Raw genomic sequence first — 57,671 nt, 5'->3', positions numbered from 1 at the left:
CCGTCATCCTGCTCGACCAGACCACCCTCGACGGCTACCGGTTCTGGGTCGTCGGATCCGTCGCGGGCCGCGGACCGGACGTCCTGTGGCAGATCCTGCCGTTTCTCGTCGTCGGTGTCGCGCTCGCGCTCGCCAGCACCCCGAGCCTGAACGTGCTCAGCCTCGGCGACGACGTCGCTCGCGGCCTCGGCACCAACGTCGCGCGCAGCCGGGCGATCGGCATCGTCGCGATCACCCTCCTCACCGGAGCCGCGACCGCCGCCTGCGGGCCCATCGCGTTCGTCGGGCTCGTGGTACCCCACGTCGCCCGGTTCGTCACCGGCCCCGACTATCGATGGCTGCTCCCCTACGCGGGACTTCTCGGCGCGATCATGGTCCTGCTCGCCGACGTGATCGGCCGCGTCGTCGTCCGCCCCGGCGAACTGCAGGTCGGCATCGTGCTGGCGATGTTCGGGGCGCCGTTCTTCATCGCGCTGGTCCGGCGCAGGAAGCTGGTGTCGCTGTGAGCCTGACCGACGAGACGACCCAGGCGCCGCCCGCCACGGTGCCGAGCCGGCCCGCGTTCCGCGTCGGCAGGGTCTCGATGGTCCGCCGGACCGCGATGGCGACGATCACCCTCGCCCTCCTGGCCGCGGCCTTCGTGCTGCTGTGCGTGAACATCGGCCGCGGCGAGTTCTCGATCCCGGTCCCGACGGTCGCCGAGATCCTGTTCGGCGGCGGCACCAAGGTCGAACGGTTCATCGTGATGGACCTGCGGCTGCCCCGCGGTCTGACCGCGCTGCTCACCGGAGTCGCGCTCGGGATCTCCGGCGCGATCATGCAGTCCGTCCTGCGAAATCCGCTCGCCAGCCCCGACATGCTCGGTATCACCGCCGGTGCCGGCGCGGCCGCGGTGACCCTGATCGTCGTCGGGGGCGGCGGCGCCTTCGTCGGCACCCTCGCCGTCCTCGGCATCCCGTTCGCCGCGCTCGTCGGCGGCATCGCCACCGCCGCGGCGATCTACCTGCTCGCCTGGCGGGGCGGAGTCCAGGGATACCGGATCGTGCTGATCGGGATCGGCGCCAACGCGATGCTGATCGCCCTGATCCAGTGGCTGCTCATCTCCGCCGACATCAACGACGTCGCCCGCGCGCAGGTCTGGCTCAACGGATCCCTGAACGGCAGCGACTGGGCCCAGGTCTGGCCGGTCACCATCGGCGTCGCCGTCGTCGGGACGGTGGCGGTGATCTCGTCGTTCACGCTCGGCGCCCTGCGTCTCGGCGACGACAACGCGCGGGCTCTCGGCGTCCGGCTGCAGACCGGGCAGGCGGTCCTGTTGCTGGCCTCCGTCGCGCTCGCCGCGATCGCGACCGCGGCGGTCGGACCGATCGGGTTCGTCGCCCTCGCCGCGCCCCAGCTGGCGATGCGGGTGCTGCGCACCGCCGGCCCGCCGATCGTCGCATCCGCGCTGATGGGCGCCGTGCTCGTCCTCGGCAGCGACATCATCGGACGCACGATGCTGCCCGTCGAACTACCCGTCGGCATCGTCACGTCCGCACTCGGCGGTCCGTTCCTGATCTACCTGCTCATCCGCAACAATCGAAAGGTGACCGCATGAGCGGCCAGCCGCGGCTCACCGCCGAATCCCTCACCGTCGGCTACGGGGACCGCCTGATCATCGACGGACTCGACGTCGAGATTCCGACCGGCGTGATCACCACGGTCATCGGCCCCAACGGCTGCGGCAAGTCCACGCTGTTGCGGTCGCTGGGCCGGCTGCTCAAGCCGCGCGCCGGCCGGGTGCTGCTCGACGGCAAGGCGATCGCGCAGATGCGCACGAAGGACGTCGCACGGACGCTGGGCATGCTCCCGCAGGCCCCGGTCGCACCGGAGGGTCTGACCGTCGGGGACCTGGTCGCCCGCGGCCGGCACCCGCACCAGTCGTGGCTACGGCAGTGGTCGTCCGACGACGAGGGCGAGGTCGCGAAGGCGCTGGCCATGACCGGCGTGTCCGACCTCGCCGACCGTCCCGTCGACCAGCTCTCCGGCGGGCAGCGGCAACGGGCGTGGATCTCGATGGCGCTCGCGCAGGGCACCGACATCCTGCTGCTCGACGAACCGACCACCTACCTGGACCTCGCGCACTCGGTGGAGGTCCTCGACCTCGTCGACCAGCTGCACTCCGAACTCGGGCGCACCGTCGTGATGGTGCTGCACGACCTGAACCTGGCGATCCGCTACAGCGACCGCCTGGTCGTGATGTCGCAGGGCGCGATCGTCTCCCAGGGCACGCCGAGCGAGGTGATCACCCCCGAGCTGCTGCTCGACGTGTTCGGACTCGACGCGCGGGTGATCGACGATCCGGTGTCGGACCGGCCGCTGATCGTGCCCGTCGGCACCCGGCACGTGTACGGGTCCGTCGGCGGGCCCGCGCCCGTCGCGACCGCGCCGGGCGCGTGAGCGGGGCCGCTCAGCTGCTGCGCATCATCGTGCGCACCAGGCGCAGACCCTGGCCGAACGAGACGTCCGGCAGGTACGCGCGCCCGACCGCGTTGCCGATGCTCGGCAACGCGGCCGGATCCGCGAACGTCATGTACATCGGCACGTAGTCGGGCTGGAACTTCGACTTGAACGCGAGCAGCGACCGGAACCCGTAGACCGGTTCGAGGGTGCGGCCCAGCAGGTCGAGCACGGTGTCCATGACCGCGGCCAGGGTGCCCCGCTCCCGCGCCTCCTCCGCGTCGGCGTCGCTCACGGTGTCCGGGTCGGGGTCGCTGCGGGTGTCGACCTTCGCCAGGGGCGCCCCCGACAGGCTGACGAACTCGGCCCCCTCGTCCTTGAGCGACAGCGCCGCGGACGCGATCAGGAACTCCATCGACGGCCGGAAGCCCTCGGCGCGCCGGCGCATGAAGTCCAGTGTCCAGCCGACGACACGACCGTCGCGGTACACCGGCATCCACGAGGTGACCCCGTGCACGGTGCGGTGCTCGTCGACGGCGATCAGGCAGCGCACCTGCGGGTCGTCGATCTCGTCGAGTCCGCCGAGCGTGAACCCCATCTCCGGCATGCCCTTGTCGGCGACCCATTCCTCGGAGATCGCGTTGATCTGGTCGGTCAGCGCGAGCGGGGCGTCGGGGAAACTGATCCATTCCGCTCGCACTCCGGACTTCTCGGCCCGGTTCAGCGCGGTCCGCACGTCCTGGAACTTCTTGCCCTTGAACTCGAGTTCGTCGAGATGCAGCACCGTCTCCTCGGCCACCTGGATCCCGGCCCAGCCGAGCGAGTCGGTGATCGCGCGCAACTCCCCGGTGACCGAGTAGAAGCACGGGATCCAGCCGTTCCCGGTCGCGAACTCCGCGAACCCGGTGACGGTGGCGCGCAACGACTCCCGCGGCCCGACGGGGTCGCCGGTGGTCAGCGCGACCCCGGAGATCACACGGTAGGCGACGTAGCTGACGTCGTCGGGCGCGAACCAGTACCGGTTGCCGCGCCAGGTGGTCATCCACGACAACGGGCTGCCGCCGCTCCGGATCAGCAGGCTGCGGGCGTGTTCGGTGCCGCCGGTGGCCGCGCCGTACGCGGGCGCGAGGAACGTCGCCGCCACCGCGATGCAGGAGACCGCCCACAGCAGTACGCCGGTCCACTCGTACAGCAGTGTGGTCATCGCGTCGTTCGGCAGGAACCGGGGGTCGAGCCATTGCAGGTACACCGGCGGGATCAGTCGCTGCGGATAGTCGGCGACCAGGGAGATCACGGCCGGCCGGCGGTCGAAGCCGTTGCGTGCGAGCAGCCCGAGCAGCGCATAGGCGACGCCGAGCCCGACACCGAACACGGCCAGCCGCACCCACATCCGCCGGTAGGTACCGCGGGGGGCGGACACCGTGAAGAAGCGGCGGGTCACCAGCAGCAGGATCAGGACCGCGAGCGGGGTCAGGAACGGCGCGAGCGTGCGGTACAGGTTCGGCGAGTCGAGGCCGTAGAACAGCGACTCCTCCCCGACGAACCCGACGTAGCGAACACCGAAGTTCAACAGCGACAACGCCAGGAGGACGACCTGCGCGACGACCGCCGCGAGCCAGGCGAACCGTCGGCCACGCCGCAGCCCGTCGGAGAGGACCAGCAGGAACACGGACGGCATCAGGCTGAGGATCGTCGGCCCGAGCCCGCCGAGCCGCAGTCCGAGCAGACCGCGTCGGCAGTCCTCGCCGGTGCGGGACTGCGCGCACAGGTCCCGCACCTCGGAGGGGGTCCAGTCGACGCCGCGGAACAGTTCGCGCAACACGGCGAGCGGCCCGACCGCGTTCGGCGACAACGCGGCCAGCGCCGGGCCGATCGCGCTCGCCGCGACGACCAGCGCGACCAGGACCCGGCCCTCGCGCTGGGTGCCGGCCAGGCGTGGGCCGCGCGCGGACCGACCGACGATCACCGGGCCGAGCGCGAGGCCGACCAGCGCCGAGCACAGCCGCACCATGTCCAGGAGATGCCCACTGAACAGCGCCAGGGTCGCGAGCAGCATGATCAGCCCGACCCGGAGTCGCCGTCGCCACAGCGTGTTCATCGACGAGCTGGCGACCATCGCGACACCGACGATCCACGGAGTCGGGCTGAGCGCGACGCCGACGTGCAGCCGGAAACCCCACGCCTCGTCGACGACCTTGATCGCCTCCGACACCCCGAGGGCGATCAGCGTGCCCAGCACCTGCGTCGAGACCGCGGCGACCGCGAACCGCCCGGACCCCATGCGCCGTTCGAGCGGCACCGCCGCGAGCAGGATGGCAACGGTCGCGACCAGGTACCCGACCAGCCCGGGTGCCCACAGACCGGACGTCAGCGCGGTCCACACCCGCCCGTGCTCGAACGCCAGAATTCCGGAGGCGAACTGGCGTGTCACGTAACGGCTGGGCCGCCCGAGGTTGTCGGTGGCTGCGCCGAGCACCCACATCAGCACCAGCAGCGAGATGCTCACCGGGGCGCCGGACACCCCGGCCCGGACGAGGTCGGCGACGCGTCGGGTCTGCCGGCCCGACGCGGACAGCACGGACGTCACGAGATCAGCCCCAATCTCCTCGACAACCAGTCGATTTCGTGTGCGACGCCGGCCGACCACACCGCGAAGCTGTGGCCGCCGGGCACTTCGACCAGCCGGACGTCCATGCCCGCGTTCCGCGCGGCGTCGTACAGAGTGTGCACGCCGGGCGAGTAGTCGCGATCGTCGCTCCCGACGACGAACACCCCGGAGGTGCCCGGATACCGCCGGGTCGCCATCAGGTCCATCGGGTTCACGGCCCGGAACGCGGCCTCGTCGCCGCCGAACGCGGCGTCGACGGTGCGCTTCCGATCACCCAGCGTCGGCTCGAGCTGCCCGGACAGGTCGAGGAAGGTCGGATAGACGTCCGGGTGGTTCGTGGCCAGCTGCAGCGAGCACGTGCCGCCGTAGGACAACCCGCCGACCGCCCACGCGCGGGGGTCCGGGTCGACCTGCAGGTTGGCCTTCACCCAGGCGGGAACGTCGGTGGCCAGGTAGGTGGCTACGTTGCCGAGCTTCGAGTCGACACACAGCGGGTTCGCGAGCGTCGATCCGGTGCCGTCGGCGACGACCACGACGGGGGCGAGCCCGTGATGCTGCGCCGCGAACGCGTCCATCGTCTCGGTGAGCTTGCCGCCCGCGAACCAGTCTCCGGGGCTGCCGGGCTGCCCGGCGAGCAACACCAGCACCGGCAGACGCGGTCGCGGGTCGGCGAAGTACGCCGGCGGCAGATAGATCTCGGCGTCGCGGGCCGCGAACCCCGACACCGCGCCGGGGATCGGTACGGTCACGACGCGACCTTCCGAAGGAAGGTCGTCGGGGGCGTTCCACGCCCGGTCCAGCGGCACTCCGGTGACAGGTTCGGCGACCGGTGGCGGCACGTCCGCGAACGCGATCGCGTTCGCCGCAGGCACCCCGAGCGCGTCACGGATCCTCGGGTAGGCGTCGAAGACGAGGTTCACCTGAACCGCCGCGGCCATGACGACGACCAGCGCGGCGACCACCGACGCCAGCGCGCGGCCCAGGCTGCGGTCGGTGACGAGCCGGACGACGACGAGCAGGACCGCGAGCAGACCGGCGCCGATCCAGGCGTACACCTGCAGTTCGACCGGGTCCGGGAAGGGCCGCCACCACTTCTCCACGACGATCCAGCCGACCACGGTGAGCACGACCGCGGCGCCGACGGACAACGGGAGCGCGACACGCCGATAGCGGCGGGTGTTTCGGGTGGGCCCGAGCAGCAGCCAGAGTGCCCCGATCGCGGCGAGCACCGTCACCACCCGCGGCAGCGGCCCCGAGATCAGTGACCAGTCGTACAGCCACTCCACGCCTGTGTCCTCCACCCTGGCCTATGCGCTCTCCGTCACCCGTCCGGGGCGGCACCATCATCAATACCCTGCCACCCCTACGACTGCACGTAGTACGCACGACTGTCGGACAGTACGTAAGATGTACCCATGGCAGGACTTGGCGAGCTCGAACGCGCAGTGATGGACCACCTGTGGTCCAGTTCCGAACCACAGACCGTCCGTCAGGTCCACGAGGCCCTCGCGGCCCGACGTGAGCTTGCGTACACCACCGTGATGACCGTGCTGCAGCGGCTCGCGAAGAAGAACCTGGTCATCCAGCAGCGCGACGATCGCGCCCACCGCTATCTCCCGGTCCAGGGCCGCGACGAGCTCGTCGCCTCCCTGATGGTGGACGCACTCGACCAGGCCAATGCGTCGGACAGCAGGGTCGCGGCGCTGGTGCACTTCGTGGGGAAGGTCGGCGCGGACGAAGCCGCCGCACTGCGCGAGGCGCTCGCGGCACTGGAGGAGTCCGAGGCGAGCAAGCGGCACCTGCGCAGCGTCGACCCCGGCGCCGACCGCGCGAGCTGACAGTGCACGTCCGGCCTGCGGGGTCGTGCATCGTCGGCAGGGGGTCGTGCATCATGGGTAGGCCATGAACCCCACCACCGCCCTGGCCTTCGCACTGCTGGCCCTGCTCCTCGCCGGTCCGGTGCCCGCGGTCCTCGCCCGCGCCACCTGGCCGTACCGTGCGCCCGGCGCGGCACTCGTGCTGTGGCAGGCGATCGCGATCGCCGCGGTCCTCTCGGCGTTCAGCTCGGGTCTGGCGATCGCGAGCGAGTTGCTGGTGCCCGGCCCGGACGGCCGGCCGACCACGGCTCCGCTCGCGGAGATCGACGCGCTGGGCCTGCCCCTGTGGATCGTCTACGTGGTGGTGTTCGCGATCACGCTGCTGATCGGCGCGAAACTGATCTTCTCGATCGCGTCGGTCGCGGTCCGCACCCGCCGGCGCCGCTCCCGGCACCGTGTTCTGGTCGATCTGCTCGACCGCGGCGAGCCGCACCGCAGTCCCAACTCGAACCTTCGGGTCCTCGACGCCGCCGAGCCGATCGCCTACTGCCTGCCCGGTCTTCGGCACCGGGTGGTGGTCAGCGCGGGCACACTCGACAGCCTCGGCCGTGACGAGATCACGGCGATCCTGATGCACGAACGCTCGCACCTGCGGTCCCGGCACGACCTGGTGATCGAGGCGTTCACCGCCGTGCACGAGGCGTTCCCGAAGGTGGTGCGCAGCAAGTCGGCGCTCGGGTCGGTGCAGCTGCTGGTCGAGCTCCTCGCAGACGACTCCGCGGTGAAGGTCACCGGACCGACGCCCCTGGCCCGCGCCCTGGTGACCTGCGCCGGGTCGAGCGCACCGATGGGCGCCCTCGCGGCGGGCGGCCCACACACCCTGACACGCATCAAGCGACTGTCCGACACCGGCAAGGACGTCCGGGTCGCGCTCGCGGCATACCTGGCGTCGGCTGCGATCCTGGTGGTCCCGACCATCGCGGTTGCCGTGCCGTGGCTGGTCGAGCTCCAGCGGCTGTTCCAGAGCTGACGCAGGGCCGCCGCGGACCGACGGTGAGCTGCGCCACGTGGCCGGAGCACCCGTGCCGGTCCCGTACACTGGACAACGGCCGCCGTAGCGGTCGATCCCATTTTCTCGCACGACCCCGCACCCGGGTGTCCGTGCCCGGCTCGTCTCATTCTGCGCGACTGCTCGTCCGATCGTGCTCTCCGCGACGCGCCCAACGTCCGGAGAGGTATCCGCGTGACCAACGCTGTCCAGTCTTCTGCTGCCCACAACCAGGCGGCCCCCGATCAGCAGACCACCTTCGCCGAGATCGGCCTGCCCGACCCCGTCGTGTCGGCACTGGCCCGCGACGGCATCACCGTGCCGTCGCCGATCCAGGCGATGTCGATCCCGGACGCGATCGCCGGGCGCAACGTCCTGGGCCGCGCCCAGACCGGATCCGGCAAGACCCTCGCGTTCGGTCTGCCGATGCTGGCACGCCTCGCCGGACGTGAGGATCGACCCGCCCCGAAGCGCCCGCGGGCCCTGGTCCTCGTCCCGACCCGCGAACTCGCCGTCCAGGTCGTCGACTCACTGCTCCCGTACGCGGCCACGGTCGGGCTGCGCGTCCGCTCGGCGGTCGGCGGAATGGTCTTCACCAAGCAGGTCGACCAGCTCGCCCGCGGCGTCGACATCCTGGTCGCGACACCCGGCCGCCTCGGCGACCACCTCCGGCAGGAGACGTGCGTCCTCGACGAGGTCGAGATCACCGCCCTCGACGAGGCCGACCAGATGGCCGACATGGGCTTCCTCCCCGAGGTCCGGTCGATCCTCGAGCAGACCCGCCCCGACGGCCAGCGGCTGTTGTTCTCCGCGACGCTCGACCGGGAGGTGCAGTCGCTGGTGCGGCGGTTCCTCCCCGACCACGTCGAGCACGCAACCGAGGACGGCCGCGCCAGCGTCGACACGATGGAGCACTACGTTCTGCTCGTCGATCGCGGCCAGAAGGACGCGGTGCTCGCCGAGATCGGTTCCCGCGCGGGCAGCGGCCGCACGATCATGTTCGCGCGCACGAAGCTTGGAGCGGAGGGCATCACGGACCGCCTGCGCGCGGTCGGTGTCGTCGCCGAGGCGCTGCACGGCGGCAAGGCGCAGAACCAGCGGACCCGGGTTCTGGAGCGGTTCAAGACCGGCCGCACCCCGGTGCTCGTGGCGACGGACGTCGCGGCCCGCGGCATCCACGTCGACGGAATCGACCTCGTGGTGCACGTCGACCCGCCCGCCGACCACAAGGACTACCTGCACCGCGCCGGGCGCACCGCCCGCGCAGGCGAGAGGGGCACGGTCGTGTCGATCGTGCTGCCGAACCAGCGCCGAATGGTGCGCAGGCTCACCGGAACCGCCGGTGTCGACGCGACCGAGGTGAATGTCGGTCCCGGCTCCGAGGAACTCGCCACGATCACCGGTGCGCGCACGCCGAGCGGTGAACCGGTCCGCGAGCGTCGCAGCGAGCGGTCCTCCGGCGACCGGCCCCGGCGGGACGGTGGGTTCCGCCACGATCGACCCCAGCGCGACGGATACCGGTCCGACCGCCCGCAGCGTCGAGACGGCGGATACCAGGGTGCCGGCGACCGCTCGTACGGTGACCGGCCCCAGCGCGACGGATACCGGAGCGACCGGCCCCAGCGGGACGGCGGCTACCAGCGCTCCGGCGACCGGCCTTCCTATGGTGACCGGCCCCAGCGCGACAACTACCGAAGCGACCGACCGCAGCGCGACGGCGGCTACCAGCGCTCCGGCGACCGGCCCCAGCGGGACGGCGGCAACCAGCGCTCCGGCGACCGGCCCCAGCGGGACGGTGGCTACCAGCGCTCCGGCGACCGCTCGTACGGCGACCGGCAACAGCGCGACAACTACCGGAGCGACCGACCGCAGCGCGACGGCGGCTACCAGCGCTCCGGCGACCGGCCCCAGCGGGACAACTACCGGGGTGAACGGCCCTCCTACGGCGACCGGCCGCAGCGCGACGGCTACCGCAACGACCGTCCGCAGCGCGACGGCGGACACCAGCGCTCCGGCGACCGCTCGTACGGCGACCGGCCGCAGCGCGGTGAGCGCAGCGGCGCCACCGGCGGTTTCCGCAGCCGCACCGAGCGCCGCTCGTACGACGGTTTCGACGGTCCGCACCGCGACCGCTGACCGCTCCCCGACCGCGACCCACCGCCGCCGCCCGCATCGCGGGCGGCGGCGTCGTCGTTTCCGGGCGCGCCGTCCCAAGGTGCGAGACCCTGAAGTTTCGCTCGTTCACGGGGCAGGGAATGCTGGTCTCCATGACCGACAACACCTCCACGACCGCGCGTGCCCAGATCGGCGTCACCGGCCTCGCCGTGATGGGTTCGAACATCGCCCGCAACTTCGCCCGGCACGGACACACGGTGGCACTGCACAACCGCAGCGTCGCCAAGACCGATGCCCTGATCGCCGAGCACGGCACCGAAGGTGACTTCGTCCGTACCGAGACCGTGGCGGAGTTCGTCGCGGCGCTGCAGCGCCCGCGCCGGGTGCTGATCATGGTCAAGGCCGGCGAGGCGACGGACGCGGTGATCGAGGAACTCGCGTCGGAGATGGAGCCGGGCGACATCATCATCGACGGCGGAAACGCCTTGTACACGGACACGATTCGCCGGGAGAAGTCCCTGCGCGAGCGGGGCCTGCATTTCGTCGGCGCCGGCATCTCCGGCGGTGAGGAGGGTGCGCTGAACGGCCCGTCGATCATGCCGGGCGGCCCGAAGGAGTCGTACGAGTCGCTCGGGCCGCTGCTCGAGTCGATCGCGGCGGTCGTCGACGGCACGCCGTGCTGCACGCACATCGGCCCGGACGGTGCCGGTCACTTCGTGAAGATGGTGCACAACGGCATCGAGTACGCCGACATGCAGCTGATCGGCGAGGCCTACCACCTGTTCCGTGACGCACTCGGCTACGACGCCGGCCAGATCGCGAAGGTGTTCGGCGAGTGGAACACCGGCGAATTGGAGTCGTACCTGATCGAGATCACCGCCGAGGTGCTCTCGCAGATCGACGCCGAGACGGGGCAGCCTCTGGTCGACGTGATCGTCGATGCGGCCGAGCAGAAGGGCACCGGTCGCTGGACGGTCAAGTCGGCGCTCGACCTCGGCGTGCCGGTGACCGGCATCGCGGAGGCGGTGTTCGCACGTGCCCTGTCCGGTTCGCGGGAGCAGCGCGCGGCCGCCCGCGGTCTGGCGGCGGGCACTCTCGGCGAAAAGCCCACGGACGCGGTGCAGTTCACCGAGGACATCCGGCGCGCGCTGTACGCGTCGAAGATCGTGGCGTACGCGCAGGGATTCGACCAGATCCGCGCCGGGAGCGACGAGTACGACTGGAGCCTCACGCCCGGCGACATGGCGACGATCTGGCGTGGCGGCTGCATCATCCGGGCCCGTTTCCTGAACCGGATCAAGGAGGCGTACGACACCAACCCGGACCTGACGTCGCTGATCGTCGAGCCGTACTTCCGCGAAGCGATCGAGAACGCGATCGACTCGTGGCGCCGGGTGGTCGCGACCGCGACGATGCTCGGCATCCCGGTGCCGGCGTTCGCGTCGTCGCTGTCGTACTACGACGGCCTGCGCGCCGAGCGCCTGCCGGCGGCCCTGACCCAGGGACAGCGCGACTTCTTCGGCGCGCACACCTACGAGCGCACCGACCGTCCCGGCAAGTTCCACACCCTCTGGAGCGGGGACCGCAGCGAAGTCGAGGCCTGAGCACCCGAGCTCACCGGCCCGGTCCGGCCGCGCGGACGATTCCGCCCGGCCGGGCCGTCGGCCCTGCCCGACCGGGCGAGTCGGCGATCCGGGGAGCTGGTGAACCGTTCGCTCGACGGCCACCCTCGCCTCGTCGTTCACCCCCGTGCCCACGGGGCGGGCGATCCGCTGCTCGTGCCCGGTCACGCACGCAGCCCCGGCGGCAGGCCGAGCAGGGGCTGAACGATCGCCGATCCGATCGGACCCTCCCACGGGAAGTTTCCCTCGCAGTCCGCCCACACCGCCTGCAGCGCTCGGACTCCGGTGCCGTAGAGGTCGACCGCCCGCAACAGCCAGTGCTCGCACTCGCGAACCTCGACGAGGCACACCTCGAGCCCGCCGGCCACGTGCAGGTCTCCGGGTGTGAGCGGCGACCCGTCCTCCATCCGGGCACCGAGATCGTTGAGCACGTCGGCCGACTGGTCGGCCACCCGGCCGGAGATCACCAACTCGGGCTTCCCCATCGCGGTCAGACCGACCGAATAGCAGTACGCGGGATGGACGCCGCGCTCGTCGATCGCGGATTCGACGTACTGCAGCGCCCACCCGTACCGCTCGATCGTGCGCCGCATCTCCCGGCGCACCTGCGCCGGCGACTTCCCGTCACAGATCTCACACATCGCGTCCACCCCGACCTTCCATCGAATGTATGTTCGAGGTCCGAGGATGCACCGACCCACCGACACGGTCGGCGATTGCGAGCCGGCGATGCCCCGGGCGGTACCCTCGACCTGCGCCGATTCCAGAAGTTGACCGCCCGAGGAGTTCACCGTCATGCCCACCTTCGCCGATCTCGGCCTCCCCGCGACGCTGACGCAGTCGCTGCGCCGCGAGAAGATCGGCGAACCGTTCCCGATCCAGGCGCTGGTGATTCCCGACATCCTCGGCGGGCGCGACGTCCTGGGCCGTGCGCCGACCGGTTCGGGGAAGACCCTCGCATTCGGCCTCCCGATGCTGGTGCGACTGAAGGGCTCGTACAGCGCGCCCCGGCGCCCGCGGGCGCTGGTGCTCGCACCGACTCGCGAACTGGCCACGCAGATCGAACGGGCCCTCGACGAGTCGGCGTTGGCGCTCGGGTTGCGGCTGGCGTCCGCGACCGGCGGGGTGCCCACCAAACGTCAGGCCGAGCGGCTCGCCCGAGGCGTCGATCTGCTGGTCGCGACTCCGGGCCGGCTGGTGGACCTGCTCGACCAGGGTGCCGTCGACCTCGGGGACGTCGCGGTGACGGCGATCGACGAGGCGGACCACATGGCGCAGATCGGCTTCCTGCCCCAGGTGACCGAGATTCTCGACCGGACGCCGGGATCCGGTCAGCGGCTGCTGTTCTCGGCGACCCTCGACGACGAGGTGAGCGCGCTCGTCTCCCGCTATCTGCACGACCCGGTGACGCACGCGACCGCGTCGGCCGCGGCACCGGTCGCGGTCGCCGACCACCACGTGCTGTTCGTCGACCGGTCCGACAAGCCGGCGGTCGTCGCACAGATCGCGTCGCGCACCGGCAAGACGTTGCTGTTCGTGCGCACCCAGCACGGCGTCGACCGCCTGGTCGCGCAGCTGGCGGCGGTCGGGGTGCGGGCCGGGACGCTGCACGGCGGCAAGTCGCAGGCGTTCCGCACGCACGCGTTGTCGTCGTTCACCACGGCGGACACCGCGGTGCTGGTGGCGACCGACGTCGCGGCCCGGGGCATCGACGTCGACGACGTCTCCCTCGTCGTGCACGTCGACCCGCCCGCCGATCCGAAGGACTACCTGCACCGGGCCGGCCGAACGGCCCGGGCGGGCGCCGCCGGGTCGGTGGTGACGCTGGTGACCGAGGACCAGCGCGACCACGTGGCGGCGGTGATGACGCAGGCCGGTGTCGACGCGCAGGGGCTCGCGGTGCGTCCCGGTGACCGAACACTGGTGGCGCTGACCGGGGCCCGCCGTCCGTCGGGGGTGCCGCTGCGGCAGGACCCCCCGCCCGCACCGGCACCGGCACCGGCACCGGCGACCGCACGTCCCGCACGGGGCGCACGCACCCGGGTCGGCCGATCCGCCGGACGGCGCCGCCGCAACGGAGGAGGCTGAACCCGTGCCGGACCTGCCGCTGCTCTCGATCGCATGCGCCCTCGTCGGCGCCCTGCTGTTCGCGGTCGGTTCGGTGGCGCAGCAGCAGGCGGCGTCCGGCGTCGACGAGGGCGAGGCCCTGCTCGGCGAGCTGGTGCGTTCCCCGCGTTGGTGGGTTGGGGTCGGCGGCGACCTCGGTGGGTACGTCTTCCAGGCGACCGCGCTGGGCATCGGCTCGGTGCTGGTGGTGCAGCCGCTGATCGTGAGCACCCTGCTGTTCGCGTTGCCGCTGTCGGCCCGGTTCGCGGGCACCCGGATGACGGGCCGCACGTGGGCGACGGCGGTGGCGTTGGCCGTCTCCCTGGCGGTGTTCCTGATCGTCGGCGACCCGACCGCGGGGACGGCGTCGGAACCGGCGCGGCACTGGGTGATTCCGTTGACGGTGGTGGTCGGGGGTTGCGCCGTCGCGGTCGCGGTGGCCCTGACCCGGATCCCGTCCGGGGCGCGGGCGCTGCTGCTCGGGTCGGCGTGCGGCGCGATGTACGGCGTGGCGGTCGCGCTGACCAAGCCGGTGCTCGACGCCCTGGGACGCGGGCCGGTGGCGGTGCTGTCCGGATGGGAACTGTGGGCGCTCGCCGCGGCCGGTATCGCGGGGTTCTACCTGCAGCAGCGCGCGTTCCAGGTCGGGTCGCTGGCCGCCTCACTGCCGGCGATCACGATCGGTGAGCCGCTCGTCGCGGCCTACCTGGGGTTCACGGTGCTGGGGGAACGGTTGCGGGTCGGAGTCCCCGGCACCGTCGTGGTCGTCGCCGCCGTGGCCGTCATGATCGCCACCACGATCGCGTTGTCGCGCACCCAGGCGCACACCGGCCCGGGCAACCGGACCGCAAACACGGTAGTCTCGTAGAACGTGCGCTTTCTCGACGGACAGACTCCGCCCTACGACCTGACCTACGACGACGTCTTCATGGTGCCCAACCGCACCGACGTCGCGTCGCGATTCGATGTCGACCTCGCCTCCCGAGACGGTTCCGGCACCACGATCCCGATCGTCGTCGCGAACATGACCGCGGTCGCGGGTCGGCGGATGGCCGAGACCGTGGCCCGCCGCGGCGGCATCGTCGTGATCCCGCAGGACGTGCCTTCGACCGCGGTCGCCGAGACGGTCGCGTTCGTCAAGAGCCGGCACCTGGTCGCCGACACCCCGGTCACCCTCGGCCCCGACGCGTCGGTGTCGGACGCATTGGCCCTGCTGCACAAGCGGTCCCACGGTGCGCTCGTGGTGATCGACGACGAGCGCCGTCCGGTCGGGGTGGTGACCGAGGCCGCGTGCGCGGACGTGGACCGCTTCACCCGGCTCAGCGCGGTTGCGGTCACCGATTTCGCGACCGCACCGGTCACCGCGTCGGCGCGCGAGGTGTTCGCACTGCTCGAGACCCGGCACGACCCCATCGCCGTCCTCGTCGACGACGCCGGTCGCCTCGCGGGCGTGCTGACCCGGACCGGCACGATCCGGTCGGGCATCTACACCCCCGCCCTCGACGCGGCGGGACGGCTGCGGATCGCGGCGGCGGTCGGCATCAACGGTGACGTGGTCGCGAAGGCCCGGGCCCTGGTCGAGGCCGGCGCGGACGTGCTCGTGATGGACACCGCGCACGGTCACCAGGAGAAGATGCTCGAGGCGCTGTCCGCTGTCGCGGCGCTCGATCTCGGCGTGCCGCTCGCCGCGGGCAACGTCGTCTCGGCCGCAGGCACCCGCGACCTGGTGGCCGCGGGCGCGACCATCGTCAAGGTCGGGGTCGGCCCCGGCGCGATGTGCACCACCCGGATGATGACCGGAGTCGGGCGGCCCCAGTTCTCGGCGGTCGCCGAATGCGCCGCGGCGGCACGCGAACTCGGTGCGCACGTGTGGGCGGACGGCGGGGTCCGGCATCCCCGCGACGTGGCACTGGCGCTGGCGGCGGGCGCGTCGAACGTGATGATCGGATCGTGGTTCGCCGGCACCTACGAGTCGCCGGGCGACCTGCGCGTCGACGAGGAGGGCAACGCCTACAAGGAGAGCTTCGGAATGGCGAGCAAGCGGGCCGTGGCGGCGCGCACCGCGTCCGACAGCGGTTTCGACCGGGCCCGCAAGGCGCTGTTCGAGGAGGGCATCTCGAGTTCCCGGATGCGTCTGGACCCGGTGCGCCCGGGTGTCGAGGACCTGATCGACCACATCTGCTCCGGCGTGCGCAGCACCTGCACGTACGCGGGGGCCCGCACTATCGAGGAATTGCACGAGAAGGCCGTCCTCGGTGTGCAGTCGGCGGCCGGGTTCGCGGAGGGACGGCCGCTGCCCGCCGGTTGGTGACAACACGCTTCCAGGCCCGGGCCGGCCGGACATTTCGGTCCGGGCCGGTAGAATGATTGTCTCGACCACAGCCCGGTTTCGCGGGCACGACGGAAAGGACCAAGGTGCCCGAGGCACCCATAATCGAACGCGACGCCGAGTCCGGCGACGACGGTTCCACTTCGGAGGGCTCCTCTACCGAGCCGGGTGACAAACCCGGCGCCCCCTCCCCTGCCCCTGTTCGGGGGCGATAGGTCATGCAGATCGCAGTGACGATCGTCAGCCTGATCGGGTTTCTGGCCCTGACGGCAGGCACGGCCGTGTTCGTCGCGGCCGAATTCTCCCTGACCGCGCTCGAACGCAGCACCGTCGACGCCCACGCGCGCGACGGCGACCGCCGCGCGCGTCAGGTGCAGCATGCGCACCGCACCCTGTCGTTCCAGCTCTCCGGCGCGCAGCTGGGCATCACGATCACCACCCTGATCACCGGTTACATCGCGGAACCCGTTCTTGCGCAGCTGATCACACCACTGCTGTCGGCCGTCGGCGTCTCGGCGTCGGTGGCGTCCGGGGTCTCGCTGGCGTTGGCGCTGATCATCGCGACGTCGCTGTCGATGGTGTTCGGCGAGTTGGTCCCGAAGAACCTCGCGATCGCGCACCCGCTCGGTACCGCCCGCGCGACCGCCGGACCGCAGGCCTGGTTCTCGACGGTGTTCAGGTGGGCGATCAGGGGACTCAACGGGGCCGCCAACTGGGTGGTCCGCCGTCTCGGCGTGGAACCGGCCGAGGAGTTGCGCTCGGCGCGGTCGCCGCAGGAACTCGGCTCCCTGGTGCGGATCAGCGCGCGCAGCGGCACGCTCGACCCCGGCACCGCGCTGCTGGTGGACCGCTCCCTGCGGTTCGGTGAGCGCAGCGCGGAGGAACTGATGACCCCGCGCGTGAAGATCGAGACGCTCGACTGCCGTGACACGGTCGCCGACCTGATCGACGTGGCGTCCCGCACCGGGTACTCCCGGTTCCCGGTCGTCGACGGCGATCTCGACGACACCATCGGCGTCGTGCACGTCAAGCAGGCGTTCACGGTCCCCGCGTCGACGCGCGCGACCACTGCTCTGACGGCACTCGCCCAGAAGGTGCCGGTGGTGCCGTCCAGCCTCGACGGCGACTCTTTGATGGAGCAGATCCGGGCCGACGGCATGCAGGTCGCGCTCGTCGTCGACGAGTACGGCGGCACCGCCGGGCTGGTCACGATGGAGGACCTGATCGAGGAGATCGTCGGCGACGTCCGCGACGAACACGACGACCCGGAGATCGACGTCCAACGCAGCGGCGACAGCTGGATCTGCGCGGGTCTGCTCCGCATCGACGAGGTCGGGCAGGCCACCGGCTACGCGGCCCCGGAGGGCGAGTACGACACCCTCGGCGGCCTGGTGCTGGCCCGGCTGGGCCGGATCCCCGACGTCGGCGACGAGGTGGTGCTCCCGGATCCCGACGGATCCGATCTCGACGGCGGCTGGATGGCCCGGGTCGTCGAGATGGACGGCCGACGCATCGACCGGGTCGTGCTGACGCCGGTGCCTGCCGACACGATCGCCGAGCACGTGCGCCGCACCCGCGAGGAGGCCGACGATGAGTGACCTCTTCGGGGTCGTGCTGACGATCCTCCTGCTGGCGGGCAATGCGTTCTTCGTCGCCGCCGAGTTCGCGCTGATCTCCGCCCGGCGCGACCGGCTCGAAGCACTCGAGGCGCAGGGCAAGAAGCGCGCCCGGACCGTGATCCGGGCGGGCGAGCACCTGTCGCTCATGCTGGCCGGCGCCCAGTTGGGCATCACGATCTGTTCGATCGTTCTCGGCCGTGTCGGCGAACCGGCGATCGCGCACCTGATCGAGACACCGCTCGACCTGGTCGGCCTGCCCGACCAGCTGCTGCACCCGATCGCGTTCACGATCGCGCTGGCCGTCGTGGTGGTCCTGCACATCCTGCTCGGCGAGATGGTGCCGAAGAACATCGCGATCGCCGGACCGGAACGGGCGGCGATGCTGCTGGTGCCGATCCACCTGAGCTTCATCAAGCTCGCGAAACCGCTGATCGCGTTCTACAACTGGGCCGCGAACTCGACACTGCGGCTGCTGCGCGTGCAACCGAAGGACGAACTCGACACCACGGTCTCCGAGATCGAGCTCACCGAGATGATCGGCGAGTCCCGTTCCGAGGGACTGATCGACGCGGAGGAGCACCGCCGCCTCACGCAGGCCCTGCACACCACCGGGCGCACCGTCGCCGACGTGCTGATCCCGCTGGACAAGGTCCGGACGGTGCCGTTGACCGACCGCGGCACCACGCTCGGCGTGATCGAACGCGCGGTCGCCGAGACGGGCTACTCCCGGTACCCGGCGGCACTGCCCGACGGCTCGCTGGCCGGGTACCTGCACCTCAAGGACGTGCTCGACGAGATGCTCGACGAGTCCGCGGGGCCGGAGACCATCGTCCCGCGCGCCGAGGTGCGTCCGCTCCCGCGACTGGCGGTCGCGACACCGCTCGACGACGCCCTCACCGCGTTGCGACGGTCGAGCAGCCATCTCGGCGAGGTGGTCGACGCCGGTGGCCGCACCCTCGGCATCGTGGCGCTCGAGGACCTGGTCGAGGAGTTCGTCGGCACCGTCCGTGACGGCACCCATCGCGTGACGGACGTCGTCCCCGGTCAGGGAGCGCCGTGACGGTCCTGACCCAGGACGAGTGGACGGCGCGCCGTGACGCGCATCGGTCGCGGGTCGACGCCGTGATCGGCCCGCACCTGGAGCGGCAGGCACACGGCACCCGGCACCCGGTGGTGGACTTCCTGTTCACCTACTACAGCCTGCGACCGGCACAGTTGCGGCGCTGGCATCCCGGATTCGCGGTCCGGCTCACCGGCCCGGCTGCCCGCCGGTACGCCGAGTTCTCCGGTTACCGCGAACTGGCTGACGGGGTCGGCGCCGATCCGGCCCTGCTCGAGCGGAGACGGTCGATGCTGGTGTTCACCGAACGCGTCCTGGCAGGGACGGCGTCGCGGCCCGCTCAGTTGAACTGTTTCGGGCTGCACGAGTGGGCGATGGTCTACCGCGGTGGCGACGACGCGGTCCGGCACTCGGGCACACCGCTGCGACTCGGTGCCCGCGGCACCGACGCGGTCGTGGAGTCGATGAACCTGCGCTGCACGCACTTCGACGCGTTCCGGTTCTTCACACCGGACGCGGTGGGCCGCAACGAGCTCGCCCTGGCCCGCGAGGACCAGGCCGGGCGCGAGCAGCCGGGTTGCCTGCATGCCGGCATGGACCTGTACAAGTGGTGCTACAAGCTGGTGCCTCTGGTCGACTCGGATCTGCTGCTGCGGTGCTTCGAGCTGGCGATGGCGGCTCGGGAACTGGACATGCGCGCGAGCCCGTACGACCTGCGGGCGCTCGGCTACGACCCGGTCTGCATCGAGACGCCGACCGGGCGCGCCGAGTACGTGCGCGCGCAGTCGGCGCTCGCCGAGCGGGCGGCGCCGCTGCGGGCCGAGCTCCTCGACACCGTCCGCACGCTGCTCGCCGCGAGTTGACCGTGCAGCGGCCCCCGAACGGCTACAGTCGGGGACCGGAAAGCGGTTGTCCCCCAGGTGAAGGCGGTCGAAGTGGAGTTCGTCCCCGATAACGTCGACGTCGACGAGCTCGAACGGCGCAAGGCGCTGTACGGTCCGCTCGCCGAGGCGGTGCGCGAGCTCGTCGACGCCACGATCCGCAGCGAGGTCGACGACGAGGTGATCCGGGAGGTCCACGCCGAGGTGGCGGCCGCGACGTCGAAGCTGCGGGCCCGCCAGATCGACGGTGCGTTCGGGATGCGACTGACCGCGGCCGGGGAGTCGATCGCGTGGGGCAACGCGGGGGTTGGGCTGCGCAACGCGATCGCGCCCCCGCTGGTCATCGAATCCGACGACTCCGGGCGGCACTGGACCGACGTCACCCTCGGCGCCGCGTACGAGGGACCGCCCGGAATGGTGCACGGCGGGATCTGCGCGCTGGTGCTCGACCATCTGCTCGGGGTCACCGCGAGCGCGGACGCGCGCCGCTACACCGGCACGTTGACGTTGCGCTATCTGCGGGCCACCCCGCTGGGCCCGCTGCGGGCCGAGGCCCGGGTGGTCGGCGTCGACGGCCGCAAGGCCACCGTCCGCGGCACCCTGTCCGATTCGGCGGGTGTCACGGTCGAGGCGGAGGGCATCTTCATCAGCCGGCGGTGACGCGACCGGTCGCGTACCACGCGCGCGCGTCGAGCGTGAACCTCCCGTCCGGCAACGCGGCGCGGCACGCATCGCGGACACCGGTCCGCTGCACGGGCGACATCGACCGCAGGTACTGGCCGGCGGGTCCGACGGCGTACGTGAACGGTTCCCAGAAGTCGTCGAACCCGGTGTAGTCGACGTGGGCGGTGAGCGCGCCCGCGGTGACGTCCGCGAGCCCGGCACGGCGGAACCGCTCCGCGATGTCGCCGTCGGCGGTGCCCGCCAACGCCGCCTCGCCGACGGCGCCCGGGTCGACCCGGCGGACGGCGGACCAGAACACGTGCAGCATCGTCATACCCTCGGTGGCGAGGTCCCACATGCACGCGGCGACGACGCCGCCGGGCCGCGTGACGCGGGCCATCTCCCGCACCCCCCGATCGGGGTCGGCCATGAACGCGATCACCAGCGACGACAGTGTCGCGTCGAATTCCCGGTCCGCCCAGGGCAACTGCTCGGCCACGCCCTCGCGGACGTCGGCTCCCGGGGCGCGCTGCCGGCAGGCGGCCGCGAACTGCGGTGCCGGATCGATCGCGGCGACATTGGCCGCACCCACCCGGGCGGCGAGCTCCCGGGTCAGACCACCCGGCCCGCAGCCGACGTCGCAGACACGTTGGCCGGCGACCACCCCGGCGGCGTCGGCGAGCAGCGGCGCGAGCGACTCGGTGTATCGCCCCATGAACCGGTCGTACTGCGCGGCGGGTGCAGCGAACTGCATGGATCCAATCAATACGACGGCGATATCGCCGTCAAGCCCGCTCCGCCGGAGGCGGTAGGACGCCCAACTGCTGCAGCAGGGAGAGCACGTCCTTGTCCGACCATTTCTCGACGATCCGGCCGTCCGCGATGCGGTGGACCACCGTCGCGGTCATCTCCAGGGCGTGTCCGGTCGCCGGGATGCCGGGAAGGTCACCGCTGTGGGTTCCCGTGCAGTGCAGGCGGGTGACCACCTTGTCGCCCTCGGCGATCTGGTCCTCGATCGCGTGACGTCCCGGTGTGGCCTCCCAGAACAGCGCGAACGCCTGCTTCAGGCCCGCCCGGCCCGGCGCGCCGAGACCGGGGAACGGGGGCGGCGAGTGGTCGAGGTAGTTCTCGTCGACGAGCTCGTCGAGGGCGTCGAGGTTGCCGGCGTCGATCTCGCGGTAGAAGCGCCGGATCAGAGCCTTGTTCGCGTCAAGTGACATGGTCGTCAGCCTCTGTGTGGGTCGTGCCGAGGTCCGTTCATTGTCCGTCCTCTCGACCCGCCGCGCACGGCCCGGACCGGGTGGCGACCGGCGCGGAATGCGGGTGCCTCCGTCCCGCCGGGGACGTCCCTCGTATGATTCGAGGCGACCGGCCACACCGCCGGTCGCAATCGAGACCTGCCGCCGACACGCACCGTCCGTCCCCGGCACGTCGGCGCGCCACCTCACGCGCCTCAGCTCCACAGCTGTATTCGTCGATGCTCCCCATCCGGCAACCGCCCCGCACCCAGCCGGGAAGCTACCGCCGGGTAACATTGTTGTCATCCCGTATAGGCGTCCAGTCGCGGGCGTCGCCAGGTACCGGAAAAGTGAGGCAGTTCGATATGACTGAACGCGTGCAGGTCGGTGGACTCCAGGTCGCCAAGGTTCTCTACGACTTCGTGAACACCGAGGCCCTGCCCGGCACCGGCGTGGACACCGACGCCTTCTGGGCCGGCGCCGTCAAGGTGATCGAGGACCTCGCGCCCAAGAACAAGGCCCTGCTCGCCAGGCGCGACGAGCTGCAGGCACAGATCGACGGCTGGCACCGCGACCGCGCCGGACAGCCCCACGACGCCGCCGCGTACAAGGCCTTCCTCCAGGAGATCGGCTACCTGCTGCCGACCCCGGAGCCGTTCCAGGTCACCACCGCAGGCGTCGACGCCGAGATCGCCACCACCGCCGGACCGCAGCTGGTCGTGCCGGTGCTCAACGCCCGCTTCGCCCTCAACGCCTCGAACGCCCGCTGGGGCTCGCTGTACGACGCCCTCTACGGCACCGACGCGATCTCCGAGGCCGGTGGCGCCGAGAAGGGCCGCGGCTACAACAAGGTGCGCGGCGACAAGGTCATCGCCTGGGCCCGCGACTTCCTCGACACCGCCGCACCGCTGGCCGTCGGCACCCACGCCGACGCCACCCGCTACTTCGTCGACGGCACCGAGCTGAAGGTCGAGCTGGGCGCCGAGGTCGTCACCGGCCTTGCGCAGCCGGAGAAGTTCGTCGGCTACCTCGGCGAGAAGGACTCCCCGACATCGGTGCTGCTGCGCAACCACGGCCTGCACGCCGAGATCCAGATCGACCCGTCGTCCCCGATCGGGCAGACCGACGCCGCCGGCGTCAAGGACGTCGTGCTCGAGTCCGCGGTCACCACGATCATGGATTTCGAGGACTCCGTCGCGGCCGTCGACGCCGACGACAAGGTGGTCGGTTACCGCAACTGGCTGGGCCTGAACCGCGGCGACCTGTCCGAGTCCTTCGACAAGGGCGGCAAGACCGTTACCCGCACGCTCAACGCCGACCGCACCTACACCGCCCCCGACGGCTCCGAGCTCGCCCTGCACGGCCGCTCGCTGCTGTTCGTCCGCAACGTCGGCCACCTGATGACCAACCCCGCGATCCTCGACGCCGACGGAGGCGAGGTTCCCGAGGGCATCCTCGACGCCCTGGTCACCAGCGCCTGCGCGGTTCACGGCCTGAGCCGCAGCGAGGCGAACGGACCGCTCGACAACAGCCGCACCGGCTCGATCTACATCGTCAAGCCCAAGCAGCACGGCCCCGAAGAGGTCGCGTTCACCACCGAACTGTTCGGCCGCGTCGAGCAGGTCCTCGGCCTGCCCGCCAACACCCTCAAGGTCGGCATCATGGACGAGGAGCGCCGCACCACGGTCAACCTCGCCGCGTCGATCAAGGAGGCCAGCGAGCGGGTCGTGTTCATCAACACCGGCTTCCTCGACCGCACCGGCGACGAGATCCACACGTCGATGGAGGCCGGCGCGATGATCCGCAAGGCCGAGATGAAGAAGCAGCGCTGGATCGCCGCGTACGAGGACTGGAACGTCGACACCGGCCTGGCCGCGGGCCTGCAGGGGAAGGCGCAGATCGGCAAGGGCATGTGGGCGATGACGGACCTGATGGCCGACATGCTCGAGCAGAAGATCGGCCACCCGAAGGCCGGCGCGAACACCGCATGGGTGCCGTCGCCGACCGGTGCGACCCTGCACGCCACCCACTACCACCGGGTGGACGTGTTCGCGGTGCAGGACGAGCTGAAGGGCAAGCCCCGCGCCACCGTCGACGACATCCTGACCATCCCGCTGGCGCCGAGCGTCGACTGGTCCGACGCCGAGAAGCGCGAGGAGCTCGACAACAACTGCCAGTCCATCCTCGGCTACGTCGTGCGCTGGATCGACGCCGGCGTCGGCTGCTCGAAGGTGCCGGACATCCACGACGTCGCGCTGATGGAAGACCGTGCGACGCTGCGCATCTCGAGCCAGCTGCTGGCGAACTGGCTCCGGCACGGGATCGTCACCGAGGCCGACGTCGTGGCCGCCCTCGAGCGGATGGCCCCGGTGGTGGACCGGCAGAACGCCGGTGACGCCGACTACCGGCCGATGGCCCCGGACTTCGACACCAACATCGCCTTCCAGGCGGCGAAGGAACTGATCCTCGAGGGCGGCACCCAGCCGAGCGGCTACACCGAGCCGATCCTGCACCGCCGCCGCCGCGAGTACAAGGCCGCCAACGCCTGACCCGAGCGGCCGCCGGGCACCCGACACCGCCGTCCGACCTCCCGGTCGGACGGCGGTGTCGTCCGTGACCGGGCCCGTCCGGCCCGATCCGTAGACTGGCCGCCGTGGGTCAACATCGCGGCAGTGGAGACGGCGGGAGTACAGGGGGCTTCCGGGGCGTCAGCAAGGGTCCGGTGATCGCCGTCGCGACGGTGATCGTGCTGGTGCTCGCGGTGCTCGGCTGGTTCCAGCTTCGGGACCGGATCTCCGACCAGGGCACGCAGGCCGCCCGCACCTGTGTCGAGGGCGAGGCCACCCTCGCGGTCACCGCCGACCCCGACATCGCCCCGGTCGTCCGCGATCTCGCCGCCCGCTACGCCGAGACCGCCCCGGTCGTCCGCGACCACTGCATCACCGTGACGGTCACCGAGGAGGCGTCCCGCACCATCGGTGACGCGCTCGCCGCGAGCGCCGGCGGACGGTGGTCCGGCCCGACTCCCGCACCGGCACTGTGGATTCCGCAGTCGAGCTGGGCGCTGGGCACCCTGAGCAGCCATCCGGGGATCGTCGACGGGCAACCGAAGCCGGTCGCGTCCGCCGCCGTCGTGATCGCCGCGCCGACGGTGGTCGCGCAGGCGATGACGCGACCCCAGGTCGGCTGGCAGGACCTGCCGCGTCTGCAGTCCGATCCGGAGGCGCTGACGGCGGCGGGCCTGCCGCACTGGGGGACGCTGCGACTGGCCCTGCCGACCGGGCCGGGGTCCGAGCCGACGGCGCTGGCGACCGAGGCGGTCGCGGCCGCGGTCGCCGGGGCCGGCGCCGGTCCGGTGACCGCCGAGCAGGCGTCGTCCCCTCCGGTGACCTCCGCGCTCACGACGTTGGGGCGGGGCGCGGCGGTGATCCCCGACGCGCCGGCCACCACCGCCGATGCGCTGAAGGCACTCGGCGCCCAGACCAATCCGAGGGACGGCGTCTTTCACGCGGTCCCGGCCACCGAGCAGCAGCTCGCGAGGGCGATCGCCGCGGGCGCTCAGCTGCGCGAGGTCGTCCCGACCGGGGCGACCCCGGTCGCCGACCACCCGGCGGCCGTCCTCGCGACCACCTGGACCGACGAGACGCTGCGGCGCGCGGCCGCCGACTTCGCCGACTACCTGCGGCGCCCGGAACAGGCCGACGCGTTCGTCGCGGCCGGGTTCCGCGCCGACGGACGCACACCGGCGGGCAGCGCGGCCGTCGCCTACCCACCGATCGCCACCTCGCTCGTCCCGGCGGCACCGGAGGTGACCGCCCGCCTGGTGGGGACCGTCGCCCTCCCCGCGCAGCCGGCCGCGACGACCGTGCTCCTGGACGTGTCGGGCTCGATGCGGAACATCGAGGGTTCGAAGTCGCGTCTGGCGAACACGGTCGCGGCACTGACGACGGCGGTCGGCTCCGCCCGCGACGGATCGAACCTCGGACTGTGGGTGTACTCGCGAGGTCTCGACGGGGCGAAGCCGTACCGGGTGCTGGTGCCGGCCGGCACCCTCACCGACACCGTCGGTGGGGTCCCGCGCCGGCGGGCGATCACGGACGCGCTGGGTGCCGTGCAGCCGGCCACCGCGACCTCGACGTACGCGTCGGTGCAGGCGGCGTACGAGAACGCGGTCCGCAATTACGCTGCGGACCGCACGAATTCGGTGCTGCTGATCACCGACGGACCCAACGACGACACGTCGATGTCCGCGCGCCAGCTGCTGCGCTCGATCGCCGAGTCGTCGGATTCCGCGCGGCCGGTGCGCATCGACGTCGTCACCATCGGGGAGAACTCCGACGCCGACACACTGCGTTCGCTGACCGAACTGACCGGCGGCACGCTGACCGCCGTCCCGAACTCGAACGGCACCGAACTCGGCGCCGCGGTCGACCAGTTGCTGAACTGAGCGGCGCGGCGCCGGCACCCGAGGGTGTCGGGCGGGCTACAGGCACCAGGTGATGTCGGCGGAACCGGGCAACGGCACGACGAAGCAGATGTGGGCCGAGCCGTTGCCGATGATGCGCTTGTCGGCGGACGCCGATGGCGCCGCCAGCGCGCCCAGGCTCAGGACGATTCCGGTCACGGCAGCGGCGCGTGCGATCGTGGCATACATTTCCCGACCTTCGTTCCTTCGTGACGCGCGGGACGTATTGTCCTGCGCTGGAAGGGCGGGACGGTGACCCGCCCGGTGACGCTCACTCATCGTCCTCCGGGCGGAACACCGTACACAATGATCCTTCGCCTTCCTCACGAGCCTTCCCAACGCTTCCCGAATGACCCATTCCGTCGCGCTGAGCGACCGAACACGCCATTCTGGAAGGGAGGACGCAGCGGGCCTGTCAGCCGCTGAAGGCCTCGATCGGCGGGCACGAGCAGACCAGGTTGCGGTCCCCGTGCGCGCCGTCGATGCGCCGGACCGGCGGCCAGATCTTGTCGGCGGTCCCGGCCGGGAACACCGCCAGCTCCCGCGAGTACGGGTGGTTCCACTCGCCGACCAGGCAGGCGGCGGTGTGCGGGGCCCCGCGCAACGGGTTGTCGTCGACCGGCCACTCCCCCGTGCCGACACGGTCGATCTCGCGGCGGATGGCGACCATCGCGTCGCAGAACCGGTCGATCTCGTCGAGGTTCTCCGACTCGGTCGGCTCGATCATCAGGGTGCCCGCGACCGGGAAGCTCATCGTCGGCGCGTGGAACCCGTAGTCCGCCAGCCGCTTCGCGACGTCGTCGACCGTGACACCGGTGTCCTTGGTGATCTGCCGCAGGTCGACGATGCACTCGTGCGCGACCATCCCGTGCTCGCCGGTGTAGAGCACCGGGAAGTGCTCGTCGAGGCGGCGGGCGATGTAGTTCGCGGACGCGATCGCGGTCAGCGACGCCGACCGCAGACCGGTGGCGCCCATCATCCGGATGTAGGCCCACGTGATCGGCAGGATCGACGCACTGCCGTACGGCGCCGCGGACACCGTCGGTCCGGCACCGAGTTCCGGCGCGAGCGGATGTCCGGGCAGGAACGGTGCCAGGTGCGCCCGCACCGCGACGGGTCCGACGCCGGGGCCACCGCCGCCGTGCGGGATGCAGAACGTCTTGTGCAGGTTCAGGTGGCTGACGTCGCCTCCGAACCGGCCCGGACGGGCCAGCCCGACGAGCGCGTTCAGGTTCGCGCCGTCCACGTACACCTGGCCGCCGGCGTCGTGCACGGCCGCACAGATCTCGCCGACCTCCTGCTCGTACACGCCGTGCGTGGACGGGTAGGTGATCATGATCGCGGCCAGCCGTTCGGCATGATCGGCGATCTTCGCCCGCAGATCGTCGAGGTCGACGTCCCCGTTCGAGCGGCACGCGACGACCTCGACCCGCATCCCGGCCATCACCGCGGACGCGGCGTTGGTGCCGTGCGCGCTGGACGGGATCAGGCAGGTGTCCCGGTGATCGTCGCCGCGCGAGAGGTGGTAGTTGCGAATCGCGAGGAGGCCGGCGTACTCGCCCTGGCTGCCTGCGTTCGGCTGCAGGCTCACCCGGTCGTAGCCGGTGATCGACGACAGCCACGACTCCAGGTCCGCGACGACCCGGCGGATACCCGGCGTGTCGTCGGCGGGCGCGAACGGGTGCAGCTTCGAGAATCGAGGCCAGGTGATGGCCTCCATCTCGGCGGCCGCGTTCAGCTTCATCGTGCACGAGCCGAGCGGGATCATGCTGCGGTCGAGGGCGATGTCCTTGTCGGAGAGCTTGCGCAGGTACCGCATCATCGCGGTCTCGGTGCGGTGCGAGGTGAACGCCGGGTGGGTCAGGAAGTCGGAGGTCCGGGTCAGCGACTCGGGCAGCGACCGCGCCGGCTCGTCGGTCAGGTCACCGCCGACACCGAACGCGGCCAGCACCGACTGCAGGTGCGCGGCGGTGGTCGCCTCGTCGCACGCGATCCCGACGTGGTCGGCGTCGACCAGACGCAGGTTCACGTTCCAGCCCTTGGCGGTCGCGACGACGTCCGCGGCCCGCCCGGGCACCCGGGTCAGGACGGTGTCGAAGAACGCCTCGTGCACCACCTCGACGCCGCCGGCACGCAGACCGCCGGCGAGGGTGCGCGCGGCCGTGTTGACGCGCCGTGCGATCGCGGACAGTCCCTCGGCACCGTGGTAGCTCGCGTACATCGCGGCGACGACGGCGAGGAGGACCTGCGCGGTGCAGATGTTCGAGGTCGCCTTCTCCCGGCGGATGTGCTGTTCCCGGGTCTGCAGCGCCAGCCGGTACGCCTTGTTGCCGTCCGCGTCCACGGACACCCCGACGAGGCGGCCCGGCAGCTGCCGGGCGTGCTTCGAGTGCACGGCCAGGTATCCGGCGTGCGGGCCACCGAAGCCCATCGGGACACCGAACCGCTGCGTCGTGCCGAAGCAGGCGTCGGCACCCATCTCGCCGGGCGGGGTCAGCAGCGTCAACGCCAGCAGGTCCGCGCCGACGGCGACGAGTGCACCCCGATCGTGGGCCTCGGCGATCAGGTTCGCGTGGTCGACGATCCGGCCGGACGCGCCGGGGATCTGCGTGAGCACGCCGAAGAACTCGCCGTCGGGCAGACCGCGGGACAGGTCCGCCTCGACGAGTTCGATGCCGAGCGGGGTCGCGCGGGTCTCGATCACGGCGCGGGTCTGCGGGAACAGGTCGGTGTCGACGACGAATCGCGGCGACTTCGACCTGCCCGCGCGCCGCAGCAGTGTCATCGCCTCGGCGGCGGCGGTCGCCTCGTCGAGCATCGACGAGTTCGCAACCTCCATGCCGGTCAGGTCCGAGACCATCGTCTGGAAGTTCAGCAGCGCCTCGAGCCGGCCCTGACTGATCTCCGGCTGGTACGGGGTGTACGCGGTGTACCAGGCCGGGTTCTCGAGCAGGTTGCGCACCAGCACCGGCGGGGTGAGGGTGTCGTGGTAGCCGAGACCGATCATCGACGTGGCGACGGTGTTGCGCTCGGCGAGCGCGGTCAGTTCGGCGAGGACCTCGTGCTCGGACAGCGGCGCGGGCAGTGCGTCGAGGCCGGCGCTGACCCCGTCGGCGACGGTGTCGAGGATGCTCGCGGGGACCGCCTTGCCGGCGAGCGCGTCGAGGTCGTCGACCCCGATCACGTGCAGCATGCGCGCGAGTTCGGCGTCGTCCGGGCCGATGTGCCGGTCGACGAAAGCGCTGGTCTGGTCAGGCAAGGCAACTCCCGCGGGTTCGAGGCCACACCGCAGGACTGCGGCGCGTTCCTCCCCCTCTGTCGCCTGCTCGGTACCGAGCGCCTGAGAGATTCGGGGCGGCGGCCGGTGGCCGATCCCCTTTCCCCGTGGGCGGGTGGGTGCTCCCACCGCTTTCCAGAGGCGCCGGTGCCCGCACGGTCCAGGGTGCCTGAGAGATTGACGGGGAGGTGCTGCTCCTTCGGCGTCCGGACACGTGCTCCGGAACTCTCCCGCGCGGCGACGACGCACCCCGAATTCTATGCCAAGAACCCGATGGTTCCGACGCCGCCCTCCCGTGGTGTGGCCAGCGCCACCCCGCCCGCTCGGAGAGCGGCCGTCAGCCGGTCTTGCGGTTCGCGCGGCTGCGCCGCCGCGACGCCAGCTCGTCCTCCGGGCTCTGCTCGCTCTCGCCGCCGTCGGCGCGCTCGGCCGGGAAGTCCGCGATGGTGCCGGTCAGCTCGCGCATCGCGCCGCTGACCGCGATGCCGAACACCCCCTGCCCGCCCTGCAACAGATCCACGACCTCCTCCGGGGAGGTGCACTCGTAGACGGTGGTGCCGTCGGAGAACAGGGTGATCTTCGCCAGGTCAGCGACTCCACGCTTGCGCAGGTGGTCGACCGCGACCCGGATGTTCTGCAGCGAGATGCCGGTGTCGAGCAGTCGCTTGACGATCTTCAGGACGAGGATGTCCTTGAAGGAGTACAGCCGCTGGCTGCCGGACCCGGCCGCGCCACGGATCGACGGCACGACGAGCGAGGTGCGGGCCCAGTAGTCGAGCTGACGGTAGGTGATCCCGGCGATCTGGCATGCGATCGGGACGCGGTAGCCGACCAGCTCGTCGGGGACGGAGTCGTCCGGGAAGAGACCCGGCTGCACGTCGTCGACCTCGATGACCTCGGCGGCCGGCGCCTGGGCATCGACGCGCTGACGATCGCTCGCGTCCTGCGGCTGATCTACCACTGACTGCTCCCTCTCGCACGGAAAACCGAACCGTGGATGTTCTTCAGCGTACGCCGACCAGGTCGGCCCACGCCCGAACGAATTACACGGTGCGTGTTCATGACGGCCAGACGCTAAGGGCCGGGGAACACACGGTCAACGCAACACGCCCAAGGTGACCACAGCTTAGCTCGAGAGTAGCTGCCGACACCCGGCACGAGACCCGATCGAGACCGGAGTTGTCGCTGGTCGTGACCTATCCGTCGGTCGCCTTGAAGTCGTCCGGCGACACCGACTCGAGGAACTCCTTGAACTTCTCCACCTCGTCCTCGCGCTCGTCCGGCATCACCAGTCCGGCCTCGGCGAGCACCGATTCCTCCGCGTAGATCGGCACACCGACCCGCAGCGCGATGGCCACCGAATCCGACGGCCGCGCCGACACCGTGATGTTCTGGTCGAACACCAGATCCGCGTAGAAGGTCCCCTCCTGCAGGTCGACGATCCGGACCTCGAGCAGCCGGTGCCCGAGCGCGCCGATCAGGGTTTTGATCAGATCGTGCGTCAGCGGGCGAGCGGGCTCGACGCCCTGCTGCTCCAGCACGATCGCGGTCGCCTCCGTCTGCCCGATCCAGATCGGCAGGTACCGGTCCCCCTCCGCCTCACGCAGCAACAGCACGGGCGAGTTCTGCGGCTGCTCGACACGGATCCCGATCACACGCATCTCACTCATCGCGCCCGCCTCCCGTGAAAACTGTTGCTTCGACCGATTCTATGCCGCCCGGACGATCGCCGTCAGCGTCGAAATGCCGCGCGGGCATCCCGCGCGGCCGGGGACGGCGACCCGCGCCGCGTCAGCGGTCCAACGCGCCGCGCACCGCCGATTTCACCAGGCAGGTGTGCAGCGTGAGCGACAGCGCCGCGAGTTCGCGGACCATCTCCTCGGCCCGATCGCGTGCGCCGGCGTCGCGGCCCTTGGCGACCGGACCGGCGATCTGCGCGACCAGGCTCGCCTCGCGGTCCGCGGCGAGCTTGAACGCCCGCAGGTGCCGCACCTCGAGGCCGAACCCGGACATCGCCTTCGCGGTCCGCGCGAGCGTGACCGCGTCCTCGTCGAAGAATCCCGCGGACCCGGGCACGATCAACCCGGCCCGGACCAGTTCGGTCAGGAACCCCTCGTCGACCCCGGATCGGGCGAGCAGGTCGCTGCGGCTGACCCGCACCTCCCGATCCGGGCGGAACTCCTCGGGCGACACCTCCCCCGGCGCGATCGCGAGCACGCGAGGGCGCCGGGGTGCCGAGTCGGGCGCGCCGACCACGGCGGCGCCGCTGTCGATCGCCTCGAGTTGTTCCTTGATCACCTTCAGCGGCAGGTACTGGTCCCGCTGCGCGGTGAGCACGTACCGCAGTCGCTCACAGTCGGCGATCGAGAACCGCCGGTATCCCGACGGCGTGCGTTCCGGACTGATCAGGCCCTCCGCTTCCAGGAAGCGGATCTTCGAGATCGTGACGTCCGGAAACTCGGGCCGGAGCCGATCGAGGACGGAGCCGATCGACATCCCGCCCGCGCTCGGACTCCGATGCCCGACGGCGGTCATCAGCTACCCGCACCCGCAGGCGCATCGCCACCCGCGCCACGCGGCCCGGTCAGGAACACGAGGCGGAACTTGCCGATCTGCACCTCGTCGCCGTTGGCGAGCACCGCCGAGTCCACGGGCTCACGGTTGACGTAGGTGCCGTTCAGGCTGCCCACGTCGACGACCTGGAACTCGTGCTGTTCGCGGCGGAACTCCGCGTGCCGGCGCGAGACCGTCACGTCGTCGAGGAAGATGTCGCTGTCCGGGTGCCTGCCCGCCGAGGTGGTCGGATGGTCGAGCAGGAACCGCGAACCGGCGTTCGGGCCGCGCTTGACGACGAGCAGGGCGGAACCGGCGGGCAGACCCTCGACACCGGAGACGGGTTGTTCGGTCGGCGCGGCGGTGGCACCGTCCAGTTCGCTGAGGAAATCCGCTCGGAAAACCGACGTGGTCTCAGCAGGCGTCTCCCCATAGACCGCGTCGTTGTCGTTGTCGCTCACCGTTTCTCCTCCTCAGTCCGATCGATTCGGGATCCCCCGAACAAATCTGTAGACACAATCACAACCGATGCGGATCTGCGCCCCGACACGGCGAATGCACCCTCCATTGACCGTACCCTGCCGATGCCCGTCCGCGTAGGCGCGAGCAGACCGGGGCGCGTCGCGGTTATTCCCCGGCAACCTCGCGATATGCGGCGGCGTCGAGCATCCCGCCGAGTGCGGCGTCGAGTGCGGCCTCGTCCTCGACCTCGAGATCCACCAGCCAGCCGTCACCGTACGGCGCCGAATTGACCAGCTCCGGAGTGCCCTCCAGATCCCCGTTCGCGGCAACGACTTTCGCACTCAGCGGCGCGTAGATGTCGGAGACGCTCTTGGTCGACTCGACCTCACCGAACGACTCGCCCGCGGCGACGGCGTCGCCCTCGGCGGGCAGCTGCACGAACACGACGTCACCGAGCTGGGACTGGGCGAAGTCGGTGATACCCACGCGCACGGTGGTCGATCCCGTCCGCTGCACCCACTCGTGCTCGGCCGTGTAGCGCAATTCGGCCGGGATGTTGGTCTCACTCACCGTGTGGTCCTTTCGACGACCCTTTTCAGTTTCCGGGCTGAGCGTATTGGCGGGGTTTCTCCTCCCGCAAGGCGGCGACCGTGACCTGGTCCTTCTGTTCGACGCCGACGCGTCCCCCGCTGCGCGCGACCGTGTCGACGACACCACCCGGAATGTTCAGTGCCGCAGCCAGCGTCGGCGGGTCGCCGATCGCGGTGACGGTGTAGGGCGCGGCCAGTGGCTGCCCGTCGAGCTGCAGCTTTCCGGGTGTTCCGCTGACCCAGGAGTTGACGCCGATCCGGATCGGCGGACCGCTGCCGCCCTGCACCTCGATCGCCTCGGCACCGGCCGCCCGCAGCTCCTGGAGCATGTCCAACATCACCTCGGACCCGACGCCGGATGCCGGGTCGGTCACGGTGAGCACCACTCCCGGACCGGTCGCCGGGACGGTCCCGACCTGAATGGACAGCGCGGTCAGCCGCGCGTTCGCCTCGGCGAGCGCCGCGTCCGACCCGCCGCCACTGCGCTGCAACGTCGCGAGCGTCTCCTGCAGCGAGGTGACCTCCTGCCGCAGTGCGGCCTCGCGCTGGTTCAGGTTGTCCAGGACGACCAGCAGGTCGGCCGGTCGCGCCGAGTCCAGGGTGTCGCCGGAGCCGGTGCCGCGCACCTGGGTCGCGATCGCGACACCCAGCGCGGCCATCAGGAGCGCGGCGAGCAGCCCGAACACGACCTTCGACCGCCGCACGGCCGCCGGCGGCGTCTCGGTGTGCCACTCGTGCCTACCCTCGGGTGCCACCGCGGTTCTCACCTCCCACGGCTGTCACGCACCGAACAGCCTGCGACGCAGGGCCGCTGCGTTGCCGAAGATCCGGATTCCGAGCACCACGACGATCGCGGTGGACAGCTGGGTGCCGACCCCGAGCTGGTCGCCGAGCCACACGATCAGGGCGGCGACGAGCACGTTGAAGACGAACGAGACCACGAACACCTTCGCGTCGAAGATCTCGTCGAGATAGGCACGGAGACCGCCGAAGACGGCGTCGAGCGCGGCGACGACCGCGATCGGCAGGTACGGCTGCACCGCGTCGGGCACCTGGGGCCGCAGCACCACGCCCGCCACGATTCCCGCGATCAGGGCGAGCACCCCGTAGATCGCGTATCCGTTCCTGGCCGCCCTCATCGGTTTGACCGGTTTCACCGACCACCCCCTTCTCGTGCACTGTGAACCTCCCGGGCCGTCGCGCCCGGGAGCCTGATGTCGTCCTTCTCGGCGACGTCGAACCCGGCGCCGTACAACTGCGACACGCCCGACATCCGCAGATAGGCGTCGCTGACGACGAATCCGGTCTGCAGCCGGCCCGGCGACCCGATCGCGGAGACCACGTACGGCGACGGCACCGGTTGGTTGTCGACGAGCATCGCACCGCCCGCCTGCCTGATCGTCACGCCCGGCCCGACCCGCACGTTGCCGACCGCGACGGCCTCCGCGCCGGACGCCCACAGCGAGTTGACGACCGACTGCAGATCCCGGTCGAGGATCACCGGTTTGGCGCCGCCGCCGGGGCGGGAACGGTCCGACAGGTCCGGTCGCGCCGCGGGGTCGGTCAGGGTGACCGCGATCCCGGGGCCGTGGACCGGATCGAGCGCGGCGGACTGTTGCAGGGAGGTGATCCGGTCGAGCACCGCGGCACCCTGGGCGTCGCCGGCGAGCGCGCGGGCCCGGGCGCCGTCGGCGCGGGCCGCCAGGTCGTCCCGCACGCTCGCGAGGTCGGCTCCTCGCGCCTCCGCACCGGCGACCTGGGCGAGGATGTCGCGGCGCACCTGCTCGGTGCCGGGTGTGCGGTCGACGGCCTCCGCGTAGGCGGTTCCGAAGATCAGTCCGAGGACGAGCGCGCCGCCCGCACACCACACCCCCGCGTGCAGAGGCCGGCGCCGGGCGTGGCCCCGGGCCCGGTCCTCGGCCGCGGCGGCGTACCCGGGGTCGAGACCCTCCGCGAGCAGCGCGGTCAGCAGCGACGGCGTCGGATTTCGGCGAACTTCGCTGTCGGTCAAGGTGATTCGCTCCCGCTGCGGGACGGGGCCGAGGGCACGGGCACCTCACGTGCGGTGTTGCGGGCCGCGAGCAGGTACAGCAGGCCGGTCCACACGTACAGCCCGGTGCCCCACGCCAGCAGTGCGTATCCCCACGCGTGCGCGACGGCCGCGCCCGCCCAGTCGGTCTGTGCGGCGAGGACCAGTGGGAGCGCGAACATCAACGCGAACGTCGCGGCCTTGCCCAGGTACAGCACCGCCGGCGGCGGCAGCCCCCGCCGCCGGTAGACCTGCAGGGACGCCGCGAGGACGAGGTCGCGGCCGATCAGGACGATCGTGACCCACCACGGAACCATCCCGCGGATCGCGAACGCGAGCAGCGTGGTGACCACGTACAGCCGGTCGACGAACGGGTCGAGCAGGGCGCCGAGCCGAGACGTCTGGTTCAGCAGGCGGGCCAGTTTGCCGTCGGCCCAGTCCGTGACGCCGCTGAGCATCAGGATCGCCAGGGCCCACCCGTCGGCGTGCGGCCCGAGCAACAGGTAGGCGAACAGCGGCACGCCGATCAGCCGGACGACGCTGAGCAGGTTCGGTACTGTCAGCACACGATCGGTCACGATCACCTCGGCCGGGCCGCCCGCCTGCGCGCGCGACCGGTCTGCGCTGTCCATCTCACTCCCGCGTCCGCCGTGCCGGCGCACCGTGCGGTCCGCCCGCGGACAAGACTGTCACACGCGCGGACGCGGCGCCGGGACGCGTGCCACGCCGTCCGCGGTGAGGCTGCCGAGGTAGAGCGCCCCGCCGGCCTCACGGACACCGGTGACCGGCGAGTAGCTGCCCTTCGGCCCGCGCAGGTTGTGCACGATCGCGCCGTCGCCGTCGAGGCCGAGCACCCAGGCCCGCGGCTCCGGGTCCGGCTGCGCCCACCCGGGCAGGTTCGCGGCGATCAGCCGCAGGGCGGGGTACGGCGCCATCAGGTCCAGCACCCGCATCCGCGGGCTGTACAGCGCGACCCAGAAGATCCCGGCGGCGGTCTGGGACGCCAGGTTGTCGGGGATGCCGGGCAGGTTCTCCGCCCACGTCGACACCCGGCCGGCGGTCGGGCCGGTCAGGTCGACCCGGCGGATCCGGTATCCGCCCGTTTCGGCGACCACCACGTACGACTCGTCGGCGGACAGGCCGACACCGTTCGCGAACTGCAGCCCGTCGGCGAGCAGATGGGTCTCACCGGTGGCCGGGTCGAACCGGATCAGCCGCCCGGTGCCGCGGTGCTCGAGCAGGTCGAGCCGGTGTTCGGGGATCGTGAATTTCGCCGAGGAGTCGGTGAAGTAGACGATGCCGTCGCGGCCGACCGCCGAGTTGTTGCAGGCCAGCAGCGGCCGCCCGAGCGCACTGTCGGTCAGCGTCTCGACGCGGCCCCGGTCGTCGACCCGCAGCAGACCGCGGTCGGCGTCGCACACCAGGTAGCGGCCGTCGTCGAGGATCTCGATTCCGAGCGGCCGCCCACCGGTGTCGGCGACGCGGACGACGCGGCCGGGTCCGCCGCGGTGCAGGTGGTCGTATCGCCAGAGCGCACCGTCGTCGGTGCCGGTGACGAGGCGCCCCTCGTGGTCGACGGCGACGTCCTCCGGACCCCGCGATCCGGCCGTCGCCCACCGTTCGAGGTGGTCGAATTCCGGTGCCGGATCGGGGTTCTCACGCGGCGCGGCCGGCGCCCGCCAGGCGACCGGATCGACGCCGGTGCGATCGAGCCGGGCGAGGACGTCGCGGACGAATCCCATGCCGGTCACGGTAGTACGGGCGGCGGCGTTCCGCGCCCTCGTGTCGGGGTGCGGGCCCCCCGACGGCTCGTCGCGGTGCGGTGCGGACCCGACGGATCAGCGGGACGCGAAGTCGGGTTGCGCGTAACCGGCGACGCGGGTGGACCGGCCGTGGATCGCGACCTCCCGGAACTGGTGGATGATCGCGCCGGTCGGGGCGTGCATGGCGCCGCCCCGGAACGGCCACCGCAGCATCGGCGCGGTGCCCGCGGGAGCGTTCGACACGGGCTCGAACACCGCGTCGACGTCGACCTCGGCCATCGTCACCTCGAACACGATGGCCACCTCGTCGGGATTCGGCGTGATCGGCGCGGCGAGCTCCCCCACCCACACGACGACCGGGGTGATGACGAATCCGGACCGCGTGACGTAGTCGTCGAGCAGGCCGAGGACGTCGCGCTCGGCGGCCCGGACACCCAGTTCCTCGGCGAGTTCCCGCACCGCGGCCTGTTCGGGGGATTCACCGGGGTCGATGCTGCCGCCGGGCAACGCGAACTGTCCCGCGTGGGCGCGCATCTTCGGTGGCCGCCGGGTGAGCAGGAGCCGGGTGTCGTCGGCGTCGGTGATCAGTGCCAGGGCGACGGCGGCGCGGCGGGCACCGCTGTCGGGCACGGCGACCCGGTCGAATGCCGCGACCCGGGCGGCGCAGTCTTCTCGGGTCAGGTCCGGTCCCGGCGCGGGCGGCGGCGGTTCGGTCGGGTCCTCGTCACGCGGGCTCGGGGTGCTCAGGTCCATCCCCCGACGGTAGCCCGTGCCGAGAAACCACCGGTGATCCTGTCAGCGGGACGCGAAGTCCGGTTGGGTGAACCCGGCGACCCGGGTGCCGCGACCGTGGAGGAACAGCTCGCGGAACTGGTGGATGATCGCGGCCGTCGGCGCGAACAGCTGCTCGCCGCGAAACGGCCACCGGAACAGCGTCTCGCTGTCGCCCGGCAACGGCCGGAGCACCGGTTCGGCGTCGAGTTCGGCCTCGGTCACCTCGAACACGAGCGCCACCTCGTCGGGGCTGGGTCGCAGCGGCTCGGTCAACACTCCGGCCCACACGACCACCGGGGTGATGACGTACCCGGACCGGGTCACGAAGTCGTCGAGAACCCCGAGCACCGCGTCCGGCCCGACCCGGACGCCGAGTTCCTCCTCGAGTTCGCGCAGCGCCGCCTGCGCGGGGTTCTCGCCGGGGTCGATGCCGCCTCCCGGCAACGCGAACTGGCCCGGATGGGCCCGCATGCGACTGGGCCGCAAGGTCAGCAGCAGTACCGGTCCGGCGTCGCGCTCGACGACCGTCAGCGCGACCGCGGCGCGGCGCCCGCCGGTGTCGGGCGCGGTACGGGCCGCGAACCCGCCGAGCGCGTGGACACACCGATCCCGGGTCAGCCCCGGCCGCGCGCTGCCCACTGGTGGCCTCACCGACTCTGCCGTCATCGGACGACAGTAACCGTCGGCACCGACCGGTCGGCTCGGCCGGCCGCGCGCGGGCCCCGTCGGCGCCTCGGAACCGTCAGGCGAGGGCGTCGACGTAGGCGCCCTGCCACACGGTGTCGAACGGGGTGCGCGCCGACACCCGGCCGGCGATGCCGGCGGTGACGAACTCCTTCGCGAACTCCACCGCGGACGCCACCTCGGCTCCCTTCGCGAGTTCGGCGGTGACGGCGGCCGCGAGGGTGCAGCCGGCGCCGGAGACCCGTTCCCGTCCGACCTTCGGCGCCCGCAGCACGGTCACGTCGGTTCCGTCGAACAGCACGTCGACGGCGTCGTCGCCGGGCAGGTCGACACCGCCCTTCGCGACCACGTACCGCGGTCCCAGATCGTGGATCCGGCGGGCCGCCTCGACGAGTTCGTCGACCGTGCCGATGGTGTCGATGCCGGCAAGCGTGCGGGCCTCGAACAGGTTCGGGGTCACGACGGTGGCCAGCGGCAGGATCTGCTCCCGCAGCGCGGTGTCGGTGTCGAGGGCGGCGCCGGGTTCCTGTCCCTTGCAGATCAGGACCGGGTCGAGCACGACGTGCCGCCAGGGCTGCCTGCGCAGTCCGGCGGCGACGACGTCGATCGTGGCGGGGGTGCCGAGCATGCCGATCTTGACGACGTCGAGGTCGTGGGCGGCGGTCGCGGCCTCGATCTGGTCCGCGATCACCTCCGGGGCGATCGGGACGAAGCGGTGCGCCCAGCCCGCTTTCGGGTCGAACGAGACGATGCAGGTGGTGGTGCCGACGCCGTAGACGCCGAGTTCCTGGAAGGTCTTCAGGTCCACCTGCAGTCCGGCTCCGCCGGTCGCTTCGGAACCGGCGATGACGTAGGCGAGGTCGGGCACGATGACTCCTTTGCGAACCGGCAACGGGGCGCGAACGACGAAAGGCGGCTCCTCGCGAACGAGGAACCGCCTTTGTCGTCGATCACTGTCGGGCTGACAGGATTTGAACCTGCGACCACCTGACCCCCAGTCAGGTGCGCTACCAAGCTGCGCCACAGCCCGTCCGCGCTCTTGCGGGCGCTCGATGAGATTACATCAGTGGCACTCGCTACCGCGAATCGGCTGGTCAAGACCTGTTCGGCGCAGCCTGGGCGACCCTGGGTCAGCGCTTCTTGCGGTCCCGCTTCTCCCGCACCCGGACCGAGATCCGCACCGGGCTGCCGTCGAAGCCGAACTCCTCGCGCAGCCGGCGTTCGATGAACCTGCGGTAGCCGGCCTCGAGGAATCCGGTGGTGAACAGGACGAACGTCGGCGGCCGGGTGCCCGCCTGGGTCGCGAACAGGATCCGCGGCAGGCGCCCACCACGCATCGGCGGCGGGGTCGCGGCGACGACCTCCTTGAGCCAGGTGTTCAGCCGGCCGGTCGGGACCCGCTTGTCCCACGACTCCAGCGCCGTCTCGAGGGCGGGGACGAGCTTCTGGACGGCCCGGCCGGTGTGCGCGGAGATGTTCACCCGCTGCGCCCACGGCACCCGCACCAGCTCCCGGTCCACCTCCTTCTCGAGCATGTACCGGCGGTCCTCGTCGACGAGGTCCCACTTGTTGAACGCCAGCACCAGCGCGCGCCCGGCCTCCGCGACCATGCTCAGCACCCGCAGGTCCTGCTCGGTGATCGGCTGTGACGCGTCGATCAGCAGGATCGACACCTCCGAGGCCTCGATCGCGCCCTTGGTGCGCAGCGATGCGTAGAACTCGTGGCCGCTCGCGTGGCTGACCTTCTTGCGCAGGCCGGCGGTGTCGACGAAGCGCCACACCTTGCCGCCGAGCTCGACGAGGGAGTCCACCGGGTCGACGGTGGTTCCCGCGACGTCGTGCACGACGGACCGCTCGCTGCCGGTCAGCTTGTTGATCAGGCTGGACTTGCCGACGTTCGGCTTTCCGACCAGCGACACCCGTCGCGGGCCCTGGCCGCCGGTGCCCTCGCGGGGCGTCTCCGGCAGCACGGCGAGGACCTCGTCGAGCAGGTCGCCGGTGCCGCGCCCGTGGATCGCGCTGACCGGGTACGGCTGGCCGAGCCCGAGCGACCACAGCGCGGCCGTCTCCGCCTCGGTGCGTTCGTCGTCGACCTTGTTGGCCACCAGCAGAACCGGGGTCTTGGACCGCCGCAGCACCTTCGCGACGGCCTCGTCGGTGGAGGTCGCCCCGACCACCGCGTCCACCACCAGGATGATCGCGTCCGCGGTCTGCATCGCCAGCTCGGCCTGCCGGGCCACCGACTGCTGCAGTCCCTTGGCGTCGGGTTCCCAGCCGCCGGTGTCCTGCACCAGGAATCGGCGACCGGCCCAGTTCGCGTCGTAGGAGACCCGGTCGCGGGTGACGCCGGGGATGTCCTCGACGACCGCCTCGCGGCGGCCGATGATCCGGTTCACGAGGGTGGACTTGCCGACGTTGGGCCGGCCGACGATCGCCAGCGTCGGGACGGCGACGTGCTCCTCGCCCTCCTCCTCGCCCGTGAAATCGGCCAGCTCCCAGTCGGATTCCTCGTTCCAGGTGCCGTCGCCGGCGTAGGCGTCGCCGCCGAATTCGAAAGCGTCGCTCACTGCACCACTCCAGTTTCCTCGCGGACCACCAGCAGCAGCCGGCCGATCACGTCGTCGATGCCGATCTCGCTGGTGTCCACGATCACCGCGTCCTCCGCCGGCCGCAGCGGCGCCACCGCTCGGGTCGAGTCCAGGTGGTCGCGGCGCTGCACGTCCGCGAGCACGGCCTTGTAGTCGTCGCCGCGGCCCTCCGCGACGTTCTGGTCGTTGCGACGGCGTGCCCGCGCCTCCGCCGATGCGGTGAGGTAGATCTTCACGTCCGCGTCGGGCAGCACGACGGTGCCGATGTCGCGGCCCTCCACGACGATCCGCGGATGCCGCGCGATGAACGCACGCTGCTTGTCGACGAGCAGCTCCCGCACCCGCGGCACCGCGGACACCGCCGACACCGACCGGGTGACGGCTGCGCCGCGGATCTCGTCGGTGACGTCCTCGCCCGCGAGCAGCACTCGGTCCGACGCCGGGTCGGTGCCGATCGACAGGTCCAGCGCCTCGGTCGCCGCGGCGACCGCGTCGGCGTCGGCGACGTCGACCCCGGAGCGGAGCACGTGCAGGGTCGCGATCCGGTACATCGCACCGGTGTCGAGGTAGCGGGCCGCGAGGGAGTCGGCGAGCCGCCGCGACACACTGGACTTGCCGGTGCCGGACGGTCCGTCCATCGCGACCACCAGCGGCACGACCACGTCGTGCGCGGTCATCTCGCTCACAGCCCGACCGCCTTGTACAGGCTGCCGACCTCGCCCCGCCCGAGCACCCGCAGGGTGCCGGGCCGGCCGTCGCCGAGCGAGACGGCACCGATGTCGGTGCGGACCAGGCGCACGACCGGGTGCCCGACCGCGTCGAGGAGCCGGCGCACGATGTGCTTGCGACCCTCGTGCAGCACGATCCTGACCAGCGACTGGCCGCCGTTGATGTCGAGGAGCGTGAACGAGTCCACCTTCGCGGGCCCGTCCTCGAGCTCGACGCCGGCCTTGAGCTTCTTCCCGAGGCTGCGGTCGACGACGCCGTTGACCGTCGCCAGGTACGTCTTGGGCACCTCGAACGACGGGTGCATCAGTCGGTGCGCGAGGTCGCCGTCGTTGGTCAGCAGGATCAGCCCCTCGGTGTCGGCGTCGAGTCGGCCGACGTGGAACAGACGCTGTCCGGCGGACACCCGCTCGGAGACGATGTCGCCGATGCACGGGCGTCCGAGATCGTCGGACATCGTGGACTGCCAGCCGCGCGGCTTGTTCAGCGCGATGTGCACCAGGTCCTTCTTGACGACGACGCGGATTCCGTCGACGCGGACCACCGCGTTCTCGGGGTCGACCCGCAGCCCCTGCTCGGTCACGATGCGGCCGTCGACCTCGACGCGGCCCTGATCGATCAGCTCCTCGGCGGCGCGGCGGGATGCGACACCCGCCTGCGCGAGCACCTTCTGCAGCCGCATGCCCTCACCGGCGGCGAGCTTGGTCGGTGCGACCGGGTCGGCGTGCTGGTGGCGGGCGGGCTTGGCGTTGCTGATCTTCGGCACGACGGGTGCCTGCTGGCGCTGCGGCTTCGCCTGCTTCGTCTTGCCCCACTTGTTGGTGGCGGGCTTCCCTGCGGCCTGTCCGCGGTGCGGCTTCTTCGGGGCGCCTCCGCCCTGCGCCGCGCCGCTCTGAGCTGCGCCGCCGCGGGGTGCGCCGCCGCGCGGGGCGTCCTTCTTGCCTGTCGTCTTGCGGGCCGGGTTCGCCCTGCCCCTGTCCGGTGTGCCATCACGGCGAGCGGATCTGTTCACTTTTCTTCCTGTCACTTCATCTCGTCCGACCGAACGGAAGCGTTCGGTCGATCAGCTGTCCTCGTCGTCGACGCGGGTGTCGACGACGGGTCCGGCGTCCGGCCGCGACGGTCGCAGTTTCGCGAATCGCGGGTCGGACTCCATGTCCTCGCTGATGTCGTCGATCACGTCGACATCGGGCAGCAACGGCGCCAGTGGCGGAAGATCCGCCAGCGAGGACAACCCGAGCCGTTCGAGGAACAGCTCGGTCGTCGCGTAGGTCGTCGCGTTCGTCTCGGGGTCCACCCCGGCTTCGGCGACCAGACCGCGGGCGAGCAGGGTGCGCATCACGCCGTCGACGTTCACGCCGCGGACCGCGCTCACCCGTGCACGGGTCAAGGGTTGACGGTACGCAACAACGGCCAAGGTTTCCAACGCCGCACGTGTGAGCTTCGACCGAGCACCGTCCAGCAGGAGCCGTTCGACGTACGGCGCGTACTCGTTGCGGGTGTAGAAGCGCCAGCCGTCGGCGGCGCGTCGCAGGTCGACGCCGCTGCGCCGCGCGGTCAGCGCCGCCGACATGCGGCGCAGGGTCGCCTCGACCCGGTCCGCGGGCTCCCCGACCGCGGATGCCAGTGCGTCGACGCCCGCCGGCGAGTCGACGACCAGCAGCACCGCTTCGAGGGCGCACTCGAGTTCGTCGTCGTCGAGCCGGTCCCCGTCGTCCGCATCGGTGCCCTCCCGGTCCGGCGGGTCGAGGTCGGTCTGCTCGGGATCCTGGAGGTCCGTCCGCCCGGGCACGCTCATCCGTAGTCCTCCGCACTCGCCAGGGCCCGACCGTCCGTCGATCCCTCCCCCGTCCAACTGACCAGCAGCTCGCCGAGCGGCTCGGGCTGCTCGAACGCCACCGCCCGCTGCCGGTACAGCTCGAGCAACGCCAGGAATCGTGCCACGACCTGGACGGTCGCCTCGCAGCCGGTGACCAGTTCGCCGAAGGTCGCCCACGCCCCCTGCCCGCGTTCCCGCAGCATGTCGAGCAACAGCGCCGCCTGTTCGGGGACCGAGACCGTCGGCGCGTGCAGGTGCCCGAGGCCGACCGTCGGCACCGGCCGCGGCGCGAACGCGGCGGCCGCGATCTGCGCGAACTGGTCCGCGTCGACCCCGAGGAGAACCTCGGGGAGCAGTCCGGTGTACCGGTCCTCGAGCGACACCGACCGCGGGTACCGGCGCAGCGCGACGGACTCGAGTTCGGCGAACAGCTGCGCGACCTGCTTGTAGGCGCGGTACTGCAGCAGTCGCGCGAACAGCAGGTCCCGCGCCTCGAGCAACGCGAGGTCCTCGGGGTCGTCGACCTCACCGGACGGCAGCAGCCGCGCGGCCTTGAGGTCGAGCAGGGTCGCCGCGACGACGAGGAACTCGGTGGTCTGGTCGAGGCCCATGTCGGCGCCGAGTTCCCGGGTGTAGGCGATGAACTCGTCGGTGACCTGGTGCAGCGCCACCTCGGTGACGTCGAGACGACGTTGGCTGATCAGGGTGAGCAGCAGGTCGAACGGGCCCTCGAAGTTGCGCAGCCGGACCCGGAACCCGCCGCCCTCGTTCCGGTCCCCGAGGTCGGGTTCGGCGTCCATCTAGCGACCGGACCTCGCGATCACCTCGCGGGCAAGCGCCCGATATGCCTGCGCTCCACCGGATTTCGGCGCCCACGTGGTGATCGGCTCACCGGCGACGCTGGTCTCGGGGAACCGCACGGTGCGGTTGACGACGGTGTCGTAGACCAGGTCTCCGAACACCTCAACGACGCGGGTCATCACCTCGCGCGCATGCAGCGTCCGGGCGTCGAACATGGTCACGACGATCCCCGACATCTGCAGCCGCGGGTTGAGCCGGTCGCGGACCTTCTCGACGGTGTCGTTGAGCAGGGCGAGCCCGCGGAGGCTGAAGTACTCGCACTCCATCGGGATGATCACGCCCTCGGCGCAGGCCAGCGCGTTGACCGTCAGCAGGCCGAGCGACGGCTGACAGTCGATCAGGATGTAGTCGTAGCGGTCGAGCACCGGGTACAGCACCCGCCCGAGGGTCTGTTCGCGGCCGACCTCGGTGACCAGCTGGATCTCCGCGGCCGACAGGTCGATGTTGCTCGGCAGCAGGTCCAGACCCTCGACACGGGTCCGCATCAGCACGTCGTCGATCGAGACCTTCCGTTCGACGAGCAGGTTGTGCACGGTCAGTTCCAGGTCGTGGTGCGCGACGCCGAGGCCCGCGGACAGTGCGCCCTGCGGGTCGAGGTCGACGAGCAGGACCCGCCTGCCGTACTCGGCGAGCGAGGCGCCGAGGTTGATCGTCGAGGTGGTCTTGCCGACGCCGCCCTTCTGGTTGCACATCGCGATGACCTTCGCCGGGCCGTGGGACGCCAGCGGTTGCGGGTCGGGGATCACGCGCAGCGGCCGGCCCGTCGGACCCAGCTCTCGCTCCTCGGCCGCGAGCGCGCTGTCGATGTGCAGTTCGGCCGGCACGTCTGGTTCTGGTGAAACCCGACGCTGGTCGGCAATGCCGTCGTCCGACATCGCCGGGTGCGGCTGAGGTGTCATCACGGTTCGATGGCCCCTTCCTCGCTCGTGCATTCGCTCCCAGACGCTACCGTCTGGCCGCGTGAACCCGTCACGGACACGCGCGGCCGGTCGGCGCAGCGCCCCCGTCAGCACCGGCCAGGACGCGTACAACTCGTCGTTCCAGTGGCCCCATGGGCGTCGATGTGGGCGGCCCAGGCCGGATCGGCGTGCGCCGGTGCCGCGCCCGGCGCGCCGGTCGCCGCTGCGATCGCGACGAGGGCGACGCGCGGAATCGGATTCGCATGGGGCTCCTCGTGTCCGGGATGCCGTCATCCAATCACCGAACACCCCGGGCGTCCGCGCGACTCGCCACGCGGGCGGCACCGGGTGACGGCGGGACACGGCGTCACCGCGCGCGGGGGTGCGCGCCGGCCCACACCTCCCGGAGAGAGCCGACGGTGACGAGGGTGTAGATCTGCGTGGTCGTCACCGACGCGTGGCCGAGGAGTTCCTGCACGACCCGGACGTCGGCGCCGCCGTCGAGCAGGTGGGTGGCGAACGAGTGCCGCAGCGTGTGGGGTGAGACACCGTCGGCGAGCCCGACCCGGTCGGCGGCGGAGCGCAGCACCTGCCAGGCGCTCTGTCGCGAGAGTCGCCCACCTCGGGAGTTGAGGAACACCGCGGGACCGCCGCGGGAGACGAGCGCGGGCCGACCCCGCACGAGATACGCCTCGAGCGCCGCCAGTGCGGGCCGGCCGATCGGGACGATGCGGTCCTTGCCGCCCTTGCCGCGCAACAGGACCGCGCGGTCGACGGCGTCGATGTCGTCGAGGTCGAGGCCGACGGCCTCGGAGATGCGCGCGCCGGTGGAGTACAGGACCTCGAGCAGCGCCCGGTCGCGCAGGGCGCGCGGCTGGTCGGCGGCATCCTCGCCACCGGTCGACTCGATCAGCGCGAGCACCTGGTCGACGGGCAGCGATTTCGGCAGTCGCCGGCTCGGGGACGGCGGCTTGACCGCGTGCGCCACGTCCGCGCGGGTGAACCCCTCCGCGGTCGCGAACTTGTGCAGCCCGCGGACCGCGATCAGCGCCCGGGCCGCCGACGCGGGTGCCAGCGGTCGCACCCCGCCGGAACGATCGCCCCGGCGGAGCGCGACCACGAAGTCCGTGATGTGCCTCTCCGCGACCCGGTCGAGGTCGTCGATGCCGCGGGTCGTCAGGTACTCGCTGTAGCGCTCGAGGTCACGGCGATACGAACTCAGCGTGTTCGCCGCCACCCCGCGCTCGACGGCGAGGTGGGCCAGGTAGCTCGACACCTGTTGGTCGAGCACCTCAGGCGCCGTGCCTGCGCCGGTCGAACGCGGTCGGGCGGTCCACCCACGCGGCGTCGGCGGCCCGGCCGTCCGCCGCGGCGCCGTCACGGGCGCGCAGGGCGGCCAGCGCGAGGATCCCGGACAGCGCGGTGGCGTTGACGATGTCCCCGTCCAAGGCGCGGTCGACGGCCTCGGCCACCGGTACCCGCACGATCTCGAGGTCCGCCTCCTCGTGTTCGGGGTCGGGCCGGTCGACCTCCGTCAGCCCGCGCGCGAGGTAGACGCGAATGACCTCGTCGGTGAACCCGGGTGACGCGGCGGCGTCGACGAGGACCGACCACCGCGCCGCGGCGAGCCCGGTCTCCTCCGCGAGTTCGCGGCGGGCGGCCTCGAGCGGATCCTCACCGCGGGAGTCGAGCAGCCCGGCGGGCAGCTCCCACAACCGGCGTCCGAGGGGATGCCGGTACTGGTTGATCAGCACCAGCCGGTCCTGTTCGTCGACCGCGACCACCGCGACCGCTCCGTGGTGTTCGACCACTTCGCGGTCCGCGGTGGTGCCGCCCGGCATCGCGACGCGATCCACCCGCAACGCGACGATCGCACCCTCGTACACGGTGCGGCTGTCGAGGGTGTCGAAGTCGTGCGACCCGGGGCGGCTCATCGGCGCGTCAGCCTGCGCTCGGCGCGTCGATCACGGCGCCGTCGGAGGACGCGTCGGCGGCGGCCTTCCCGTCACCGCGGGTGTCCTCGGGGTGGAGGTCGACCGCGAGACGTTCTGCGGCCGTGTACTTCAGCGCCGCCGCGATGAACGCCGCGAACAGCGGGTGCGGCCTGGTCGGGCGGCTCTTGAGCTCCGGATGCGCCTGCGTCGCAACGAAGAACGGGTGCTTGTCCACCGGCAGCTCGACGAACTCGACGAGGTGACCGTCGGGCGAGGTACCGCTGAACTTCAAGCCGGACTTGGCGATTCGGTCCCGGTACGCGTTGTTCACCTCGTAGCGGTGCCGGTGCCGCTCGGAGACGGACTCGCTGCCGTAGGCCCGTGCGACGACCGAACCCTTCTCCAGCACCGCCGGGTAGGCGCCGAGGCGCATGGTGCCGCCGAGGTCGGCCTCTCCGGCGACGATGTCCTCCTGGTCCGCCATCGTGGAGATGACCGGATGCTTCGTGTCGGGCTCGAACTCGGCCGAGTTGGCGTCGGTCAGGCCCACGGAGCGGGCGGCCTCGATGACGACGGCCTGCAGGCCCAGGCACAGGCCGAGCAGCGGGATGCCGCGGGTACGGGCGTAGGTGATGGCGCCGAGCTTGCCCTCGATGCCGCGGATGCCGAAGCCTCCGGGGATCAGCACCGCGTCCACCTCGCCGAGCGCCTCCTGCGCGCCGGCCTCGGTCTCGCACACGTCCGACGGCACCCAGTCGATCTCGACCTTGGCCCGGTGCGCGAATCCGCCGGCGCGCAGCGCCTCGGTGACGGACAGGTAGGCGTCGGGCAGGTCCACGTACTTGCCGACGAGCGCCACCCGGACCGTCTCGCGCGGGTTGTGCACGCGCTCGAGCAGGTCGCCCCACACGGTCCAGTCCACGTCCCGGAACGGCAGGCCGAGCTGGCGCACCACGTAGGCGTCGAGGCCCTCGCTGTGCAGGACCTTCGGGATGTCGTAGATGGACGGCGCGTCGGGGGTGGAGATGCACGCGTCGACGTCGACGTCGCACATCAGCGCGATCTTCGACTTCAACGCCTGCGGCACGTCCCGATCGCACCGAAGGATCAGCGCGTCCGGCTGGATACCGATGTTGCGCAGCGCCGCCACCGAGTGCTGTGTCGGCTTGGTCTTGAGCTCGCCGGACGGGCCGAGGTACGGAACGAGCGAGACGTGCAGGAAGAAGACGTTCTCCCGGCCGACGTCGTGACGCACCTGGCGGGCGGCCTCGAGGAACGGCTGCGACTCGATGTCGCCGACGGTGCCACCGATCTCGGTGATGACGACGTCCGGTTCCTGCCCCTGCGCGTCCGGGCCGGCCATCGCGAGGATCCGGGACTTGATCTCGTCGGTGATGTGCGGGATGACCTGGACGGTGTCGCCGAGGTACTCGCCGCGCCGCTCCTTCGCGATCACCGACGAGTACACCTGCCCGGTGGTGACGTTGGCGAACGCGTTGAGGTCGCGGTCGAGGAACCGCTCGTAGTGACCGACGTCGAGGTCCGTTTCCGCGCCGTCCTCGGTGACGAACACCTCACCGTGCTGGAACGGATTCATCGTGCCCGGGTCCACGTTGAGGTACGGGTCCAGTTTCTGCATCGTGACCCGCAGCCCGCGGGCGGTGAGCAACTGGCCGAGGCTGGACGCGGTCAGTCCCTTGCCGAGCGAGGAGGCCACGCCCCCGCTGACGAAGATGTGCTTGGTGGCGGTACGCGAATGACTGCGTGACAGTGGCAAAGGGGCTCCCGTGACGACTTGCAGGACTTGACCAAGGGTAGAGCTGGGGCCTGCCGACCCACGGGTCTTCACGGTAACACCTTCCGGACCGGAACCACCGCACGGCACACCCTGTGATCTCGGTGACCTCCCCGTCTCGGCGCGTTCAGCCGATCGGAGCGCCGACGGTGATCGCGGTCGCGTTCGGGCCGCTGCCGTACCGGCCGGCGCCGCCGCCGAGCTGTTCCTGCAGGGCCAGGACGGTCGTGATCCGGCCGGACTCGCGGTCCACGTCGTCGATCGTGGACAACCCCGCCGACAGGGCGGTGTCGGAGCGGACCACCGCGATCGGACCGTTGCCCTGGGCGGAGTCGGGCCGGCCCACGAGGACCGTGCCCGCGCCGCGCCCGTCGAGCGCGCCCGCGAACCGGGCCACGATCGAACCCCGGTTGCCGCCGTCACCGGTCTGGCCGTCACCGGTGAGCACAACCGCGAGCTGAGCTGGCTTGACGGTGCCGTTGTCGTAGGCGACGAAGCCTCCGGCCCGAAGTGCTTCGAGCGCCAGGGCGAGTTCCTCCGGGGTGCTCTGCGGCTGCGCGGTCTGCCCGTTCAGCAGCAGCACCGAGCCGAGGAGATCGCCGGCCAGGCTGCCCTGGTCTACCGCCCCGGTCCGCAACTGGATGCCGGCGGGGATGACGTTGGTGACCGTGGTCCGCAGCTGGTCGCCGTTGGCCGCGTCGACGAACGACTCGGTCAGCGCCACCCGTCCGGTGACGGTGCCGCCGGCGGCACCGATCAGGCGGGTGATGCCGTCGAGGTCTCCGGGGTCGGCGTCCGGGGTGGTGACGATGACGACCGTGCGCTGCGCGAGCGCGTCCCGCACGACCCGCCCGGCGACCGCGGAGTCGAATCCGTCGCCGGCGGCCAGTTGCTCGGTCAGCTGGTTCTTCTGGTCGTGCAGGTCGTTGATCTGGTTCTGCAGCTGGGTCTTGTCGTCGCGCATGCCGGACAGCAGGGAGTCCGACAGGGTCCCCGACCCGAGCACCACACCGACGGCCAGGGCCAGGAAGATCGCCGCGATCGAGATCGCGTGTTGACGCAGAGAGATCACGTGAAGAGTCCCTGAACCCACAGTGCGAAGCTGTTCCACGTCTGAACGGCCCAGTCGAGTGCCTCGCTGCCGACGTTCGAGACCACCAGCGCCACGATCACCGCGGTCAGTGCGGCCAGCACCAGCAGGGCGATCGCCGCACCGGACACGCGACTGCGGTACAGCGTCGCGACGGCCTTCGCGTCGACCAGCTTCGGGCCCACCTTCAGGCGCGTCATGAACGCGGCCGGATTGACCTCACGCCGGCCGCGGTCGAAGAACTCGTCGAGGGACACGGTGGTCCCGACCGCGACGATCAGCGACGCGCCGTGGTGGTCGGCGAGCAGCAGTGCCAGGTCGGCGGGTGCCGCGGCAGCGGGGAACGTCATCGCCCCGATCCCGAGGTCCTGGATTCGCTCGAGGCCCGGTGCGTGGCCGTCCGGATCCGCGGGCAGCACCACCTCGGCGCCCGACTTGAGGGTGTCGGCGGTGACTTCTTCCGGATCCCCGACGATCAGGTCGGGACGGTACCCGGCGGCGGTCAGGGCGTCCGCGCCCGCGCCGACGCCGATCAGGATCGGCGAGTACTCCTTGATGAACGGTTTGAGGTTCTTCAGGTCCGCGACGTGGTCGGGACCGTCGGCGACGACCACGACGTGCCGGTCCTCGAGGTCGACGTCCACGTCCGGGACGCCGACGCCGTCGATCAACAGCGGACTCTCGGTGCGGATGAACTCGATCGTGTTGCCGGAGAAGGCTTCCAGGTGATCGACGAGCCCGGTCTTCGCCTCGATCAACAGGTCGGAGATCTCGGCCTCGGACTGTTCCACGCCGACGGCGAGCCGGCGGTCGCCGGTGTACACGCCGCCTTCGTGGAGGCGGATCTTCGCGCCGTCCTTGACCTTCTTGAACACCTCCTCGCCGACGGAGTCGACGAGCGTGATGCCGTTGGCGACGATCACCTCCGGCCCGAGGTTGGGGTACCGGCCGGAGATCGACGCCGACGCGTTGACGACCGCGGTGACGCCGGCCTGGACGAGCGCGTCGGCGGTGGCCCGGTCGAGGTCGATCTCGTCGAGCACGACGATGTCGCCGGGGCCGACGCGGCGAAGCAGCTTCGCCGTGTTGCGGTCAACCCTGGCGATGCCGGTGATTCCCGGCAACGATTCGGTGTTTCGTGACAACAGAGCGGGCATCTTCATGCCCACGATGATGACGCCGACCCGCGCCGCGACCGGGGAGGCGCGCCGAGTCTTTTACCTCACGTGTCACTCGCGCACCACGATCGACACGCGCGACGACGTCGCGAACGGATCACAGCGTCGGCGGCGGTTCTCTGCTATGCCGACCGTTCCGCCGACGCCGTCGCCAGCAGTTCCTCGGCGTGCGCGCGTCCCGTCTCGGTGTCGCCGAGGCCGGCGAGCATCCGCGCGAGCTCGGCGACGCGCTGCTCGTCGGTGAGGGTCCGGACCCCGGAGTCGGCGGCGCGTTTGCCGTCGACCTTGTCGACGACGAGGTGCGTGTCGGCGAACGCCGCCACCTGTGGCAGGTGGGTGACGACGATCACCTGATGGGTGCGGGCGAGCCGCGCCAGCCGGCGACCGATCTCGACGGCCGCCCGGCCGCCGACACCGGCGTCGACCTCGTCGAAGACCATCGTCGCGCTCGACTCCGCACCCGCGAGCACGACCTCGAGCGCGAGCATCACCCGGGACAGTTCACCGCCGGAGGCGCTCTTGCCGAGGGCCAGCGACGGGGCGTGGGCATGTGCGGCGAGCCGGAACTCCACCTCGTCGATGCCGGATGCACCGGCGTGCACCCGCTGCCCGTCGACGTCCAGCGGCGCGGAGTCCTGGGCACCGGCGGGCATCTGCCGGACCGCGACCTCGAGTTTCGCCTTCCCCATCGCGAGGCCGGCGAGTTCGGTGGTCACCGCCTTGCCGAGCTTGACCGACGCCTTGGCGCGCGCCGTGCTCAGCGCGGTCGCCGCGGCGGCCAGGTCGGCGGCGACCTCGTCCACCCGGGCCGCGAGCGCGGCGAGGGCGTCGGCGGAGACGTCGATGCGGCCGAGCCGCTCGCGGGCCTGCGCCGCCCACTCGAGGACGCCGTCCACGTCGGCGGCGTACTTGCGGGTCAGCGTCTTGAGCTCGGCCTGTCGGCTCAACAGGGCATCGAGTGCACCCGGATCCGAGGGCAGGTCCTCGAGGTAGCCGGCCAGGTCCGAGGACACGTCGGTGAGGACCGTGATCGCTTCGGCGAGGCGGGGGGCCAGCGCGGTCAGCGCCTCGTCGTCGGACGACTCGACCCGGGAGCGGGCCTCGCCCAGCAGATCCAACGCGCCGGACGCGTCGGGTGTCACGTCGCCGCCGAGTTCGGCGGCGCCGACGAGGGCCGCCTGTGCGGCGACGGCCGCGGACCGCAGCGAGTCGAGATCGCCGAGCCGGCGCACCTCGGCCACGATCGCCGCGTCCTCGCCCGGCTGCGGGTCGACCGCGTCGATCTCGTTCAGGGCGAACTCGAGCCGGTCCACCTCCTGCGCGAGTTCGCGGCTGCTGCGGGTGCGTTCGTCGAGTTCGGCGCGGGCCTCGAGCCACCGTTCCCGCAGGGCCCGGTACTTGTCGAGCAGGGAACCGACTGCGGCGCCGCCGAATTCGTCGAGCGCGTGGCGCTGCTGATCGGGACGCTGCAGGCGCAGCTGGTCGTTCTGGCCGTGCACTGTGAGCAGCGGCGCGGTCAGTTCGGCGAGCGCGCCGGCCGGGACACTGCGACCGCCGAGGTGGGCGCGCGACCGGCCGTCGGCCCCGACCGTGCGGACCGCGATGACGGTGCCGTCCTCGTCGCGTTCGGCACCGGTGGATTCGAGCAGCCGCTCGACCTCCGCCACGGCCTGTGGTCCGGCGGCGGCGGTCGAGAACCGGCCCTCCACGACCGCCCGATTCGCACCGACCCGGACCCGCCCGGCATCGGCGCGGGCACCGCTGAGCAGGTGCAGGCTCGTCACGATCATCGTCTTGCCCGCACCGGTCTCACCGGTGAGCACGGTCAGACCCTCGTGGAACTGGGCACTGGCCTGGGAGATGACGCCCAGGGAGTCGATCCGGATTTCAGCGAGCACGCCTGCTGTCCCCTTCCCCACGGTTCTTCCGCCCGCGCCATCCCTGCACCGGCAGGTCGAACTTGCGCACCATCCGGTCCGCGAACGGCGCCGAGTCGAGGCGGATCCACTTGACCGGGTCGACGCCTCGCACGATCTCGACGCGCCCGCCCGCCGGCAGCGAGAGGGTCCGGCTGCCGTCGCAGAAGACCAGGCCGTCGTGACCGCCGGCGAACGTCTCGACCGCGATCAGCGACTCCGGGCTGGTGACCAACGGCCGCGCGAACAACGCGTGCGCATTGCTCGGAATCACCAGCAGCGCTTCGAGTTCCGGCCACACGATCGGACCGCCGGCGGAGAACGCGTAGGCCGTGGACCCGGTCGGGGTGGACACCAGGACCCCGTCGCAGCCGAACGACGACACCGGGCGGCCGTCGACCTCGAGAACCACCTCGAGGACACCGAGCCGGGACACGTTCTCGATGCTCGCCTCGTTGAGCGCCCACCCCCGGTCGACGACGACGTCGTCGACGCGGATCGCGATGTCGATGGTCATCCGGTGCTCGACGCTGTAGTCCTGCCGGATCAATGCGCCGAGCGCCTCCTCGAGATGTTCGGCCTCGGTCTCGGCGAGGAAACCGATCCGTCCGAGGTTGATGCCGAGGACCGGGATGTCGGCGGCCCGGGCGAATTCCGCGCCGCGCAGGAAGGTGCCGTCGCCGCCGAGCACCAGCACCAGTTCGCAGCCGACGGCCGCGTCCGGACCCGGCGCGACGACGGTGACCTGCACCTCCTGCTCCGGCGACTGCGCGCCGTCGTCGGCTTCCGTCGCCAGGACCCGCAGCCCGATGCCCGCGTCGGCGAACACGCGGGCGATCCGCCGCGTCGTCTCGGTGATCTCGGCGCGGCCGGTGTGGGCGACGACCAGGATCTCCCGGCCGGTCACTGCGGGCCCTCCGCGACGGCCTGCCGCACCAGCTCCTCGACGTCCTCGACGCCGGGCTCGGCCTGTTTGCGCAACCACAGGAAGTACTCGACGTTGCCGGACGGTCCGGGCAGCGGGCTGGCGACCGCTCCGAGGGTTCGCAGACCCACCGCGTCCGCGGCCCGCGACACCTCGAGGACGGCCTCGGTCCGGAGGGCTGGGTCGCGGACCACGCCACCGGATCCGACCCGATCCTTGCCGACCTCGAACTGCGGCTTGACCATCGGGACCAGGTCCGCGCCGTCGGCCGCGCACGCGACGAACGCGGGCAACACCAGGTTCAACGAGATGAACGACAGGTCCGCGACCACGAGCTCGACCGGTCCACCGATCTGGTCGGGTTCGAGCGAGCGCACGTTGGTCCGGTCGACGACGGTCACCCGGTCGTCGGACTGCAGGCGCCAGACCAGCTGCCCGTAGCCGACGTCGACGGCCGCGACCCGCGACGCGCCCCGGCTGAGCAGGACGTCGGTGAATCCGCCGGTGGACGCACCCGCGTCCAGGCACCGCTTCCCGGCGACCGACAGCCCGCGCGGCTCGAACGCGTCGAGCGCGCCGAGCAGCTTGTGGGCGCCGCGCGACGCCCACGACACCTCGTCGACCTCCGCTGTCACGAGCAGCGGAGTCCCCGCCTCGACCGCGGTGGCCGGTTTGACGGCCACGGCGCCGTTGATCAGGACACGGCCCGCGGCGATCAGTTGCGCCGCGTGTTCCCTCGAGCGAGCCAGACCCCGCCGAACGAGTTCGGCGTCGACTCGTGCACGCCTGGCCACCTCAGATCTTGTCCACGGTCGCGAGTGCCTGCACCAGTACGTCGTGGGCGCGTTCGAGAATGTGCGCCTGCCGCGGGATCGCCTGGTGCCCGTCGTGGTCGATCGCGTCGAGTCCCGCGAGCAGCTCGTCGACCTCGGCGTGGATCCGATCCGGGTCGACGTGCTGTGGGGGTCCCGGCAGGTGCTGCCCGGGCTTCGGTGTCGGCGTACTCATCGCAGTCAACGCTAGCCGATGGACCCGACACCGCGCGCTTCGCGCCGGTGGGCGATTCGCGCTTCGCGCGGGTGCGCGATTCGCACCCGGACCCGGTGGCCGTCAGGCACCGGTGCGCAGCGCCGGAACGCCGCGAACCTCGGTCACCGTCGGTGCCGCCCACGCTGCGGCGAGCGCGGCACGCAGGACGGTCTCCTCGTCGACCGCGGACGATTCCGTCCGGACCGTCAACGTGGTCCCCTCCAGGACGGTGGTGACCGACGGATGCGGCGCGATCGCGAGTTCCTCGGGCGCTCGCGCCAACGCGGCCAGTGCCGATGCCAGATAGGTCGGTCGCTGCGCCGCCGGCGCGACCAGCAGGTCCGCCGGGGTGCTGACTCCGGTCAGCACGAGAAGCGAGTCGAGGCCCGCCGCGTTGGCCCCGGCGATGTCGGTGTCGATCCGGTCCCCGACCACCAGGGGACGACGGCCCGCGCTGCGCCGGACGGCGTCGTCCATCAGCGGGCGCGCCGGTTTACCTGCGACATCCGGTTCGCGGCCGGTCGCGGACCGCACCGCCGCGACCATCGATCCGTTCCCGAGGCTCAGCCCGCGCTCGGTGGGCAGCGTGGTGTCGACATTCGTCGCCACCCAGTAGGCACCGGCGCGGATCGCGAGCGTCGCCTCCGCGAGGATCCGCCATCCGGTGTCCGGGGAGTGGCCCTGCACGACCGCGACGGGCGCGTCGTCGAAGCTGCGCACCGGGTGCAGGCCCGCGACACGCACCTCCTCGGCCAGCGCCTCGGTGCCGACCACCAGCACCGGCGAACCGGCAGGCACGCGCTGCGCGAGCAGTCGCGCCGCCGACTGGGAACTCGTGACGACCTCGGATTCCATTGCTGGGAACCCGAGTTCGTTGAGATGGCCGGCCACCTGCGCCGGACTGCGGCTGGCGTTGTTGGTGACGTAGTACAGACGCGGCCCACCGTCGACGACCAGCGCGTCCCGTGCTCCCGGAATCGCGTGCGGTCCCGCGTACACGGTCCCGTCGAGGTCCAGCAGGAGAACGTCGTACCGGTCCCGCACCGCGGCCGTGCCGGTGACCTGATCGGTCCCCGTCACTGGTCGCCGGACAGCTCGGCGGCGCGCTCCTCGGCGTCGGTGTCGCCCTCGAGGTCGGCGGCAGCGGAGTTCAGGAACCACTTCAGGCCGTCCTGGACGCGACCGGCCGCGACCAGGGCGTCGGCGTACGCGTAGAACAGCCGTGCCGCGGTCGGGCCGGACTTCGACGCGTCGAGTTCCGGCGTCTGCAACGTGACGACGGCCTGGTCGAACTGGCCGAGGTCCATGCGGGCACCGGCGACGACGATCCGCAGTTCGGTGGCCTCGTCGCCCGTCAGCGCCCGCGCCTCCTCGCTGCGGCCCAGCTCGATCGCGCGCTCGGGCCGGCCGAGGCCGCGTTCGCAGTCCGCCATCACCGCCAGCAGACCGGGTCCACCGGCCATCCGGCGGGCCGCGCGCAGCTCGGACAGCGCCTCCGCCCACTCACCGGCGTGGTACGCGACGATGCCGGCGGTCTCCCGGACGACCGCGACGCGGCCGGCGCGGTTCCGTGCGGCGCGGGCGTGCGCGAGCGCCAGCTCCGGATCGTCGTCGAGCAGTTTGGTCGCCATCACCAGGTGCCGGGCGACGGTGTTCGCGTTCGACTTGTCGAGGCTGAGCAGATCCCGGCGGACCGCCGGATCCAGCTCGCCGGCCTGGATCTCCTCGGGCAGATCCGGCTCGTCGGGACGCGCGGCACGGCGTTCGGGACGGGAGCCGCCGTCGCGGGGACGCGGCGCGAATCCGCCCTCGCCGCCACGACGCTGCGCTCCCCCATCGCGCCGGTCCGGGCCGCGGCGCTCGCCACCGGAACGGTGATCGTCGCCCCGTCGCTGCTCGCCGCGGTACTCGCCGCCGCGCTGGCCGCCCTCACCGCGACGGTCACCCCGGTGCTCACCGCCACCGGAACGACGGTCGTCGCCCCGGTATCCGCCGCGATGCTCGCCTCCGGATCGCCGATCGTCAGCCCGGTAGCCGCCGCCCTCGCGACGATCGCCACCCCGGCTGTCACCACCACGACGTTCGCCGCCGCCGGAACGACGGTCGTCGCCGCGGTATCCGCCGCGAGGTTCACCGTGACGTTCGCCTCCGGATCGCCGATCCTCGCCGCGATGGTCGCCCGCACCCCGGTGGCCACTGCCACCGTCGCGACGATCACCACCACGACGTTCGGCGCCACGCCGATCGTCTCCGTGTCTGCGGTCGTCACCACCACTGCGGTGGCCGGCCCCGCCGCGCGGACCATCGCCGCGCTGCCCCTGGTTGTTCTGGCCGTCTCGCCGATGCCCGTCCTGCCGGTGGCCGCCGCGAGCGTCGCCGCCCTGCGAGGCGCCACCACGACGCCGATCCGGATCGTCGCTTCCGAACGGGCGGCGATCTGCGTTGTTGTCCGACACAACATCTCCTTCGAAGACAACACTGGCATGATCATGAAAACACGAAAGGGGACCCAGTTCGATGGGTCCCCTTTCGGATGTTATGTACGGCGGTGTCCTACTCTCCCACACCCTGTCGAGTGCAGTACCATCGGCGCTGGAGGGCTTAGCTTCCGGGTTCGGAATGGGACCGGGCGTTTCCCCTCCGCTATGGCCGCCGTAACACTGTGAAACTGTCACACGGACCAGAGAAAAACAAACTCGCTTCTCGATCCGATACAACGTGTGTTGTTTCAGATACCGCACAGTGGACGCGTAGCTTCTTCGTGGTAAG

The 57,671-nt window shown here is 71.4% G+C and carries 52 protein-coding genes, 1 tRNA gene, 1 rRNA gene, 1 pseudogene and 1 riboswitch (1 of these 56 running past the window's edge); of the genes and pseudogenes, 16 read left to right on the top strand and 39 right to left on the bottom strand.

Annotated elements, in window-relative coordinates; translation table 11 throughout:
- The 3 genes in view from ABD951_RS18165 to ABD951_RS18155 are tightly spaced (each overlapping or abutting the next) and all read left to right on the top strand, a layout consistent with a single transcriptional unit that may run on beyond the window.
- On the top strand, positions 1–506 hold the final stretch of the coding sequence (locus tag ABD951_RS18165; protein ID WP_345347996.1) for a FecCD family ABC transporter permease. The gene continues 925 nt to the left of window position 1, outside the view; 506 of the gene's 1,431 nt are visible here — the last part of the coding sequence; its start codon lies beyond the left edge, outside the window; its stop codon occupies positions 504–506.
- The gene (locus tag ABD951_RS18160) at positions 503–1,597 is read left to right on the top strand and encodes a FecCD family ABC transporter permease (RefSeq protein ID WP_425569884.1); all 1,095 of its coding nucleotides are present in this window, start codon (positions 503–505) and stop codon (positions 1,595–1,597) included. Before ABD951_RS18165 ends, ABD951_RS18160 begins: the two co-directional genes overlap by 4 nt.
- Positions 1,594–2,439 (top strand): ABC transporter ATP-binding protein, encoded by an 846-nt coding sequence (locus ABD951_RS18155; RefSeq protein ID WP_345347993.1) that lies wholly within the window; start codon positions 1,594–1,596, stop codon positions 2,437–2,439. Before ABD951_RS18160 ends, ABD951_RS18155 begins: the two co-directional genes overlap by 4 nt.
- Before the next feature lie 10 nt (positions 2,440–2,449).
- Here ABD951_RS18155 and ABD951_RS18150 read toward each other — a convergent pair whose 3' ends face one another.
- Positions 2,450–5,014 (bottom strand): bifunctional lysylphosphatidylglycerol flippase/synthetase MprF, encoded by a 2,565-nt coding sequence (locus ABD951_RS18150; protein ID WP_425569885.1) that lies wholly within the window; start codon positions 5,012–5,014, stop codon positions 2,450–2,452.
- An 8-nt stretch (positions 5,015–5,022) separates the two neighbouring features.
- On the bottom strand, positions 5,023–6,333 hold the full coding sequence (locus tag ABD951_RS18145; protein WP_345347987.1) for an alpha/beta hydrolase: 1,311 nt from the start codon (positions 6,331–6,333) through the stop codon (positions 5,023–5,025).
- Positions 6,334–6,462: 129 nt separating this feature from the next.
- Here ABD951_RS18145 and ABD951_RS18140 point away from each other — a divergent pair, with 129 nt between their 5' ends.
- From ABD951_RS18140 to gndA, 4 genes are all read left to right on the top strand, one after another.
- Complete coding sequence (locus tag ABD951_RS18140; protein WP_345347984.1) at positions 6,463–6,885, top strand: BlaI/MecI/CopY family transcriptional regulator; 423 nt, start codon at positions 6,463–6,465, stop codon at positions 6,883–6,885.
- A gap of 64 nt (positions 6,886–6,949) precedes the next feature.
- Positions 6,950–7,894, top strand: coding sequence for a M56 family metallopeptidase (locus ABD951_RS18135; protein ID WP_345347981.1), 945 nt, complete (start codon positions 6,950–6,952; stop codon positions 7,892–7,894).
- 213 nt (positions 7,895–8,107) lie between these two features.
- Positions 8,108–10,048: a DEAD/DEAH box helicase gene (locus tag ABD951_RS18130; protein WP_345347978.1), complete on the top strand. Its 1,941-nt coding sequence runs from the start codon at positions 8,108–8,110 to the stop codon at positions 10,046–10,048.
- 131 nt (positions 10,049–10,179) lie between these two features.
- Positions 10,180–11,631, top strand: coding sequence for an NADP-dependent phosphogluconate dehydrogenase (gene gndA, locus ABD951_RS18125; RefSeq protein ID WP_345347975.1), 1,452 nt, complete (start codon positions 10,180–10,182; stop codon positions 11,629–11,631).
- Between the two features lie 182 nt (positions 11,632–11,813).
- On the opposite strand, the gene ABD951_RS18120 is transcribed toward gndA, so the two are convergent.
- Positions 11,814–12,290, bottom strand: coding sequence for a DUF4262 domain-containing protein (locus ABD951_RS18120; protein WP_345347972.1), 477 nt, complete (start codon positions 12,288–12,290; stop codon positions 11,814–11,816).
- Positions 12,291–12,444: 154 nt separating this feature from the next.
- Between ABD951_RS18120 and ABD951_RS18115 the strand changes: the two genes are divergently transcribed.
- The 7 genes from ABD951_RS18115 (at position 12,445) to ABD951_RS18085 (ending at position 20,304) form a co-directional block, all read left to right on the top strand.
- Positions 12,445–13,737, top strand: a complete 1,293-nt coding sequence (locus ABD951_RS18115) for a DEAD/DEAH box helicase (RefSeq protein WP_345347969.1) — start codon at positions 12,445–12,447, stop codon at positions 13,735–13,737.
- Between the two features lie 4 nt (positions 13,738–13,741).
- Positions 13,742–14,623 carry a DMT family transporter gene (locus ABD951_RS18110; RefSeq protein WP_345347966.1) on the top strand — a complete coding sequence of 294 codons (882 nt, stop codon included), beginning with the start codon at positions 13,742–13,744 and terminating at the stop codon, positions 14,621–14,623.
- Positions 14,624–14,626: 3 nt separating this feature from the next.
- Positions 14,627–16,066 carry a GMP reductase gene (guaB1, locus tag ABD951_RS18105; RefSeq protein ID WP_345347963.1) on the top strand — a complete coding sequence of 480 codons (1,440 nt, stop codon included), beginning with the start codon at positions 14,627–14,629 and terminating at the stop codon, positions 16,064–16,066.
- A gap of 236 nt (positions 16,067–16,302) precedes the next feature.
- Positions 16,303–17,682 carry a hemolysin family protein gene (locus tag ABD951_RS18100; RefSeq protein ID WP_345347960.1) on the top strand — a complete coding sequence of 460 codons (1,380 nt, stop codon included), beginning with the start codon at positions 16,303–16,305 and terminating at the stop codon, positions 17,680–17,682.
- Positions 17,675–18,763, top strand: a complete 1,089-nt coding sequence (locus tag ABD951_RS18095) for a hemolysin family protein (RefSeq protein WP_345347957.1) — start codon at positions 17,675–17,677, stop codon at positions 18,761–18,763. The genes ABD951_RS18100 and ABD951_RS18095 overlap by 8 nt, the downstream gene beginning before the upstream one ends.
- Positions 18,760–19,626: a 3-methyladenine DNA glycosylase gene (locus ABD951_RS18090; RefSeq protein WP_345347954.1), complete on the top strand. Its 867-nt coding sequence runs from the start codon at positions 18,760–18,762 to the stop codon at positions 19,624–19,626. Before ABD951_RS18095 ends, ABD951_RS18090 begins: the two co-directional genes overlap by 4 nt.
- 72 nt (positions 19,627–19,698) lie before the next feature.
- A complete protein-coding gene (locus ABD951_RS18085; RefSeq protein WP_345347951.1) occupies positions 19,699–20,304 on the top strand; it encodes a PaaI family thioesterase in 606 nt (201 codons plus the stop codon).
- On the opposite strand, the gene ABD951_RS18080 is transcribed toward ABD951_RS18085, so the two are convergent.
- Both ABD951_RS18080 and ABD951_RS18075 read right to left on the bottom strand, forming a co-directional pair.
- Positions 20,291–21,061, bottom strand: a complete 771-nt coding sequence (locus ABD951_RS18080; RefSeq protein WP_345347948.1) for a class I SAM-dependent methyltransferase — start codon at positions 21,059–21,061, stop codon at positions 20,291–20,293. The two genes, ABD951_RS18085 and ABD951_RS18080, sit on opposite strands and share 14 nt — an antisense overlap.
- Positions 21,062–21,092: 31 nt before the next feature.
- Positions 21,093–21,527, bottom strand: coding sequence for an ester cyclase (locus ABD951_RS18075; RefSeq protein ID WP_345347945.1), 435 nt, complete (start codon positions 21,525–21,527; stop codon positions 21,093–21,095).
- A gap of 383 nt (positions 21,528–21,910) precedes the next feature.
- Between ABD951_RS18075 and ABD951_RS18070 the strand changes: the two genes are divergently transcribed.
- Both ABD951_RS18070 and ABD951_RS18065 read left to right on the top strand, forming a co-directional pair.
- Entirely contained in the window at positions 21,911–24,094 is a 2,184-nt protein-coding gene (locus ABD951_RS18070) for a malate synthase G (protein WP_345347943.1), read from the top strand.
- 104 nt (positions 24,095–24,198) lie between these two features.
- Positions 24,199–25,992: a substrate-binding domain-containing protein gene (locus tag ABD951_RS18065; RefSeq protein WP_345347940.1), complete on the top strand. Its 1,794-nt coding sequence runs from the start codon at positions 24,199–24,201 to the stop codon at positions 25,990–25,992.
- 36 nt (positions 25,993–26,028) lie between these two features.
- On the opposite strand, the gene ABD951_RS18060 is transcribed toward ABD951_RS18065, so the two are convergent.
- From ABD951_RS18060 to rrf, 34 genes and pseudogenes are all read right to left on the bottom strand, one after another.
- The gene (locus tag ABD951_RS18060) at positions 26,029–26,199 is read right to left on the bottom strand and encodes a hypothetical protein (RefSeq protein WP_345347938.1); all 171 of its coding nucleotides are present in this window, start codon (positions 26,197–26,199) and stop codon (positions 26,029–26,031) included.
- A gap of 226 nt (positions 26,200–26,425) precedes the next feature.
- Positions 26,426–29,203 (bottom strand): aminomethyl-transferring glycine dehydrogenase, encoded by a 2,778-nt coding sequence (gene gcvP, locus ABD951_RS18055; RefSeq protein WP_345348011.1) that lies wholly within the window; start codon positions 29,201–29,203, stop codon positions 26,426–26,428.
- A gap of 230 nt (positions 29,204–29,433) precedes the next feature.
- A riboswitch (glycine riboswitch) is annotated at positions 29,434–29,530 on the bottom strand.
- Between the two features lie 94 nt (positions 29,531–29,624).
- A complete protein-coding gene (locus ABD951_RS18050) occupies positions 29,625–30,179 on the bottom strand; it encodes a MerR family transcriptional regulator (RefSeq protein ID WP_345348008.1) in 555 nt (184 codons plus the stop codon).
- Positions 30,180–30,483: 304 nt separating this feature from the next.
- Positions 30,484–30,957: a bifunctional nuclease family protein gene (locus ABD951_RS18045; protein ID WP_345347935.1), complete on the bottom strand. Its 474-nt coding sequence runs from the start codon at positions 30,955–30,957 to the stop codon at positions 30,484–30,486.
- A gap of 121 nt (positions 30,958–31,078) precedes the next feature.
- Complete coding sequence (ftsR, locus tag ABD951_RS18040; RefSeq protein WP_345347932.1) at positions 31,079–31,822, bottom strand: transcriptional regulator FtsR; 744 nt, start codon at positions 31,820–31,822, stop codon at positions 31,079–31,081.
- Positions 31,822–32,301 (bottom strand): glycogen accumulation regulator GarA, encoded by a 480-nt coding sequence (garA, locus tag ABD951_RS18035; RefSeq protein ID WP_345347929.1) that lies wholly within the window; start codon positions 32,299–32,301, stop codon positions 31,822–31,824. The genes ftsR and garA overlap by 1 nt, the downstream gene beginning before the upstream one ends.
- Before the next feature lie 166 nt (positions 32,302–32,467).
- Entirely contained in the window at positions 32,468–32,872 is a 405-nt protein-coding gene (gene gcvH / locus ABD951_RS18030; RefSeq protein WP_345347926.1) for a glycine cleavage system protein GcvH, read from the bottom strand.
- A gap of 25 nt (positions 32,873–32,897) precedes the next feature.
- The gene (locus ABD951_RS18025) at positions 32,898–33,647 is read right to left on the bottom strand and encodes a DUF881 domain-containing protein (protein WP_345347924.1); all 750 of its coding nucleotides are present in this window, start codon (positions 33,645–33,647) and stop codon (positions 32,898–32,900) included.
- A gap of 24 nt (positions 33,648–33,671) precedes the next feature.
- Positions 33,672–34,031 (bottom strand): small basic family protein, encoded by a 360-nt coding sequence (locus ABD951_RS18020; RefSeq protein ID WP_345347921.1) that lies wholly within the window; start codon positions 34,029–34,031, stop codon positions 33,672–33,674.
- A gap of 14 nt (positions 34,032–34,045) precedes the next feature.
- Positions 34,046–34,909, bottom strand: a complete 864-nt coding sequence (locus ABD951_RS18015) for a DUF881 domain-containing protein (protein ID WP_345348005.1) — start codon at positions 34,907–34,909, stop codon at positions 34,046–34,048.
- Positions 34,900–35,553 carry a CDP-alcohol phosphatidyltransferase family protein gene (locus tag ABD951_RS18010; RefSeq protein ID WP_345347918.1) on the bottom strand — a complete coding sequence of 218 codons (654 nt, stop codon included), beginning with the start codon at positions 35,551–35,553 and terminating at the stop codon, positions 34,900–34,902. Before ABD951_RS18010 ends, ABD951_RS18015 begins: the two co-directional genes overlap by 10 nt.
- A gap of 57 nt (positions 35,554–35,610) precedes the next feature.
- A complete protein-coding gene (locus ABD951_RS18005) occupies positions 35,611–36,663 on the bottom strand; it encodes an SMP-30/gluconolactonase/LRE family protein (RefSeq protein ID WP_345347915.1) in 1,053 nt (350 codons plus the stop codon).
- A gap of 96 nt (positions 36,664–36,759) precedes the next feature.
- Positions 36,760–37,437 (bottom strand): NUDIX hydrolase, encoded by a 678-nt coding sequence (locus ABD951_RS18000; protein ID WP_345347912.1) that lies wholly within the window; start codon positions 37,435–37,437, stop codon positions 36,760–36,762.
- A 42-nt stretch (positions 37,438–37,479) separates the two neighbouring features.
- On the bottom strand, positions 37,480–38,124 hold the full coding sequence (locus tag ABD951_RS17995) for an NUDIX hydrolase (protein WP_345347909.1): 645 nt from the start codon (positions 38,122–38,124) through the stop codon (positions 37,480–37,482).
- Positions 38,125–38,200: 76 nt separating this feature from the next.
- On the bottom strand, positions 38,201–39,010 hold the full coding sequence (gene thiD / locus ABD951_RS17990) for a bifunctional hydroxymethylpyrimidine kinase/phosphomethylpyrimidine kinase (RefSeq protein ID WP_345347906.1): 810 nt from the start codon (positions 39,008–39,010) through the stop codon (positions 38,201–38,203).
- An 88-nt stretch (positions 39,011–39,098) separates the two neighbouring features.
- Positions 39,099–39,172: transfer RNA gene (locus tag ABD951_RS17985), tRNA-Pro, on the bottom strand.
- Between the two features lie 100 nt (positions 39,173–39,272).
- The gene (gene der / locus ABD951_RS17980; RefSeq protein ID WP_345347903.1) at positions 39,273–40,709 is read right to left on the bottom strand and encodes a ribosome biogenesis GTPase Der; all 1,437 of its coding nucleotides are present in this window, start codon (positions 40,707–40,709) and stop codon (positions 39,273–39,275) included.
- Positions 40,706–41,407 carry a (d)CMP kinase gene (gene cmk / locus ABD951_RS17975; protein ID WP_345348002.1) on the bottom strand — a complete coding sequence of 234 codons (702 nt, stop codon included), beginning with the start codon at positions 41,405–41,407 and terminating at the stop codon, positions 40,706–40,708. Before cmk ends, der begins: the two co-directional genes overlap by 4 nt.
- A 5-nt stretch (positions 41,408–41,412) precedes the next feature.
- On the bottom strand, positions 41,413–42,468 hold the full coding sequence (locus ABD951_RS17970) for a pseudouridine synthase (protein WP_345347900.1): 1,056 nt from the start codon (positions 42,466–42,468) through the stop codon (positions 41,413–41,415).
- Positions 42,469–42,519: 51 nt separating this feature from the next.
- Positions 42,520–43,254 (bottom strand): SMC-Scp complex subunit ScpB, encoded by a 735-nt coding sequence (scpB, locus tag ABD951_RS17965; protein ID WP_345347897.1) that lies wholly within the window; start codon positions 43,252–43,254, stop codon positions 42,520–42,522.
- Positions 43,251–44,075, bottom strand: a complete 825-nt coding sequence (locus ABD951_RS17960; protein ID WP_345347894.1) for a segregation and condensation protein A — start codon at positions 44,073–44,075, stop codon at positions 43,251–43,253. Before ABD951_RS17960 ends, scpB begins: the two co-directional genes overlap by 4 nt.
- Entirely contained in the window at positions 44,076–45,035 is a 960-nt protein-coding gene (locus tag ABD951_RS17955; protein ID WP_345347891.1) for a ParA family protein, read from the bottom strand.
- Positions 45,036–45,402: 367 nt separating this feature from the next.
- Complete coding sequence (gene xerD, locus ABD951_RS17950) at positions 45,403–46,326, bottom strand: site-specific tyrosine recombinase XerD (RefSeq protein WP_345347888.1); 924 nt, start codon at positions 46,324–46,326, stop codon at positions 45,403–45,405.
- 1 nt (position 46,327) lies between these two features.
- Entirely contained in the window at positions 46,328–46,969 is a 642-nt protein-coding gene (locus tag ABD951_RS17945; RefSeq protein ID WP_345347885.1) for an NUDIX domain-containing protein, read from the bottom strand.
- 7 nt (positions 46,970–46,976) lie between these two features.
- Positions 46,977–48,746: a CTP synthase gene (gene pyrG / locus ABD951_RS17940; RefSeq protein WP_345347882.1), complete on the bottom strand. Its 1,770-nt coding sequence runs from the start codon at positions 48,744–48,746 to the stop codon at positions 46,977–46,979.
- 145 nt (positions 48,747–48,891) lie between these two features.
- A complete protein-coding gene (locus ABD951_RS17935) occupies positions 48,892–49,836 on the bottom strand; it encodes a copper transporter (RefSeq protein WP_345347879.1) in 945 nt (314 codons plus the stop codon).
- Entirely contained in the window at positions 49,833–51,017 is a 1,185-nt protein-coding gene (gene steA / locus ABD951_RS17930) for a putative cytokinetic ring protein SteA (RefSeq protein ID WP_345347876.1), read from the bottom strand. The genes ABD951_RS17935 and steA overlap by 4 nt, the downstream gene beginning before the upstream one ends.
- 137 nt (positions 51,018–51,154) lie before the next feature.
- Complete coding sequence (gene recN, locus ABD951_RS17925) at positions 51,155–52,930, bottom strand: DNA repair protein RecN (RefSeq protein ID WP_345347873.1); 1,776 nt, start codon at positions 52,928–52,930, stop codon at positions 51,155–51,157.
- Positions 52,920–53,855, bottom strand: a complete 936-nt coding sequence (locus ABD951_RS17920) for an NAD kinase (protein WP_345347870.1) — start codon at positions 53,853–53,855, stop codon at positions 52,920–52,922. The genes recN and ABD951_RS17920 overlap by 11 nt, the downstream gene beginning before the upstream one ends.
- On the bottom strand, positions 53,852–54,667 hold the full coding sequence (locus ABD951_RS17915; RefSeq protein WP_345347867.1) for a TlyA family RNA methyltransferase: 816 nt from the start codon (positions 54,665–54,667) through the stop codon (positions 53,852–53,854). Before ABD951_RS17915 ends, ABD951_RS17920 begins: the two co-directional genes overlap by 4 nt.
- Position 54,668: 1 nt before the next feature.
- Positions 54,669–54,881, bottom strand: coding sequence for a hypothetical protein (locus ABD951_RS17910; RefSeq protein ID WP_345347864.1), 213 nt, complete (start codon positions 54,879–54,881; stop codon positions 54,669–54,671).
- Positions 54,882–54,983: 102 nt separating this feature from the next.
- The gene (locus ABD951_RS17905) at positions 54,984–55,982 is read right to left on the bottom strand and encodes an HAD-IIA family hydrolase (protein ID WP_345347861.1); all 999 of its coding nucleotides are present in this window, start codon (positions 55,980–55,982) and stop codon (positions 54,984–54,986) included.
- A pseudogene (locus ABD951_RS17900) lies at positions 55,979–56,842 on the bottom strand (hypothetical protein); the annotation flags it as partial. The pseudogene ABD951_RS17900 and the gene ABD951_RS17905, both read right to left, overlap by 4 nt.
- A 600-nt stretch (positions 56,843–57,442) precedes the next feature.
- A 5S ribosomal RNA gene (gene rrf / locus ABD951_RS17895) occupies positions 57,443–57,559 on the bottom strand.
- Positions 57,560–57,671 lie beyond the last annotated feature (112 nt).

This window comes from Rhodococcus olei, assembly GCF_039540555.1.
Classification (GTDB): domain Bacteria; phylum Actinomycetota; class Actinomycetes; order Mycobacteriales; family Mycobacteriaceae; genus Rhodococcus_G; species Rhodococcus_G olei.
Note: the sequence above shows the minus strand (reverse complement) of the source record. Positions and strands in the feature narration are given on the sequence as shown.

Coding starts and splice junctions, on each gene's coding strand:
- ABD951_RS18155 (WP_345347993.1), top strand. CDS start 1,594: ATGAGCGGCCAGCCGCGGCTCACCGCCGAATCCCTCACCGTCGGCTAC.
- ABD951_RS18140 (WP_345347984.1), top strand. CDS start 6,463: ATGGCAGGACTTGGCGAGCTCGAACGCGCAGTGATGGACCACCTGTGG.
- ABD951_RS18135 (WP_345347981.1), top strand. CDS start 6,950: ATGAACCCCACCACCGCCCTGGCCTTCGCACTGCTGGCCCTGCTCCTC.
- gndA (WP_345347975.1), top strand. CDS start 10,180: ATGACCGACAACACCTCCACGACCGCGCGTGCCCAGATCGGCGTCACC.
- ABD951_RS18120 (WP_345347972.1), bottom strand. CDS start 12,290: ATGTGTGAGATCTGTGACGGGAAGTCGCCGGCGCAGGTGCGCCGGGAG.
- ABD951_RS18115 (WP_345347969.1), top strand. CDS start 12,445: ATGCCCACCTTCGCCGATCTCGGCCTCCCCGCGACGCTGACGCAGTCG.
- ABD951_RS18100 (WP_345347960.1), top strand. CDS start 16,303: ATGCAGATCGCAGTGACGATCGTCAGCCTGATCGGGTTTCTGGCCCTG.
- ABD951_RS18095 (WP_345347957.1), top strand. CDS start 17,675: ATGAGTGACCTCTTCGGGGTCGTGCTGACGATCCTCCTGCTGGCGGGC.
- ABD951_RS18080 (WP_345347948.1), bottom strand. CDS start 21,061: ATGCAGTTCGCTGCACCCGCCGCGCAGTACGACCGGTTCATGGGGCGA.
- ABD951_RS18075 (WP_345347945.1), bottom strand. CDS start 21,527: ATGTCACTTGACGCGAACAAGGCTCTGATCCGGCGCTTCTACCGCGAG.
- ABD951_RS18070 (WP_345347943.1), top strand. CDS start 21,911: ATGACTGAACGCGTGCAGGTCGGTGGACTCCAGGTCGCCAAGGTTCTC.
- ABD951_RS18060 (WP_345347938.1), bottom strand. CDS start 26,199: ATGTATGCCACGATCGCACGCGCCGCTGCCGTGACCGGAATCGTCCTG.
- gcvP (WP_345348011.1), bottom strand. CDS start 29,203: ATGCTGCACGTGATCGGGGTCGACGACCTCGACGCGCTCGCCGGCAAG.
- ABD951_RS18045 (WP_345347935.1), bottom strand. CDS start 30,957: ATGAGTGAGATGCGTGTGATCGGGATCCGTGTCGAGCAGCCGCAGAAC.
- ftsR (WP_345347932.1), bottom strand. CDS start 31,822: ATGACCGCCGTCGGGCATCGGAGTCCGAGCGCGGGCGGGATGTCGATC.
- ABD951_RS18020 (WP_345347921.1), bottom strand. CDS start 34,031: ATGAGGGCGGCCAGGAACGGATACGCGATCTACGGGGTGCTCGCCCTG.
- ABD951_RS18010 (WP_345347918.1), bottom strand. CDS start 35,553: ATGGACAGCGCAGACCGGTCGCGCGCGCAGGCGGGCGGCCCGGCCGAG.
- ABD951_RS18005 (WP_345347915.1), bottom strand. CDS start 36,663: ATGGGATTCGTCCGCGACGTCCTCGCCCGGCTCGATCGCACCGGCGTC.
- ABD951_RS18000 (WP_345347912.1), bottom strand. CDS start 37,437: ATGGACCTGAGCACCCCGAGCCCGCGTGACGAGGACCCGACCGAACCG.
- ABD951_RS17995 (WP_345347909.1), bottom strand. CDS start 38,124: ATGACGGCAGAGTCGGTGAGGCCACCAGTGGGCAGCGCGCGGCCGGGG.
- cmk (WP_345348002.1), bottom strand. CDS start 41,407: ATGACCGCGCACGACGTGGTCGTGCCGCTGGTGGTCGCGATGGACGGA.
- scpB (WP_345347897.1), bottom strand. CDS start 43,254: ATGAGCGTGCCCGGGCGGACGGACCTCCAGGATCCCGAGCAGACCGAC.
- ABD951_RS17960 (WP_345347894.1), bottom strand. CDS start 44,075: ATGGACGCCGAACCCGACCTCGGGGACCGGAACGAGGGCGGCGGGTTC.
- ABD951_RS17955 (WP_345347891.1), bottom strand. CDS start 45,035: ATGACACCTCAGCCGCACCCGGCGATGTCGGACGACGGCATTGCCGAC.
- ABD951_RS17945 (WP_345347885.1), bottom strand. CDS start 46,969: ATGAGCCGCCCCGGGTCGCACGACTTCGACACCCTCGACAGCCGCACC.
- steA (WP_345347876.1), bottom strand. CDS start 51,017: ATGAAGATGCCCGCTCTGTTGTCACGAAACACCGAATCGTTGCCGGGA.
- ABD951_RS17910 (WP_345347864.1), bottom strand. CDS start 54,881: ATGAGTACGCCGACACCGAAGCCCGGGCAGCACCTGCCGGGACCCCCA.